Annotated in this window: 48 protein-coding genes and 7 tRNA genes (1 of these 55 running past the window's edge); 29 read left to right on the forward strand and 26 right to left on the reverse strand. The window is 21.0% G+C overall.

Annotated elements, in window-relative coordinates:
- Positions 1–279: 279 nt before the first annotated feature.
- Positions 280–1692 (reverse strand): glutamate--tRNA ligase, encoded by a 1413-nt coding sequence (gltX, locus tag LDP12_RS00005; RefSeq protein ID WP_265226249.1) that lies wholly within the window; start codon positions 1690–1692, stop codon positions 280–282.
- Between the two features lie 138 nt (positions 1693–1830).
- Between gltX and LDP12_RS00010 the strand changes: the two genes are divergently transcribed.
- Both LDP12_RS00010 and LDP12_RS00015 read left to right on the forward strand, forming a co-directional pair.
- Positions 1831–1903, forward strand: a tRNA-Val gene (locus LDP12_RS00010).
- Between the two features lie 10 nt (positions 1904–1913).
- Positions 1914–1986: transfer RNA gene (locus tag LDP12_RS00015), tRNA-Lys, on the forward strand.
- Between the two features lie 9 nt (positions 1987–1995).
- Here LDP12_RS00015 and ligA read toward each other — a convergent pair.
- Positions 1996–4017 (reverse strand): NAD-dependent DNA ligase LigA, encoded by a 2022-nt coding sequence (gene ligA, locus LDP12_RS00020; protein ID WP_265226250.1) that lies wholly within the window; start codon positions 4015–4017, stop codon positions 1996–1998.
- Between the two features lie 341 nt (positions 4018–4358).
- Here ligA and LDP12_RS00025 point away from each other — a divergent pair, with 341 nt between their 5' ends.
- The 3 genes from LDP12_RS00025 (at position 4359) to crr (ending at position 6977) form a co-directional block, all read left to right on the forward strand.
- A complete protein-coding gene (locus tag LDP12_RS00025; protein WP_265226251.1) occupies positions 4359–4616 on the forward strand; it encodes an HPr family phosphocarrier protein in 258 nt (85 codons plus the stop codon).
- 110 nt (positions 4617–4726) lie between these two features.
- A complete protein-coding gene (ptsI, locus tag LDP12_RS00030) occupies positions 4727–6454 on the forward strand; it encodes a phosphoenolpyruvate-protein phosphotransferase PtsI (protein WP_265226252.1) in 1728 nt (575 codons plus the stop codon).
- A 16-nt stretch (positions 6455–6470) separates the two neighbouring features.
- On the forward strand, positions 6471–6977 hold the full coding sequence (crr, locus tag LDP12_RS00035; protein ID WP_265226253.1) for a PTS glucose transporter subunit IIA: 507 nt from the start codon (positions 6471–6473) through the stop codon (positions 6975–6977).
- A gap of 110 nt (positions 6978–7087) precedes the next feature.
- Here the strand turns inward: crr and LDP12_RS00040 are convergent, their stop codons facing one another.
- Entirely contained in the window at positions 7088–8323 is a 1236-nt protein-coding gene (locus LDP12_RS00040; RefSeq protein ID WP_265226257.1) for a tRNA CCA-pyrophosphorylase, read from the reverse strand.
- Positions 8324–8516: 193 nt separating this feature from the next.
- On the opposite strand from LDP12_RS00040, the gene ribB reads away from it, so the two are divergent.
- Entirely contained in the window at positions 8517–9158 is a 642-nt protein-coding gene (ribB, locus tag LDP12_RS00045) for a 3,4-dihydroxy-2-butanone-4-phosphate synthase (protein ID WP_265226258.1), read from the forward strand.
- A gap of 3 nt (positions 9159–9161) precedes the next feature.
- Here ribB and tsaD read toward each other — a convergent pair whose 3' ends face one another.
- The gene (gene tsaD, locus LDP12_RS00050) at positions 9162–10166 is read right to left on the reverse strand and encodes a tRNA (adenosine(37)-N6)-threonylcarbamoyltransferase complex transferase subunit TsaD (RefSeq protein WP_265226259.1); all 1005 of its coding nucleotides are present in this window, start codon (positions 10164–10166) and stop codon (positions 9162–9164) included.
- Between the two features lie 111 nt (positions 10167–10277).
- On the opposite strand from tsaD, the gene rpsU reads away from it, so the two are divergent.
- From rpsU to rpoD, 3 genes are all read left to right on the forward strand, one after another.
- Positions 10278–10493 carry a 30S ribosomal protein S21 gene (gene rpsU / locus LDP12_RS00055; protein ID WP_265226262.1) on the forward strand — a complete coding sequence of 72 codons (216 nt, stop codon included), beginning with the start codon at positions 10278–10280 and terminating at the stop codon, positions 10491–10493.
- 91 nt (positions 10494–10584) lie between these two features.
- A complete protein-coding gene (gene dnaG / locus LDP12_RS00060) occupies positions 10585–12357 on the forward strand; it encodes a DNA primase (protein ID WP_265226266.1) in 1773 nt (590 codons plus the stop codon).
- A gap of 71 nt (positions 12358–12428) precedes the next feature.
- The gene (gene rpoD / locus LDP12_RS00065) at positions 12429–14255 is read left to right on the forward strand and encodes an RNA polymerase sigma factor RpoD (protein WP_265226268.1); all 1827 of its coding nucleotides are present in this window, start codon (positions 12429–12431) and stop codon (positions 14253–14255) included.
- A 124-nt stretch (positions 14256–14379) separates the two neighbouring features.
- Here rpoD and secB read toward each other — a convergent pair whose 3' ends face one another.
- The 5 genes from secB to metF form a co-directional block, all read right to left on the reverse strand.
- Positions 14380–14838 (reverse strand): protein-export chaperone SecB, encoded by a 459-nt coding sequence (secB, locus tag LDP12_RS00070; protein WP_265226269.1) that lies wholly within the window; start codon positions 14836–14838, stop codon positions 14380–14382.
- A 77-nt stretch (positions 14839–14915) separates the two neighbouring features.
- Positions 14916–15347 (reverse strand): rhodanese-like domain-containing protein, encoded by a 432-nt coding sequence (locus LDP12_RS00075; RefSeq protein WP_265226270.1) that lies wholly within the window; start codon positions 15345–15347, stop codon positions 14916–14918.
- 147 nt (positions 15348–15494) lie between these two features.
- On the reverse strand, positions 15495–16883 hold the full coding sequence (argH, locus tag LDP12_RS00080; RefSeq protein ID WP_265226276.1) for an argininosuccinate lyase: 1389 nt from the start codon (positions 16881–16883) through the stop codon (positions 15495–15497).
- 44 nt (positions 16884–16927) lie between these two features.
- Positions 16928–18124 carry an argininosuccinate synthase gene (locus LDP12_RS00085; RefSeq protein ID WP_265226277.1) on the reverse strand — a complete coding sequence of 399 codons (1197 nt, stop codon included), beginning with the start codon at positions 18122–18124 and terminating at the stop codon, positions 16928–16930.
- Between the two features lie 178 nt (positions 18125–18302).
- Positions 18303–19175 (reverse strand): methylenetetrahydrofolate reductase [NAD(P)H], encoded by an 873-nt coding sequence (gene metF / locus LDP12_RS00090; protein ID WP_265226279.1) that lies wholly within the window; start codon positions 19173–19175, stop codon positions 18303–18305.
- A 420-nt stretch (positions 19176–19595) separates the two neighbouring features.
- Between metF and LDP12_RS00095 the strand changes: the two genes are divergently transcribed.
- The 14 genes from LDP12_RS00095 (at position 19596) to purH (ending at position 33913) form a co-directional block, all read left to right on the forward strand.
- Positions 19596–19668 (forward strand) — tRNA-Thr (locus tag LDP12_RS00095).
- A gap of 40 nt (positions 19669–19708) precedes the next feature.
- Positions 19709–19790, forward strand: a tRNA-Tyr gene (locus tag LDP12_RS00100).
- 13 nt (positions 19791–19803) lie between these two features.
- A tRNA-Gly gene (locus LDP12_RS00105) sits at positions 19804–19875 on the forward strand.
- Positions 19876–19922: 47 nt separating this feature from the next.
- Positions 19923–19996, forward strand: a tRNA-Thr gene (locus LDP12_RS00110).
- Between the two features lie 53 nt (positions 19997–20049).
- A complete protein-coding gene (secE, locus tag LDP12_RS00115; RefSeq protein ID WP_265226281.1) occupies positions 20050–20430 on the forward strand; it encodes a preprotein translocase subunit SecE in 381 nt (126 codons plus the stop codon).
- A gap of 26 nt (positions 20431–20456) precedes the next feature.
- A complete protein-coding gene (gene nusG / locus LDP12_RS00120) occupies positions 20457–20999 on the forward strand; it encodes a transcription termination/antitermination protein NusG (protein WP_265226550.1) in 543 nt (180 codons plus the stop codon).
- A gap of 25 nt (positions 21000–21024) precedes the next feature.
- Positions 21025–21459 carry a 50S ribosomal protein L11 gene (gene rplK, locus LDP12_RS00125; protein WP_265226282.1) on the forward strand — a complete coding sequence of 145 codons (435 nt, stop codon included), beginning with the start codon at positions 21025–21027 and terminating at the stop codon, positions 21457–21459.
- A 5-nt stretch (positions 21460–21464) separates the two neighbouring features.
- The gene (rplA, locus tag LDP12_RS00130; protein ID WP_265226288.1) at positions 21465–22142 is read left to right on the forward strand and encodes a 50S ribosomal protein L1; all 678 of its coding nucleotides are present in this window, start codon (positions 21465–21467) and stop codon (positions 22140–22142) included.
- A gap of 220 nt (positions 22143–22362) precedes the next feature.
- A complete protein-coding gene (rplJ, locus tag LDP12_RS00135; protein WP_265226289.1) occupies positions 22363–22860 on the forward strand; it encodes a 50S ribosomal protein L10 in 498 nt (165 codons plus the stop codon).
- Between the two features lie 29 nt (positions 22861–22889).
- Positions 22890–23252, forward strand: a complete 363-nt coding sequence (gene rplL / locus LDP12_RS00140; protein WP_265226290.1) for a 50S ribosomal protein L7/L12 — start codon at positions 22890–22892, stop codon at positions 23250–23252.
- 163 nt (positions 23253–23415) lie between these two features.
- On the forward strand, positions 23416–27438 hold the full coding sequence (gene rpoB, locus LDP12_RS00145; protein ID WP_265226291.1) for a DNA-directed RNA polymerase subunit beta: 4023 nt from the start codon (positions 23416–23418) through the stop codon (positions 27436–27438).
- Positions 27439–27508: 70 nt separating this feature from the next.
- Positions 27509–31741, forward strand: a complete 4233-nt coding sequence (gene rpoC / locus LDP12_RS00150; RefSeq protein ID WP_265226292.1) for a DNA-directed RNA polymerase subunit beta' — start codon at positions 27509–27511, stop codon at positions 31739–31741.
- Positions 31742–31895: 154 nt separating this feature from the next.
- Entirely contained in the window at positions 31896–32168 is a 273-nt protein-coding gene (locus tag LDP12_RS00155) for an HU family DNA-binding protein (protein WP_265226296.1), read from the forward strand.
- A 179-nt stretch (positions 32169–32347) separates the two neighbouring features.
- Positions 32348–33913, forward strand: a complete 1566-nt coding sequence (gene purH / locus LDP12_RS00160; RefSeq protein WP_265226298.1) for a bifunctional phosphoribosylaminoimidazolecarboxamide formyltransferase/IMP cyclohydrolase — start codon at positions 32348–32350, stop codon at positions 33911–33913.
- A 206-nt stretch (positions 33914–34119) separates the two neighbouring features.
- On the opposite strand, the gene metE is transcribed toward purH, so the two are convergent.
- The 3 genes from metE to ftsY form a co-directional block, all read right to left on the reverse strand.
- Positions 34120–36393: a 5-methyltetrahydropteroyltriglutamate--homocysteine S-methyltransferase gene (metE, locus tag LDP12_RS00165; protein WP_265226299.1), complete on the reverse strand. Its 2274-nt coding sequence runs from the start codon at positions 36391–36393 to the stop codon at positions 34120–34122.
- 84 nt (positions 36394–36477) lie between these two features.
- Positions 36478–37350: an RNA polymerase sigma factor RpoH gene (gene rpoH / locus LDP12_RS00170; protein ID WP_265226301.1), complete on the reverse strand. Its 873-nt coding sequence runs from the start codon at positions 37348–37350 to the stop codon at positions 36478–36480.
- Positions 37351–37478: 128 nt separating this feature from the next.
- Entirely contained in the window at positions 37479–38615 is a 1137-nt protein-coding gene (ftsY, locus tag LDP12_RS00175) for a signal recognition particle-docking protein FtsY (RefSeq protein WP_265226307.1), read from the reverse strand.
- A 59-nt stretch (positions 38616–38674) separates the two neighbouring features.
- On the opposite strand from ftsY, the gene rsmD reads away from it, so the two are divergent.
- Together rsmD and LDP12_RS00185 are read left to right on the forward strand one after the other, a co-directional pair.
- Positions 38675–39274 (forward strand): 16S rRNA (guanine(966)-N(2))-methyltransferase RsmD, encoded by a 600-nt coding sequence (gene rsmD / locus LDP12_RS00180; protein WP_414734425.1) that lies wholly within the window; start codon positions 38675–38677, stop codon positions 39272–39274.
- Between the two features lie 57 nt (positions 39275–39331).
- Positions 39332–40072, forward strand: a complete 741-nt coding sequence (locus LDP12_RS00185) for an ATP-binding protein (RefSeq protein ID WP_265226313.1) — start codon at positions 39332–39334, stop codon at positions 40070–40072.
- Between the two features lie 32 nt (positions 40073–40104).
- Here LDP12_RS00185 and efp read toward each other — a convergent pair whose 3' ends face one another.
- The 3 genes from efp to LDP12_RS00200 form a co-directional block, all read right to left on the reverse strand.
- Positions 40105–40674 (reverse strand): elongation factor P, encoded by a 570-nt coding sequence (gene efp / locus LDP12_RS00190; protein WP_265226314.1) that lies wholly within the window; start codon positions 40672–40674, stop codon positions 40105–40107.
- Positions 40675–40814: 140 nt separating this feature from the next.
- Positions 40815–42470 (reverse strand): chaperonin GroEL, encoded by a 1656-nt coding sequence (gene groL, locus LDP12_RS00195; RefSeq protein WP_265226315.1) that lies wholly within the window; start codon positions 42468–42470, stop codon positions 40815–40817.
- A 39-nt stretch (positions 42471–42509) separates the two neighbouring features.
- Positions 42510–42803, reverse strand: coding sequence for a co-chaperone GroES (locus LDP12_RS00200; protein WP_265226317.1), 294 nt, complete (start codon positions 42801–42803; stop codon positions 42510–42512).
- Between the two features lie 192 nt (positions 42804–42995).
- Here LDP12_RS00200 and LDP12_RS00205 point away from each other — a divergent pair.
- A tRNA-Phe gene (locus LDP12_RS00205) sits at positions 42996–43068 on the forward strand.
- Positions 43069–43141: 73 nt separating this feature from the next.
- Here the strand turns inward: LDP12_RS00205 and mnmE are convergent.
- The 4 genes from mnmE to rpmH form a co-directional block, all read right to left on the reverse strand.
- Complete coding sequence (gene mnmE / locus LDP12_RS00210; RefSeq protein WP_265226319.1) at positions 43142–44500, reverse strand: tRNA uridine-5-carboxymethylaminomethyl(34) synthesis GTPase MnmE; 1359 nt, start codon at positions 44498–44500, stop codon at positions 43142–43144.
- Positions 44501–44569: 69 nt separating this feature from the next.
- On the reverse strand, positions 44570–46186 hold the full coding sequence (yidC, locus tag LDP12_RS00215) for a membrane protein insertase YidC (RefSeq protein ID WP_265226323.1): 1617 nt from the start codon (positions 46184–46186) through the stop codon (positions 44570–44572).
- A 162-nt stretch (positions 46187–46348) separates the two neighbouring features.
- Positions 46349–46693, reverse strand: coding sequence for a ribonuclease P protein component (gene rnpA, locus LDP12_RS00220; RefSeq protein ID WP_265226324.1), 345 nt, complete (start codon positions 46691–46693; stop codon positions 46349–46351).
- Positions 46694–46712: 19 nt separating this feature from the next.
- Positions 46713–46856: a 50S ribosomal protein L34 gene (rpmH, locus tag LDP12_RS00225; protein ID WP_265226325.1), complete on the reverse strand. Its 144-nt coding sequence runs from the start codon at positions 46854–46856 to the stop codon at positions 46713–46715.
- 199 nt (positions 46857–47055) lie between these two features.
- On the opposite strand from rpmH, the gene dnaA reads away from it, so the two are divergent.
- The 3 genes from dnaA (at position 47056) to gyrB (ending at position 51982) form a co-directional block, all read left to right on the forward strand.
- On the forward strand, positions 47056–48378 hold the full coding sequence (gene dnaA, locus LDP12_RS00230; RefSeq protein ID WP_265226327.1) for a chromosomal replication initiator protein DnaA: 1323 nt from the start codon (positions 47056–47058) through the stop codon (positions 48376–48378).
- A 7-nt stretch (positions 48379–48385) separates the two neighbouring features.
- Positions 48386–49492 carry a DNA polymerase III subunit beta gene (dnaN, locus tag LDP12_RS00235; RefSeq protein ID WP_265226332.1) on the forward strand — a complete coding sequence of 369 codons (1107 nt, stop codon included), beginning with the start codon at positions 48386–48388 and terminating at the stop codon, positions 49490–49492.
- A gap of 78 nt (positions 49493–49570) precedes the next feature.
- Complete coding sequence (gyrB, locus tag LDP12_RS00240; protein WP_265226335.1) at positions 49571–51982, forward strand: DNA topoisomerase (ATP-hydrolyzing) subunit B; 2412 nt, start codon at positions 49571–49573, stop codon at positions 51980–51982.
- 91 nt (positions 51983–52073) lie between these two features.
- Here gyrB and atpC read toward each other — a convergent pair whose 3' ends face one another.
- The 7 genes from atpC to atpE all read right to left on the reverse strand — a co-directional run.
- A complete protein-coding gene (gene atpC / locus LDP12_RS00245; RefSeq protein WP_265226337.1) occupies positions 52074–52493 on the reverse strand; it encodes an ATP synthase F1 subunit epsilon in 420 nt (139 codons plus the stop codon).
- Positions 52494–52520: 27 nt separating this feature from the next.
- A complete protein-coding gene (gene atpD, locus LDP12_RS00250; protein WP_265226340.1) occupies positions 52521–53927 on the reverse strand; it encodes a F0F1 ATP synthase subunit beta in 1407 nt (468 codons plus the stop codon).
- Between the two features lie 28 nt (positions 53928–53955).
- Positions 53956–54840 carry an ATP synthase F1 subunit gamma gene (atpG, locus tag LDP12_RS00255; RefSeq protein WP_265226342.1) on the reverse strand — a complete coding sequence of 295 codons (885 nt, stop codon included), beginning with the start codon at positions 54838–54840 and terminating at the stop codon, positions 53956–53958.
- A gap of 26 nt (positions 54841–54866) precedes the next feature.
- Complete coding sequence (atpA, locus tag LDP12_RS00260) at positions 54867–56429, reverse strand: F0F1 ATP synthase subunit alpha (protein WP_265226343.1); 1563 nt, start codon at positions 56427–56429, stop codon at positions 54867–54869.
- Positions 56430–56440: 11 nt separating this feature from the next.
- Positions 56441–56977 carry an ATP synthase F1 subunit delta gene (gene atpH / locus LDP12_RS00265; RefSeq protein ID WP_265226344.1) on the reverse strand — a complete coding sequence of 179 codons (537 nt, stop codon included), beginning with the start codon at positions 56975–56977 and terminating at the stop codon, positions 56441–56443.
- A complete protein-coding gene (atpF, locus tag LDP12_RS00270; RefSeq protein WP_265226350.1) occupies positions 56974–57459 on the reverse strand; it encodes a F0F1 ATP synthase subunit B in 486 nt (161 codons plus the stop codon). The genes atpH and atpF overlap by 4 nt, the downstream gene beginning before the upstream one ends.
- Before the next feature lie 125 nt (positions 57460–57584).
- Positions 57585–57671 carry the 3' end of a F0F1 ATP synthase subunit C gene (atpE, locus tag LDP12_RS00275; protein WP_265226357.1) on the reverse strand. 153 nt of this gene lie beyond the right edge of the window, so only the last 87 of its 240 coding nucleotides appear in the window; its start codon lies off the right edge, out of view — the gene reads right to left on this strand; it ends in the stop codon at positions 57585–57587.

Here is a 57671-nt window from a genome sequence, read left to right on the forward strand (position 1 = left end):
AAAAATTTTTAAAAACATATTTTATTATATAAAATAAAAATTATTATAAAAATATAAATATATAATAAATCTTAATTCATTAATTTTTAAAAAAATATTTATTTAAATTTCATAAAATTAAATAATTTATTTAAAAATTATTTTTAATAAATCCATTTTACATTAAAATATAATTACAAAAACAGAAAAATTTATATTTTAAATTCTTAATATCTTTATAATACATAATTTCAAAAATAAATAATATAAAAATATTTTTATAAAATTATTATATCTTTATTAAGATAGTGATACTTTTATATATTTTATAAAATTTTTTATTCTAAATAAAGATTTTTCTTTACCTAAAAAATAAATAATTTGATTAATTCCTATAGAATGAATTTTTCCAATCAAAGCTAAACGTATAGGAATTATAATATCCTTTAATGAAATACTTAAACTTAAAGATATATTTTTTATTATATTTAAAATTATATTTAAATTCCAATCTTTTAATACTAAAATTTTATTATATACTATTTCTAAAATATTTAATGTATTAAAATTTAAATAATTATTAATATCATCAGGATAAATAATTTTATTATCTTTAATATAAAAATGTGAAATTAAATCAAATAAATTTTGAATAGTATAACTATGTGGTAAAAAATTTTTTATCAATTTATCTAAATCTAGTCCTAAAGTATCATTTAAATTATTTTTTTTAAAATAATATAAAATCATTTTTTTAATATATTTTTTATGAGAAAGATTCATATAATATTTGTTAATCCAAAGTAATTTATTTAAATCAAAAATACTAGAAGATTTTGTAATTGATTTTAAATTAAATAATTGAATCATCTCTGGAATACTAAAAATTTCTTTATTACCATGAGACCAACCTAATCTTAAAATATAATTTAAAATAGCTTCTGGTAAATATCCTAATTTTTTATAAGTTAAAATTTTAGTTGAATTATCTCTTTTTGAAAAATTTTTTTTATCACTATTCATAACCATAGATAAATGAGCATATGAAGGTATTTTAGCTTGAAGAACTTTTAAAATATTTATTTGACGTGGAGTATTATTAATATGATCTTCACCTCTAATAATATGAGTAATTTTTGAATCAATATCATCAATTACAACACAAAAATTATATGTTGGAATTCCATTTTCTCTTTGAATAATTAAATCATCTAATTCAGAATTATTAAATTGAATTTTTCCTCGAATTATATCATTAAAAGATACTGTTCCATTAATAGGATTTTTAAATCTAATTACATATTTATTTAAACTATTAAAATTATTACCTAAATTTCTACATCTACCATCGTACCTTGGTTTTTCTTTCTCAAAAATTTTTTTTTTTTTCATAGTAAGTAATGTATCATTATCACAATAACATTTATATGCAAATCCTTTTTTTAACATATATAATATAATTTCTTGATAATATTTTATTTTTTTACTTTGAAAAAAAGGACCTTCATTCCAATTTAATTTTAACCATTTTAATGTATGAAAAATATTTTTAGTAAAAATAGATTTAGATCTTTTTTTATCAGTATCTTCTATTCTTAAAACAAAAATTCCGTTATTTTTTTTAGCATATAACCAAGAATATAAAGCTGTTCGAATATTTCCAAAATGTAAATTCCCAGTTGGACTAGGTGCAAAACGTGTTTTTATAATCATATTATCTCTTCTTATAAATAAATATTATTGTATTTTTTAATAAAAATATTATATAATAAAATAAAAATTTTTAAAATTTTAAAAATAATTATAATATCAAATTTCTTAATATAAGTTATTAAAATCTAGTTATAACAAGGGTGATTAGCTCAGTTGGTAGAGCGCCTCTCTTACACGGAGGAAGTCGGCGGTTCAAGTCCGTCATTACCCAAATTTTTTATGGGTCGTTAGCTCAGTTGGTAGAGCAGTTGACTTTTAATCAATTGGTCGCAGGTTCAAATCCTGCACGACCCAATTTAAAAATTATATTTTAGAAAATATTTTTAAAACTTTATCTTCAGTAAGAATCTTTTTTTTAAAATTAATTGCATATATAAATTTTTTTCCAGGATTTTTACCTAAGATAACTAAATCAATATTTTTTGAAATATAATTTTTTACTATTCCACCTAAATTCTCTAATTTTTCTTTCATTTCTATTCTAGAAAAATTTTTTAATTGACCTGTAATTAAAATATTTTTTTGATAAAAAATAGATTTTTTAATTGTTAAAGATTGATTTTTTTTAGATACAACTTTAATATTAAAATTATTAATTAATTGATCAATAATATTTAAATTATTAGAATTAGATAAAAAATTTATTAAATTTTGATATATTAATTCTCCAATCCCAGGAATATTTAAAATATTTTTTTTTTGTATTTTTAATAAATTTTTTAAAGATCTATAAGAACTAGCTAAATTATATGAAACACTTTTTCCAATTCCTTTAATTCCAAAAGAAAAAATAAATTTTTCTAAAGTAATATATTTAAATTTTTTAAAAGAATTTAAAATATTATTTGCAGTTTTTTGACCAACATTATTTAAAGATTTTAATGTTGTAAAATTTAATTTAAAAAAATCTATTGGACTACGAAAATTATTTTTTTTAATTAATTGATTAATTATATGAGGACTTAAACCTTTAATTTTAAAAGCATTTTTAGAAAAAAAATGAATTATTTTTTTTTGTATTTGTGGAAGACAAAAAAAACTATTAGTACAATAAAAATTATTTTCTTTTGAACATGATTTTAAAACAGATAAACAAGAAGGACATTTTTTTGGAAATAAAACTTTTTTATTTAAAATTGTATTAGTATCATATTTTTTTTTTTTTAAAATTTTTGGTATAACATCTCCTGCTCTGCATATAAAAATTCTATCTCCAATACATAAATCTAATTTTTTTAATTCTTTATTATTATAAATAGATGCTTTTTTTATTTTTATTCCAGAAATATTTACTGATTTAAAATACCCTACAGGTGTAATAACACCAGTTCTTCCAACCTGAAATTTTACTTTTAAAAGTTTAGTTTCTTGAACTTCATTTGGAAATTTATACGCAATCGCCCAACGTGGAGAACGAGAAATTAAACCAATTTTTTTTCTTAATTTTAATGAATCTACTTTTATTACAATACCATCTATTTCAAATTTTAATGTAGATCTTAAATTCTTAATTTTTTTAAAAAAATTAAGAATTTTATTTTTAGAAGAACATAATAATATTTGAGTACTTATATTAAAACCCCAATTTTTTATTTTTAATAAATTTAAATAATAACTATCAATATTTTTAAAATAATTAAATAATTCAAATCCATGACAAATAAATAATAATTTTTTTTTTAATTCAAATTCTAAATTTTTTCTACGTAACAATCCAGATGCTAAATTACGTGCATTAGAAAACTTACTATGATTAATAATATTATTTTGTTTATTTAAAGATAAAAAATCTTTTTTTAAAATAAAAAGTTCACCTCTAATTTCCATTATTTTAGGAAAATTTTTGCCATGTAAAACTAATGGAATCGATTTAATAAAAAATACATTTTTTGTTACATCTTCTCCTTTTTTTCCATCTCCTCGTGTTGAAGCTTGTTTTAATACTCCATTTATATAAATCAAATTTACTGCTACACCATCAAATTTAAATTCACAACAAAAACGTATTTTTTTTTTATTTGAAAAAGATAACATTTTTTTATAAAAATTTAAAAATTTTTTTTTATTAAATATGTTTTCTAAAGATAACATTGGAGTTAAATGATTTATAAATTTAGATTTTTTAAAAATAGATGAACCAATTAAATAAGTAGGGGAATTAATAAATTTTTTATAATTTATTTTTTTTTCAAGATTTTTTAATTTATTTAATAAATAATCATATTTTATATCAGAAATAATTGGTTTATCTAAACAAAAATATAAATAATTATGATAAGTGATTTGATTTTGCAAATTTTTTATTTTTTTAATTATTTTATTCATAGAAAATTTAAAAATTACTAAATGTTATATTTATTATATATTATTTTTAATAAAAAAATTTAATATTATTTAAACTTATTTTTTGATCTTTTTTATTATCAGTCTTTTATTTAAAAAATATTTTATTTAGAAAATATTTTTTTTAAACAATATTGAAAACGTTTAATTTAAAAATTAATAAAAAATTTTTAAAATACATTCTTTATTTTTTTTTTCAGAATTTAAATATTAATGTTAATATAGATGATTTAATTTTTAAAAAAATTCAAATATATTATAAAATTAAATAAAAAATTTATTATATAAATTATATAAACTTTATAATTAAGGATAAGCTCATTATGTTTCAAAAAAAAATACATATTAATTCTCCTAATGGATTACATACAAGACCTGCAGCACAACTAGTACAAAAAGCAAAAAAATATGTTTCAAACATTACAATAATTTCAAACGGAAAAAAAGCTAGCGCTAAAAGTTTATTTAAACTACAAACATTAGGAATTACTAAAGGAAGCACTATAATTTTGTCTGCTGAAGGAAAAGACGAAAAAGAAGCTATTAATAAATTATCTGATTTTATAAAAACACTTATATAAAATAAAAATTTTTCTATAAACTAAATTTTAATTCATAATTCTAAATTAAATTTTATTCAAAAAAATTTTATTTATCACTTTTATTATTTATTATATTCAATGGTAATGTCATGATTTCAGGAATTTCAGCATCACCAGGCATTGTTTTTGGAACAGCACTTCTATTTAAAGAAAAAAAAATTAAAATTAATAAAAACAAAATATCTGATAAAAATATTCAAATAGAAATTAATAAATTCTTTCAAGCTAGAAAAAAATCATCTCAACAACTTTGTGAAATAAAAAATCAAGCAAAAAAAAAATTCGGAAAAAAAAAATCTTCAATATTCAAAGGTCATATATTATTACTTGAAGATGAAGAATTAGAAACAGAAATTATTTCTTTAATTAAAAAAAAAAAAATTACAGCAGATTTTGCTATAGAAAAAATTATTCAAGAACAAATTCAAACTTTAGAAGATTTAAAAGATGAATATTTAAAAAATCGATCTATAGATATAAGAGATATAGGTAATAGATTATTAAAAAATATTCTTCATATTCCAATAATTGATTTAAATAATATAAAAAAAAAAGTTATTTTAATTACTAAAGATTTAACTCCATCTCAAACCACACAAATGAATTTAAAAAAAATTATAGGATTCATTACAGATTTAGGAGGAGTTACTTCACATACTTCAATTATGGCAAGATCTTTAGAAATACCTGCAATTGTTGGCACTAAAAATATTACAAAAAAAGTTCAAAACGGAGATTTTCTAATTTTAGATAGCGTTCACAATAAAATTATAATTAATCCTTCAGAAACACAAATAAAATACTTTAAAATAGAAAAAAAAAAATATTTTAATATACAAAAGAAATTAAAATTATTAAAAAATCTTCCTGCAATTACAATAGATGGAAAAAAAATAGAAATTGGATCAAATATTGGAAATTATAAAGATTCTATTCATGCTAAAAAATATGGTGCTGAATCCATTGGTTTATATCGTACAGAATTTTTATTTATGGGAAGAAATAATTTACCTTCAGAAGAAGAACAATTTCAAGCTTATAAATCTATAGCTGAAAAAATGCATGGAAAAAGTATTATTATTAGAACAATGGATATAGGAGGAGATAAAAACTTATCTTATATAAAATTTCCTAAAGAAGATAATCCTTTTCTAGGATGGAGAGCCATTAGAGTTTCTATTGATAATATAAATATTTTACATGATCAGATTCGAGCAATATTAAGAGCTTCAGCTTTTGGAAAACTAAAAATAATGTTTCCAATGATTATCTCAATGGAAGAAATTTCTTATTTAAAAAAAGAAGTTCAAAAAATTAAAAATCAATTAAATAAAGAAAATATTATTTTTGATAAAAATATTAAAATAGGTATTATGATAGAAACTCCTGCATCCGCTATTATTTCAAAACATTTAATTCAAAAAGTAGATTTCTTTAGTATTGGAACAAATGATCTTACACAATATACATTAGCCGTAGATCGTGGAAATGAAACAATTTCAAAATTATATCAACCTATAAGTCCTTCTATATTATACCTTATTAATAAAGTTATTACTGCATCACATAAAGCTAAAAAATGGACAGGTATATGTGGAGAATTAGCAAGTAATATAGAAATTACTGCATTATTAGTAGGTATGGGAATTGATGAACTCAGTATGAGTTCAATTTCTATTCCAATAATAAAAAACATTATCAGAAAAATAAATTTCAAAAAAGCAAAAAAATTAGCAAAATCAGTGTTAAAAGAAAATAAAATAGAAAAAATTCAAAATCTTATTAAAAATTTCAATAAAAAAGAAAATTTATTATGATAAAAAGGAGAATCTAATGAACTTTATTTCAAATTTTTTTAAAAAAAAAGATTCTCATTTAAATAAAAAAATTAAAATTATTGCTCCTATTTCAGGAAAAATAATACCTATTGAAAAAGTACCAGATATAGTTTTCGCTCAAAAAGTAGTAGGAGATGGAGTAGCAATTAAACCTACAAGTAAATATATTGTTTCTCCTATAGATGGAAAATTAGGTACAATTTTTAAAACATTACATGCGTTTTCTATTGAATCTATAGAGGGGGTGCAAATTTTTGTACATTTTGGAATTGATACAGTGAAACTAAAAGGTAAGGGTTTTAAAGCTTATGCAAAAGAAGGACAAATAGTTAAAAAAGGAGATATAATTTTAAAAGTGAATTTAAAACTACTAAAAAAAACTGCAAAATCTTTAATTACTCCTATAATTATATCTAATGTAGAAAAAATAAAAATTATAGAAAAAAAAGAAGGTATGATTATTGCTGGAAAAAGTGTAATTATGTATGTTCATAAAAAATAAAAAAAAAATCATTTAAACGGCGTTTAAACGCCGTTTTAAAAAAAAAATTTAATAAATTCAAAAAAATTTTGTTTATAAATTTTGTTATTATAATGTATTTTAAAAATATTTCACTTTAATAAAAATACTTTTGATCTATAAATATCTAAAATAAATATTCTTAACCGTGTTAATTCTTGTTTAATTAAATATCCTTTAAATCCTTCTTTTATAATAAATTTTATAGGAATAGAATTAATAATTAAAAAAATAATTTTAAAAAAACAACTAATATAATTTTTTTTATAAATATGTATACATTTAGAAAAAAATATACAATATTCACTTAAAATAGAAATTTTAAGAAGTTTAGATGGATCTCTCCAAATATCCATACGATTAAATAAATTTACTATTTCTTTAGAAGTAATAAAAAAAATGTTATGCAAAAAAAAATAATTTTTTGCAACAATATATGATAATTTTCGAATTGAAAGTGGAATATCTAATCTAAGAAACATATTTTTTATTAAATCAGATTGATAAATGCTGTCCTGATTTAAAAAATCTTTTTGATAAAATTTTTTATAATAAATAAAAAACTGACAAAAAAAAGCAAATCTCATATCAATAGATTTATTTTTTTTTGCAAAATTAGATAACGAAAATAAAAAATGATCTCCTAAGTTTTTAATACTATAAAAATAGTAATTTTTTTTAATTTTATATAAATTATTAATTTCTGGAAATAAAATAGATAGTGCATGACATTTTTTTAAAGTTAAAAAATATACATGAGGAGAATATGTTAATAATGCTTTTTTTGTTTCGTTCCAAACTCTATGAGAAGTTAAAAAAGATAATTCTCCATTTTTTACAATAATATTCATTAATCTCATAGTGTCTTTATCTATTTGAAATCCTAAATGCGCTAATTGAGCAGCAAATCTTGCTACTCTTAAAACTCTCAAAGGATCTTCTTGAAAAGATTCAGAAATATGTTTTAATAATCTTAATTTAATATGTTGGATTCCATTTGTAGGATCAATAAAATTTCCATACTTATCTTGTGCTATAGCATTAATTGTAAGATCTCTTCTCAATAAATCTTCATGTAAAGTAACTGTTTTTGAATAATTAGTTTTAAAACCAGTATAACCTACATTATACTTTTTTTCAGTTCTAGCTAATGCATATTCTTCAAAAGTTTCTGGATGTAAAAAAACAGGAAAATCTTTTCCTACTTGTTTAAAATTTTTTTTTAATAATTCTTTAGGAGTAGATCCTACTACTACCCAATCTCTATCTTTAATAGGTAATTTTAAAAAATAATCTCGAACAGCTCCTCCTACTAAATAAATTTTCATTAATTATCCTATATTTTATATATAAACAAATGATTTTTATATAATAATGAAAAATTTTATTAATTTAAAATAAAATATAAAATTATAAATTTAAAAATATCATAGTGTAACAATAAAAAATATGCTAAAATTTTTGTCTGAAAAAATAAACTATACATAATTTTATAAATTAAATTTTTTTATAAGGTATATTATGTCTTTATTCTCTAAATTCGGTAATTTTAAAAAACGAGTTAAAAATGCAATTTCTGATTTAAAAAACAACAAAGGAATTATTATTATAGACGATAAAAACAGAGAAAATGAAAGTGATTTAGTATTTTCAGCTGAAACTATGACTACAAAACAAATGGCTTTTATGATTAGATATGGAAGTGGAATAGTATGTTTATGTATTACAGATAAAAAAAGAAAAAAATTAGATCTACCTATGATGGTCAAAAATAATACTAATAATTATAAAACAGGATTTACAATAAGTATAGAATCTGCAAAAGATATTACAACTGGTGTATCTGCTCAAGATAGATTAAAAACTATTAAAACAGCAATTGCATCAAATGCTCAACCTCATCATTTGAATAAACCAGGACATATATTTCCATTAAGGGCTCATGTTAAAGGAATAAAATATAGACCAGGACATACAGAATCATCTATAGAAATAATGAAACTTGCTGGATTTAGAAAATATAGTGTTATCTGCGAATTAACTAAAAAAAATGGTTCAATGTTTCGTATTGAAGACAGTTTAAAATTTTCAAAAATACATAATATACAAATAGTTTTTATTAAAGATATTATAAAATATTTATCTTTAAAAAAAAATATTTAATTATTACTCATAAATTTTCCATTTTGGAAAAACTTTGATATCATAATCATTTTCTATTTGATTTAATTTAAATTTTAACATTCCAGTATATGCTATCATAGCTCCATTATCAGTACAAAATTCTGGTCTAGAAAAAAACACTTCTCCTTGATATTTTTTTATCATATTTTGTAGTTTTCTTCTTAATTCTTTATTAGCACTTACTCCTCCAGAAACTACTAAACGATTAATATTTTTTATCTTAATAGCAGTTTCACATTTACTTACTAAAACATCTGTAATAGATTGTTCAAATGCTTTTGCCACATCTGCTTTAAATTGAAAATTTAAATTTTTTTTTTTATTTATAAAATTAATCACAGAAGTTTTTAAACCTGAAAAACTAAAATTTAAATTTTTTTGTTGTATCATAGGTTTTGGAAAAACATATTTATTTAAAACCCCAAATTTAGATATTTTAGAAATTTCAGGACCACCTGGATAATTTAAATTTAAATTTTTTGATATTTTATCAAAAGCTTCACCAGCTGCATCATCTATAGATTTACCTAATAAACTATATTTTCCAAAAGAATGAGCATAAATTATTTCTGTATGTTTACCAGAAACTAATAAAGTTAAAAAAGGAAAAATAGGACATCTGTTTTCCATCATTACAGATAATAAATGCGCTTCCATATGATTAATGATAATAGTAGGTATATTTAAAGAATATGCTAAAGAACTACTAAAAGTTGCACCTACCAATAAAGAACCTACTAATCCTGGACCAGCAGTATAAGCTATTGCATTAATATTTTTTATATCATTTTTTTTTTTAAATATATTTTTAACTAAAGAAAAAATATTTGATAAATGTTCTCTAGAAGCTATTTCTGGAATAATTCCACCAAATTTATTATGAATATCTACTTGACTAAATACTTTATTAATCATTAATCCATAATAATCATCATAAACAGCAATGCCTGTTTCATCACAAGAAGTTTCAATTCCTAAAATTCTCATCTTTTATTATCCTAATATAATATTTTTTGAATATAACTGATTTAAAACTATAAATTTGATAAACTATTCTATACGAAACATATCTAAAAATATTAAAAATAAAATCAAAATATGCCAATAATAAAAATTCGTGAAAATGAACCATTTGATGTTGCTTTAAGACGTTTTAAAAGATCTTGTGAAAAAGCAGGAATTTTAGCAGAAATTCGAAGAAGAGAATGTTATGAAAAACCTACTACAAGACGTAAACGTGCAAAAGCTTCTGCTATAAAAAGATTAACAAAAAAATTATCTAGAGAAAATCTAAAAAGAAAAAAAATGTATTAAATAAATTTTAATAAAATATTATTTTAACCGTTCATATTAACATACGAACGGTTAACAAATTTTTCATAAAAATTTCCTTTTAATGAGGCATATGATTCGAAAAATTCCAAAATCATTTATTAATGAATTATTATTAAAAACTAATATTGTAGATTTAATACAATCTAAAATTAATTTACAAAAAAAAGGTAAAAATTACCAAACAAAATGCCCTTTTCATGAAGAAAAAACACCTTCATTTGTTGTAAGCTACGAAAAACAATTTTATCATTGTTTTGGGTGTCATGTACATGGAAATGCAATTGATTTTTTAATAAATTATGATGGTTTAAATTTTATAGAATGTATAGAAGAACTATCAATTTTAAACAATATTAATATTCCATTTAAAAAAAATAATTCTACTATTGAAAAAATATATTATCATAGAAAAAATTTATATGAATTAATGAATAATATATCCTACATATATCACAAAAATATTTTCAATAAAAATTCAATAAAAGCTTTAAAATATATAAAATCTAGAAAAATAAAAAATAAAATTATAAAATTATTTCTAATAGGATATTCTAATAAAAATACACTTAATAAAATTCTTAATACTCAATTAAAAATTTATACTAAAGAAAATATAATTCAAACTGGAATAGCTAATATAAATTATTTAGGTCAAATATATGATAAATTTAATCAAAGAATAATATTACCTATACGCGACAAATATGGAAGAATTCATGGTTTTGGAGGAAGATCTTTAAAAAAAGATAAATTTCCTAAATATATAAATTCTCAAGAAACAGAAATTTTTCATAAAAAAAAAATTATTTATGGTTTATATGAAATTAAAAGTATAAAAAAAAATATCGAATATTTAATTGTTGTAGAAGGATATTTTGATGTTATTTTACTTACTCAATTTAAAATTACAAATGTTATTTCTATTTTAGGAACAGCATGCACCAAAGAACATTTTAAAATTTTATTTAATATAACTAAAACAATTATATTTTGTTATGATGGAGATACTGCAGGAAAAAAAGCATCTTGGAATACCTTAATAAATTCTTTACCATATTTATATGAAGATCGTAATATTAAATTTATTTTTCTTTCAAAAAATGAAGATCCAGATTCTTTTATAAAAAAAAAAGGTACTCAAGCGTTTCAAAAAAAAATAAAAAAATCTATATATATGTCAGAATATTTATTTCAATATCTTATAAAAAAATATAATCTGAATACAATAGAAGGTAAAAAAGATTTTATTTATAATGCTATATCTTTAATTAAAAAAATTCGTAGCCATACTTACAAATTATTTTTATATAAATTGTTAGGAAAAAAAGTTGGAATATTAGATGAAAATTATTTTAATATTTTTTTAAAAAAAAAATATAAAAATAATTATTCAAAAAAAAAAAAATATAGTTTAATGAAAATTCTTATTAGTCTTATTATTCAAAATCCAAAATTACATATATTAATTAAAAAAGAAAAAATTTCTAAAATAAAATATAAAGGAATAAAAATTTTTACTAATATTCTTAAAAAATGTTATAAAAATCCTCAAATTAATACTGGATTTTTATTAGAACAATATAGAGAAAAAAAAATATATTTAATTTTAAAATATTTATCTATATGGAATCATATGATTTCAAAAAAAAAAATAAAAAAAACATTTTTAGAATTAATTAATTCTTTGTATATAAAATCATTAAAAAATAAATTAAATAAATTATTATTAAAAGAACAAAATCAAGGTTTAAATTATAAAGAAAAAAATAAGTTTTGGTTAATTAATAAAAAAATAATTAAAAAATATAGCAAAAATTCTATTAAAAATTTTTTATTATTATAATTAATCATTATTACTTATTTTATACAATCAAAACTTCCTCAATTTAAAATTTATAAAATGGACATTATCTTATGGATAAAAACCAAAAATCGAAGCTGAAAGCGCTTATTACTTATGGTAAAGAGCAAGGATTTTTAACTTTTGCTGAGATTAACGATCATTTACCAGAAGATATGATTGATTCAGAACAAATTGAAGATATCATTCAAATTATTAATGATATGGGAATTCAAGTAGTAGAAAAAATGCCTGATTCAGATGATTTAATTTTAAATCATTCTAATAATACAGATGAAGAAGTAGTAGAAGCTGCTACACAAGTATTATCTAATGTTGAAACAGAATTAGTACGTACAACAGATCCAATACGTATGTATATGAGAGAAATGGGTACAGTAGAATTATTAACACGAGAAGGAGAAATAAAAATAGCAAAAAAAATAGAAGAAGGTATTAAACAAATTCAATCTTCAGTATCAGAATATCCAAAATCTATACAATATCTTTTAAAAAAATATAATCAAATAAAATCTGGAAAAATAAAAGTTTCTGATGTAATTACAGGATTTTTAGATCAAAATATTGAATATAAATATACTAATATTAAAAATAATAATTTTAATTTAGAGATAAACGACATAAATGAAAATTTTCAAAAAGAAAATAAAAAAAATGCAGAAGAAGAATTTATTGATAAAAAATTAATGAAAAAAAAATTTTCTGAATTGAAAAATCAATATATTTTAACAAAAAAAATTATTAAAGAAAAAAACACAAATTATAAAGATTATATTCAAGAAAAAAAAAAATTATCTAAAATTTTTAAACAATTTAAATTAGCTCCAAAACAATTTAATTATTTAAAAAAAAGTATGCGTTATATCATTAAAAAAATTCGTGTACATGAAAATATTCTTATGAAATTATGTGTAGATAAATGTCACGTTCCAAAAAAAATTTTTATAAAATTATTTTTAGGAAACGAAACAAATCAAAAATGGTTACTTATAATTAAAAAAATGAATTTAATATGGTCTAAAAAAATTCATAAATTAGAAAAAAATATTCAATATAGAATAAATAAATTAATTAAAATAGAAAAAAAATGTCAATTAAAAATTCATCAAATTAAAAAAATTAATAAAAAAATTATTCTTGGAGAAAGAAAAGCTAAATACGCAAAAAAAGAAATGGTTGAAGCTAATTTAAGATTAGTCATTTCTATTGCAAAAAAATATACAAATAGAGGTTTACAATTTTTAGATTTAATACAAGAAGGAAATATTGGTTTAATGAAAGCAGTAGATAAATTTGAATACCGAAGAGGATATAAATTTTCTACTTATGCAACGTGGTGGATTAGACAAGCAATAACTAGATCAATAGCAGATCAAGCTAGAACAATTAGAATACCAGTACATATGATAGAAACTATTAACAAACTTAATAGAATTTCTAGACAAATTTTACAAGAAATTGGTCGCGAACCAACACCAGAAGAATTATCTGAAAAAATGTTAATTTCAGAAGATAAAATTAGAAAAGTATTAAAAATTGCTAAAGAACCCATTTCTATGGAAACTCCAATAGGAGATGACGAAGATTCTCATTTAGGAGATTTTATTGAAGATACTACATTAGAATTACCTTTAGAATCTGCTACCTCTAAAAGTTTAAAAAATGCAACTCATAATATTTTATCTAGTTTAACTCCTAGAGAAGCGAAAGTATTACGTATGAGATTCGGAATTGATATGAATACAGATCATACATTAGAAGAAGTAGGTAAACAATTTGATGTTACAAGAGAAAGAATTCGACAAATTGAAGCAAAAGCATTAAGAAAATTAAGACATCCAAGTCGATCTGAAATATTAAAAAGCTTTTTAGATAATTAATAAATTAAAATATTTTTATAAAAAAATTCTAAAAATATCGTTAACAATAATTAAATGTGATTATTGTTAACAGAATAATTTCAAATTTTAAAAAAAAAATTTAATATAAATATAATATTGAACATTAATCTTTAAGATCATTTTTAGATTGAATTTTACTAAAAGCTAAATCAAAATTAACAGGTTCTAAATTTAATTGAGGAAAACCTCCTTTAGATGTTAAACTAGAAATATTTTCTCTTACATAAGGAAACAAAATACTAGGACAATATGCATTTAAACAATGAGGTAATTCTATTTTTTTAATTCCTTGAATATAAAAAATTCCAGCTTGATTTACTTCACATAAAAATACTAATTTACGTTCAATATTTACTTTTACAGTAACTCTTAATACTACTTCAAATAAATTTTCTTCTAATTTATCAGAAATAGTATTTAAATCACAAGAAATTTTTGGATTCCATGTTTTTTTAAAAATTTTTGGTGCATATGGAGATTCAAAAGAAACATCCTTAATATAGATTTTTTGAATATGAAACTTTCTTATTTTTGATTCTTTTTTAATTTTTTCTTCTAACATAAATAACCTCTAATAAGTTATTAATATTTTTATTGATATAATTAATAATTAATATTAAAAAATATTTTAAAATTAAATTATTTCCTACATATTAAAGGTAATGTTTTTATATTCCATTTTTTTAATCCATCTTTTAAAATAAATAAATTTTTAAAATTATTTTTATAAAAAATATCTATACAATCTTGTAAAAAAATATTATTGTCAGACACAAAAACAATATTTTTAGTTTTAAAAGAATTTAATTTATTTAAATTATAGCTATAAATTTTCTTTAAAGGAATATTTATAGAATTTGGAATAAAACCTTTCAAAAATTTTTTTTTTGAACGCACATCAATAATAATTGAAGACTTATTATTTATAAATAATTTAACATGATTGATATCAATTAATTTTGCTTTTGAAAATAATTTTTGAGTAATAGAAGAAATTATCGAAAAAAGCAATACTAACCATATAGAAAAAAGAAATAAATGACTATGTATAAAATATAAAAAATTTTTCATTTGACATCCTATTAAAATTATTTTAAACAATATATATTTTATTTAAATTTTTATAAAATATTAAATAATTTATATAAATTACTTAAAAAAAATTAATTTTTTATTAAATAAAATATTTTATACATTTTATTAAAAAATTACTAAAAATTATATAGAAATATTTTTTAGAATTTGTTTTTTAGATCTAGATATTGCTTTTAATATCTGTTTTTTTGATGTACCACCACGAGACATTTTTTTTTCTAAACAATTATTTAAATTAATATATTTATAAACATCTTTACTAAATAATTTTGAAAACTTTCTAAATTCAGATAAATCTAATTCAGATAAAAGTTTTTTATTTGAAATGGCATATAACACTATTTTTCCAGATAAATGATGTGAATCTCTAAAACTCATTCCTTTACACACTAAATAGTCTGCTAAATCAGTAGAATTTGTATATCCTTTCTCAGCAGATTTATAACATTTAGAAATATTTACTTTTAAACCTAATAAAACTATTTTAGACATATTTAAACAAGATTCCCAAACCTTTAAAGAATCAAATAAATTTTTTTTATCTTCTTGCATATCTTTATTATATGCTAATGGTAATCCCTTTAACAAAACAAGAATATTTACTAAAGAACCATATACATTTCCAGTTTTTCCTCTAATTAATTCTAATGCATCTGGATTTTTTTTTTGAGGCATTAAAGAAGATCCTGAAGTTACTTCATCTGATAATTCAATAAAATTACATTCTCCGGAATTAAAAAAAATTAAATCTTCTGAAAATCTAGATAAATGCATCATTCCTATAGAAGCAATAGATAATAATTCTACTACATAATCTCTGTCAGAAACACTATCTAAACTATTATTAGTAACTTTAGAAAAACCCATCAAAGAAGCTAATTTTTTTCTATTAATTTTCCAACCTGTTCCAGATAAAGCGCCTGAACCTAAAGGACTAATATTTACACGTTTAAAACAATCATTTAATCTAGAAAAATCTCTTTGTATCATTTCAAAATAAGCTAAACACCAATGTGAAAAAATAATTGGTTGAGCTTGTTGTAAATGTGTATATCCGGGAAAAATAGATGAAATATTATTTTCAGATAAATTTACTAAAGATTCTTGTAATCTAATAATATTCTTTTTTAAAGAATTAATTTTTTCTTTTACCCATAATCTTAAATCAGTTGTAACTTGATCATTTCGACTTCTACCAGTATGTAATTTTTTTCCAATATCTCCTAAAAGATAAATTAATTTTTCTTCTACCCAAGAATGTATATCTTCGGCTTCACTTAATAAAATTTTTTTAGGATCTTGTTTAATTTCTTGAAAAATCAAATTCAAAGTTGTTTCTAATTGTTTTTGTTCATAATCTTTAATAATATTACTTTCTAAAAGAATTTTAGACCAAGCGATAGAAGCTTGTATATCTTGCTTAACTAAAATATAATCAATTCTTAAAGAATTATTAAAATTTTTAAAAAAACTATTAGATTTTTTTAAAAATCTTCCACCCCAAAGCGCCATATTAATATTTCCATTACAATTTTAAAAAGATTAGTTGTATAAAATTATTTTTTTAGAGCACGAATCTTAGAAGATAAAGAAAAAAGATTAATAAATCCAGAAGCATCAGATTGTTTATATACAGAATCTTGTCCAAAAGTTGAATAAGATTTAGAATATAATGAATATAATGATTTTTTTTGTACTGCAGATACAACACCTTTATATAATTTTAAAACTACTTCACCAGTTACTACTTTAGATAAAGAATTAGAAGAAGATTGAATAGATTTTCTTAAAGGTGTAAACCAACGACCATCATAAATAATATGAGACATCTCTAATGCTAACTTTTCTCTCCATTTCATAGAATCTTTATCTAAAACTAATTGTTCAATTGCTCTAATTGCATGATACATAATTGTTCCACCAGGAGTTTCATAACAACCTCGAGATTTTAATCCAACTAATCTATTTTCTACTATATCTACTCTCCCAATTCCATGTATTGAACCAATTTTATTTAATTGTTCTAAACATTCTATAGGATTTTTTATTGTATTGTTTATAGAGATTACACAACCGTTCTTTATATATAAAGAAATATATTCAGGTTGATTTGGAGCATCTTCTGGATCATTTGTCCATACCCAACAATCTTTTCCTGCTTGATTCCATAAATCTTCTAATATACCTCCTTCTGTAGAAATATGAAAAATATTTTCATCTCTACTATAAATTTTTTTTAAAGTAGCAGTAGTAGAAATATTTTTTTTACATAAATATTGCAATAAATCCTCACGAGATTTAAAATTCCATTTTCTCCATGGAGCAATTATTTTTAATTCAGGAGCTAAAGTAGAATAAGTCATTTCAAATCTTACTTGATCATTACCTTTTCCTGTAGCACCATGAGCCACAGCAATAGCTCCAATTTCTTTAGCTAAATTTACTTGAGCTTGAGCAATAATTGGTCTTGCAATTGCAGTACCTAATAAATACATTCCTTCATATAAAGAACCTATTTTTAATAACGGATAAACATAGTTTTTAACAAATTTTTCTCTTAAATCAACAATTTTACATCCAATTGCTCCTGATTTTATAGCTTTTTCTTTAATACCATATAAATCATCTTTAGATTGTCCTATATTAACTACTAAAGCAAATATATCTAAATTATAATTTTCTTGAATCCAAGGAATAATTGCTGATGTATCTAAACCACCAGAATATGCTAAAACAACTGTTTTCTTTTTCAAAACTTTGTCTCCAAAAATTTTATATAAAAAGATTTTTAAAAATTTTCTTTAAATATTATTAAATAAATATTTTTATAATAATTTGAAAAAAAATCAATATTAAAGTAGAAATTTTTTAATATATTAAAATTTGATATATGAAATATAATTTATTTAATAAAATTATTATATTTAAAAACTATAAATTATTACAAATAGAATATATAAAATCTGATTTATTTAAAGTATATAAATGAAAATCATAAACTCCTTCTTTGTATAAAGATTGTATCATATTAATTGCTAGCTGATATCCTATTTTATATTTCTCATTTACACTTTGATTTGATTTTAAATATAAATCTTTTATCCAATTTGGAACATATATATTTGAAAGTAAACAAAACTTATATACTTGATTAAAATCCTTAATAGGTAATATTCCAGGTATAATTTTTGCTGTAATACCAACACCTAAACATCTATCTCTAAATCTTAAAAAATTATCTATATCAAAAAAAAATTGAGTAATAGCTTGATGAGCTCCAGATTCAATTTTATCTTTCAAATACATTAAATCACTTTGTAAACTTTTAGATTCTGGGTGAATTTCAGGATAAGCTGCAACAGATATTTTAAAATCAGCAATTTTTTTCAATAATATAACTAAATCTTTAGCATACATTTTTATTTTAGTATTTTTATCAGGATAATCCCCACGAAGTGCTAAAATATGTTTAATTCCATTTTTCCAATATTTTACAGCAATTTTTTTTAATTGTGATTTATTTTCATGAACACAAGTCATATGAGGCATAGAAGTTATTTTTGTATAACTTTTTAATTTTTTTACGAAATTATATGTATTATCTTTATTTCCATTATTAGCTCCATAAGTCACTGACATAAAAATAGGATTCAAAGAACTTAATTTTTTAATAGAAAACCAAAATAATTGATTTAAATCTAGTTTTGAAGGTGGAAAAAATTCAAAAGAAAGATTAATTTTATTTAAAATTGATGAATAATTTTTATATTTATTTTTCATAAAATGTTTATTTAACAAGTTCATTAATTTATTCTCACAATAATTAATAATTTCAAATAATACATCATAAAGAATTTAAAATTATATTAATTTTTTATAGAAATTTATAAATATACAAAACTTAAAATATATAAAAATATTTAATATAAATATTTTATCATAATATAAAAATATTAATAATATTATTAAAATTTAAAAAAATTATTATAAAAAAATTTTTTTTATATAACATTGTAATTAAATTTAATATATTTAAAATATTAAAAATTAACTATATAAAAACACTTTAAAAATTATTTAAATTTCTGAAAACATACTTAAATTATTTAAAGAAAAATATTTAAGTATTTGATTTTTTTAAAAAAAAAAAGTAAAATATAGAATTAATTTAAAATATTTAATTAAAATTTTATTTTTTTTAAATATTTATATTAATTTTTAGTTGCCGGCTTAGCTCAATAGGTAGAGCAACTGACTTGTAATCAGTAGGTCACCAGTTCGATTCCGGTAGCCGGCATAAAATTAAAAATTTTAATTTATACAAAAATTATTAAAAAGGTGGGATTCCCGAGCGGCCAAAGGGAGCAGACTGTAAATCTGACGTCTTAGACTTCGAAGGTTCGAATCCTTCTCCCACCATAAAAAAATATATGCGAGCATGGTATAAAGGATATTACCTCAACCTTCCAAGTTGATAATGTGGGTTCAATTCCCACTGTTCGCTCAATTCTATTATAATTTTTTTAAAAAAAAACAAAATAAAATAAAATAGCTGGTATGGCTTAGTGGATTAAAGCACACCCTTGGTAAGGGTGAGATCCCCAGTTCAAATCTGGGTATCAGCATAAAATTATTTTATAAATTTAAATTTATAAAATTTTATTTTTTAGGATTTCTAATGAAATCTAATATTTTCAATAAAATCAACTTCATTCTTAAAAAAAAAATCAATATTCTCATTATCACGACTATTATTTTTATCACTTTCTTTTTAAAAAGATATTATTGTTTATCTAACAACAATCAATACATTAATTTCTTTATTTTCTTAATGTGTATAATATTAATTATTTCAATTTTTAATAAATATTTTTTTAATATAAAAAATATTTTTCAAGAAATTAATTATGAAAGAAAAAACATTACTTGGGCTACAAAAAAAGAAACTTTATATACAACACTAATTATAATTTTAATTAGTTCATTAATATCAATAATATTATGGTGTTTAGATAACATAATATTTTATATTATCTCTTTAATCACATCTGTTAAATAAAATATAGGTCATTCAATGAAAATTGAATCTCAAAAAAAAAAAAATGGTATGCAATACAAATTTATTCAGGATTCGAAAACAAAGTAGTTCAATCTATAAAAGATCATATAAAACAAAAAAATATTAAAAATATATTTGGAAAAATTATGATTCCTTCAGAAGAAGTTATAGAAATTAAAAAAGGAAAAAGAAAAAAAAGTGAATATAAATTTTTTCCAGGATATGTTTTAATACAAATGATTATAAACGATTTTAGTTGGTATTTAATAAAAAGTATACCTAAAGTAATTGGATTTATTGGAGGATCTCCAGATAAGCCATTTCCAATTAACAATCAAGAAATTCAAAAAATAAAAAATAAACTTCGTCAAATTGGAAATAAACCTAGACCTAAAACATTATTTGAACCAGGAGAAAATATTCGAGTCAATAGTGGTCCATTCTCAGATTTTAATGGAATTGTAGAAACAATTGATTATGATAAAAATAGATTAAAAGTTTCAATATCTATATTTGGAAGATCTACACCAGTAGAGTTAGATTTCAACCAAGTAGAAAAAAATACATAAAACTATTAATAAAAAGAGAATCTTTATGTCAAAAAAAATAACAGCATATATAAAATTACAAATTCCAGCAGGTCAAGCTAATCCTAGTCCACCAGTAGGACCAGCATTAGGTCAAAAAGGATTAAATATAATGGATTTTTGTAAAAAATTTAATTCTGAAACTAATAAATTAGAAAAAGGATTACCTATACCTGTATTAATTAGTGTATTTTCTGATAAAACATTTACATTTATTACAAAAACACCTCCAGCATCTATACTATTAAAAAAATACGCAGGGATTAAAACTGGATCTCAAAAACCTAAAAATGATTTTGTTGGCACAATTAAAAGATCTCAAATAGAAGAAATAGCTAAAATAAAAGAACCAGATACAACTGGTGCAAACTTAGATAAAATTAGTAAATCTATTATAGGAACAGCTAAATCTATGGGTTTAAAAATTGAAGAAAATTCTTAAAAAATATGAAAAATCAAAATTCTAAAATATATAAAAATCAAATTAATATACAAAAAATAGAAAATGCTATTTTAAATTTAAAAAAAAACTCTAAAAGAAAATTTATTGAAAGTTTTGACGTAGCAATCATGTTAGGAATTAATGCTAAAAAAACTGATCAAAACGTTAGAGGTTCTACAACACTACCACATGGAACAGGAAAAAAAATTCAAGTAGCAGTATTCGCTCATGGAAAACAAGCAGAAAATGCAAAAAAAGCTGGAGCTGAATATATTGGTATGGAAGATTTATCACAAAAAATAAAAAAAAATAAAATTAAATTCGATGTGACTGTAGCAACACCTGAATCTATGAAAATAGTAAGTTTATTAGGATCAATTCTAGGTCCAAAAGGACTTATGCCAAGTTATAAATTAGGAACTATTACATCAAACATTTTTGAAATAGTTCAAAAAATCAAAAATGGACAAATAAGATATAAAAATGATAAAAATGGAATTATACATACTTCTATAGGAAAAACAAGTTTTTCTGAAATTCAAATTAAAGAAAATTTAATACATCTTATTAATTCTTTAAAAAAAAACAAACCTTCTAAATCTAAAGGAATATATATAAAAAAAATATTTTTAACGACTACGATGGGACGATCTATTGAACTAGAAAAAAATTTTTTAGAATAAAATTATTAAATCTTTTTTTTAAATCTTATATACCCTAGTTTCTTAATTAATTTTATATATTTTAGTAAGAAATTAGGTTTTTTATTTTTTTTTTTGAGATGTCATTTTAATAAAACATAAATAAAACTTCTAAATTTTATAAAAAATTTTTAAAATATTTATAAAAATTTCTTATTATAATAATTATAAAGGATTTCTAAAAAAAAATCTAGGAGTAAAAATGTCAGTCAATCTTCAAAAAAAAAAAACAATTATTCAAAAAATTAAAAAAATATCAAAAAAATCATTATCTGCAGTAGTAGCAAATTCAACTCAAATTAATGTAAATCAAATCAATATATTACGTAAACAAGCTAGACAAAATGGAGTAAAAATAAATGTTGTAAAAAATACTTTATTAAAACGAGCAATTGAAAATACACCTTTTCAATGTTTACAAAAAACATTAAAAAATTTTACTTTAATTGCTCATTCAATAGAACATCCTGGAAGTGCAGCAAAATTATTATATTTATTTTCTAAAGAAAATAAAACTTTTAAAATCAAAGGAGCTTCATTCGAAGGAAAATTTATTGATCCAAAAAATATAGAAAAATTAGCTTCAATACCTACATATAAAGAATCTATACAAAAACTGATTTTCATTTTAAAAGAAGCAGCAATTGGAAAATTTATACGTATTTTAACATCAATTAAAATACAAAAAGAAAAAAATTAGAATAAATTTTATTTATACTAGGAAAAAAAATGTCAATTAGTCAAAAAGAAATATTAAAAACAGTATCAAAAATGTCCGTAATGGAAATTATGGATTTAATTAAATCTATGGAGAAAAAATTTGATGTATCTTCTATTATACCAGTAAATAATACTCCAGAAATTAAAAAAGTAGAAGAAAAATCAGAATTTAACGTTCATATTAAATCTATAGGAAAGAATAAAGTTTCTGTAATACGTGCTGTTAGAAGTTTAACTAGTTTAGGTTTAAAAGAAGCAAAAGATTTAGTAGAATCAGCTCCAGTATTATTAAAAGAAAAAGTTAATAAAGAAGAAGCGGAATCTTTAAAAAAAACTTTAGAAACTGCTGGAGCTGAAATTGAAATTAAATAATAAAGAAATTTTCTAGTTTAGTAAAAAATTAAATTCAGCTGGTGAAATTATTCACCAGCATAAAAATTTATAATATAAAAATTTTAAATTTATTTAAAATTTTTCAAAAATATTTTTTTTACAAATTTATTTTCAACAAAACTTTATTAAGTAGAGAAATTAAATGGTTTATTCTTATACAGAAAAAAAAAGAATTAGAAAAGATTTTGGACAACAACCTCAAGTCTTAAATATTCCTTATTTATTATCAATTCAAATTAATTCATTTAAAAAATTTATTAATTATAAAAAAAATCAAGCACATGGAATAGAATCAGCTTTAAAATCAGTATTTCCTATAAAAAGTTATAATGAAAATGCTGAAATTCAATACGTTAAATATAGATTAGGAAAAAAAAGCTTTAATATGATGGAATGTCATATTAGAGGAACAACATATGCAGTTCCGTTAAAAGTTACTTTACGTTTAATAATATATGAAAAAGATACATTAAATAAAAAAATAAAAGATATTAAAGAACAAGAAGTATACATGGGAGAAATCCCTATTATGACTAAAAATGGAACTTTTATTATTAATGGAACTGAACGTGTAGTAGTATCTCAATTACATAGAAGTCCAGGTGTATTTTTTGACAGCGATAAAGGAAAAACACATTCATCAGGAAAAATACTTTATAATGCAAGAATTATTCCTTATAGAGGATCATGGTTAGATTTCGAATTTGATTCAAAAGATCATTTATTTGTTAGAATTGATCGAAGAAGAAAATTTCCAGTGACAATTTTATTAAAAGCTTTAGGATATAGTGTTCAAGAAATCTTAAAAATGTTTTTCAAAAAAAATATTTTTAAATTTAAAAATAAACTATTAAAAATGAAATTAATTCCAGAAAGATTAAGAGGTGAAACAATTTCATTTGATATAAAAAAAAATAATGTAATATATTTAAAAAAAAATCAAAGAGTAACTGCAAAACATATACGAAAATTAAAAAAAAATAATATAAATTCTATTAACGTTCCAATTGAATACCTAATCGGAAAAATATCTTCTCAAGATTACTTTGATCAAGATAAAAATTTAATTATTTCTGCTAATTCAAAATTTACTTTAGAAATTATAAAAAATATACAAAAATCTAATATTAATTCAATAAAAACAATATTTACAAATGATTTAGATCATGGTCCATATATTTCTGAAACATTAAAAATTGATCTTACTACAGATAAATTTAGTGCTTTATTTGAAATTTATAAAATGCTTAGACCAGGAGAACCACCAACAAAAGAAACTTCTGAAAACTTATTTGAATCCTTATTTTTTTCAAAAGAAAAATATGATTTATCTTCTGTAGGAAGAATGAAATTCAATAGATCAGTTTTTAGAAAAAAAATTCATGGAAAAAAAATTCTTAATAAAAAAGATATTATTGATGTAATTCAAAAATTAATTAATATTAGAAATGGAAAAGGAGAAATTGATGATATCGATCATTTAGGTAATAGAAGAGTTCGTTCTGTAGGAGAAATGGTAGAAAATCAATTTAGAATTGGATTAATCAGAGTAGAAAGAGCTGTTAAAGAAAGATTATCTATTGGAGATGTAGATATTTTAATGCCTCAAGATATGATTAACGCTAAACCTATTTCAGCAGCTGTAAAAGAATTTTTTGGATCTAGTCAATTATCACAATTTATGGATCAAAACAATCCTCTTTCAGAAATTACTCATAAAAGAAGAATTTCTGCTCTTGGAATTGGTGGTTTAACACGTGAAAGAGCTGGATTTGAAGTCAGAGATGTACATCCTACACATTATGGAAGAGTATGTCCAATTGAAACTCCAGAAGGACCAAATATTGGATTAATTAATTCTTTATCAGTATATGCGCGTACTAATAAATATGGATTTTTAGAAACTCCTTATAGAAAAGTATCTAATGGATATGTTACAGATAAAATAGAATATTTATCTGCAATTGAAGAAGGAAACTTTGTTATTGCACAATCAAATACTAATCTAAATTTAAAAAAAAAAATTATAGATAAACTAATAACATGTAGATATAAAAATGAATCTAGATTATTTAAAAAAAAACAAATAGATTATATGGATGTGTCAAATCAACAAATGGTATCTGTAGGTGCATCTTTAATTCCGTTTTTAGAACATGATGATGCAAATCGTGCACTAATGGGAGCAAACATGCAAAGACAAGCTGTTCCAGTACTGAAATCAGAAAAACCTTTAGTAGGTACAGGAATGGAAAGATCAGTAGCAATAGATTCTGGAGTAACAATAATTGCTAAAAGAGGAGGTATAATAAATTATATTGATGCATCTAGAATAGTAATTAAAGTAAATAAAAATGAAATCAAAAAAAACCAAGCTGGAATTGATATCTATAACTTAATTAAATATAAACGTTCTAATCAAAATACATGTATTAATCAAACTCCTTGTGTTTCTTTAAATGATAAAGTTGAAAAAGGAGATGTTTTAAGCGATGGTCCAGCTACTGATTTAGGTGAATTAGCTTTAGGACAAAACATGAGAGTCGCTTTTATGCCATGGAATGGTTATAATTTTGAAGATTCCATATTAATTTCTGAAAAAGTTGTCATAGAAGATAGATTTACAAGTATTCATATTCAAGAACTATCATGTATTTCTAGAGATACAAAATTAGGTGTAGAGGAAATTACTTCAGATATACCAAATATAGGAGAATCTGCATTATCAAAATTAGATGAATCAGGAATCGTTTATATTGGTGCAGAAGTACGTGGAGGAGATATATTAGTAGGAAAAGTAACACCTAAAGGAGAAACTCAACTCACTCCAGAAGAAAAATTACTTAGAGCCATTTTTGGAGAAAAAGCTTCTGATGTTAAAGATACTTCTTTAAGAGCTCCTAATGGAGTTTTTGGAACAGTAATTGATGTTCAAATTTTTACACGAGATGGAATCAAAAAAGATAAAAGAACTCTTGAAATTGAAGAAATGCAAATTAAACAAATTGAAAAAGATTTACTAGAAGAACAAAAAATGTTCGAAATAGATTTATTTAGACAAGTAAAATCTATTTTAATTAAAGAAAATATATTATATGAAAATTTTAAAAATAAATCATTAGAAAAACTATTTTTAATTAAAATAAAAAATAAAAAATCTCAAATTAAATTAAAAAAATTACAAAAACAACATAAATTTCTTATAAAAAAATTTCATAAAAAAATAAAAGATAAAAAGAAAAAAATTAAAAAAGGAGATGATCTTTCACCTGGAATTTTAAAAATAGTAAAAGTTTATTTAGCTGTTAAAAGATATTTACAAACAGGTGATAAAATGGCTGGAAGACATGGAAATAAAGGAGTTATATCTAAAATTAATCCAGTAGAAGATATGCCATATGATTCAAATGGAGTGCCAATAGATATTGTTTTAAATCCATTAGGAGTTCCTTCTAGAATGAATATTGGACAAATATTAGAAACACATTTAGGTATGGCCGCTAGAGGAATTGGAGAAAAAATCAAAAAACTTATAAATGAATATAAAAAAGTTTCAAAAATTAAAAATTTTATGCAAAAAATATTTAATATAGGTAACAATAAACGTCAAAAAGTTAATTTAGAAAATTTTTCTAATGAAGACATTTTATGTTTAGCACAAAACTATAAAAAAGGAATTCCTGTGTCAACTCCAGTATTTGATGGAGCTAAAGAAAAAGATATAAAAGAATTTTTATTACTTGCAGATCTTCCTGATTCAGGTCAAATTTCTTTATTTGATGGTCGTACAGGAGAAAAATTTGAAAAATCAGTTACAGTAGGATATATGTATATTTTAAAATTAAATCATTTAGTAGATGATAAAATGCATGCAAGATCTACAGGATCATATAGTCTAGTCACACAACAACCATTAGGAGGAAAAGCACAATTTGGAGGTCAAAGATTTGGAGAAATGGAAGTATGGGCTTTAGAAGCTTATGGAGCATCTTACACATTACAAGAAATGCTTACTGTAAAATCTGATGATGTTAGTGGAAGAACTAAAATGTATAAAAATATTGTAGATGGTAAACATACTATGGAACCTGGAATGCCTGAATCTTTTAACGTACTTTTAAAAGAAATTCGTTCATTAGGTATTAACATTTCTTTAAAAAATTAAATAAAATATTTTTGATATTTAAAATTATAAAATTATTAAAATAATACTTATAAATATAGGGAAAAAATTTTTGAAAGAACTATTTAAATTTATCAAATCTAAAAGCTATATTAAAAACTTCAATGCAATACAAATTTCATTATCTTCTCCTGAAGTTATTAGATCTTGGTCACATGGAGAAATTAAAAAACCAGAAACAATTAATTATAGAACATTTAAACCTGAAAGAGATGGATTATTTTGTGCTAGAATTTTTGGTCCAGTAAAAGATTACGAATGTTTATGTGGAAAATATAAAAGATTAAAACATAGAGGAGTTGTATGTGAAAAATGTGGAGTAGAAGTAACTCAAAGTAAAGTTAGAAGAGATCGAATGGGACATATAGAGTTAGCATCTCCTATTGCACATATTTGGTTTTTAAAATCTTTACCATCAAGAATTGGATTACTTTTAGATATGCCGTTAAGAGATATTGAACGTGTATTATATTTTGAATCTTATGTAGTAACAAATAGTGGTATGACTAATTTAAAAATTGGAACTATTTTTTCAGAAGAACAAAATGCTGAAGCAATAGAAGAATTTGGAGATGATTTTAAAGCAGAAATGGGTGCTGAAGCTATACAAACTCTCTTAAAAAATATTAATTTAAAAAAAGAATATAAAAAACTCAAAAAAGAATTACATAAAACAAATTCAGAAACCAAAAAAAAAAAAACAACAAAAAGAGTTAAATTAATTGAATCATTTATAAATTCACGAAACAAACCAGAATGGATGATTTTAACTGTTTTACCTATTCTTCCACCAGATTTAAGACCTTTAGTACCATTAGATGGAGGAAGATTTGCTACATCTGATTTAAATGATTTATATAGAAGAGTGATTAATCGTAATAATCGTCTAAAACGATTACTAGAATTATCTGCTCCAGATATTATAGTAAGAAATGAAAAAAGAATGCTACAAGAATCTGTAGATGCTCTTTTAGATAACGGAAGAAGAGGAAGAGCAATTATTGGTTCTAATAAAAGACCATTAAAATCATTAGCTGATATGATTAAAGGTAAACAAGGAAGATTTCGTCAAAATCTTCTTGGAAAAAGAGTAGATTATTCAGGAAGATCAGTAATTACAGTAGGTCCATATCTAAAATTAAATCAATGTGGACTACCTAAAAAAATGGCTTTAGAATTATTTAAACCATTTATATATGGTAAATTAGAACGTAAAAATTTAGCAAATACAATTAAATCTGCTAAAAAAATGGTTGAACGAGAAGATCCTATAGTATGGGATATTTTAGATGAAGTTATTCAAAAACATCCTGTATTATTGAATAGAGCTCCTACTTTACATAGATTAGGTATACAAGCATTTAAACCAATACTTGTTGAAGGAAAAGCAATTCAATTACACCCATTAGTATGTGCAGCATATAATGCAGATTTTGATGGAGATCAAATGGCTGTACATATACCACTTACTATAGAAGCACAAAATGAAGCTAAAAATTTGATGATGTCTACAAATAATATTCTTTCACCAGCTAATGGTGAACCAATTATTGTACCCTCTCAAGATGTAGTACTTGGGTTGTATTACATGACAAGAAAAAAAATTAATGGAAAAGGGGAAAATATGCTTCTTTCTGGACCGAAAGAAGCTGAAAAAATCTATCAATTAGGATTAGTAGATCTTCATTCTATTATTAAAGTTCGAATAACAGAATATAAAAAAAAAGATAAAAAAATTAAAAAAAAATATTCAAAAATAATTAAGACTACTATCGGGAGATCTATATTATGGAATATTGTTCCTAAAGGTTTATCATTTTCTTTAGTAAATAGAACTCTAAAAAAAAACACAATTTCTCAAATGATTAATACATGTTATAGAATTTTAGGAATTGAAAAAACAGTAATTTTTGCAGATCAAATAATGTATACTGGATTTGAATATGCTGCAAAATCTGGATCATCAGTAGGTATGGATGATATAGAAATACCTAAACAAAAAACAAACATCATTAAAGAAGCTAAATTAGAAGTTTTAGAAATACAAGAACAATTTCAATCAGGATTAGTTACTGCTGGAGAGAGATATAATAAAGTAATAGATATTTGGTCTACAGCTAATGAAAAAGTATCTCAAGCTATGATGAAAAATTTATCCACAACATATGTTAAAACAAAAAAAGGAAAATTGACTAAACAAAGTTCATTTAATAATATTTTTATTATGGCAGATTCTGGAGCTAGAGGATCAGCAGCTCAAATAAGACAATTAGCTGGAATGAGAGGATTAATGGCTAAACCAGATGGTTCCATTATAGAAACTCCTATTACAGCAAATTTTAGAGAAGGATTAAATGTTTTACAATATTTTATTTCTACACATGGAGCAAGAAAAGGTTTAGCTGATACAGCTTTAAAAACTGCAAATTCTGGTTATTTAACACGAAGATTGGTCGATGTAGCTCAAGATCTTGTAGTTACAGAAAATGATTGTCAAACTAAAAATGGAATTCTAATGACCTCTAGAATTGAAGGAGGAAATATAAAAGAACCATTAAGAGATAGAGTTTTAGGAAGAGTAACATTAAATAATATTTTTGAAAATAACTCTAACAAAATATTAATTAAAAAAAATACTTTATTAAATGAAAAATATTGTGATATTTTAGAAATTAATTCTATTGATAATATCGAAGTACGTTCAGTAGTACATTGTGAAACAAATTTTGGAGTATGCGCATATTGTTATGGACGTGATTTAGCAAGAGGAAAATTAGTTAATAAAGGAGAAGCAATAGGAGTAATTGCTGCACAATCTATTGGTGAACCAGGAACTCAATTAACTATGAGAACTTTTCATATTGGAGGAGCTGCTTCAAGAATTGCTACAGAATCTAATATACAAATTAAAAATGATGGAATTATTAAATTAAGTAATTCAAAGTCAGTTATTAATTCATTAGGAAAAACAATTATTACTGCACGAAATGTAGAACTAAACATAATTGATTCCATAGGTCGAACTAAAGAAAGTTATAAAATTCCTTATGGTGCTATTTTAGAAAAACGTAATGGAGAAAAAGTACATTCTAGAGAAATTGTAGCAGTGTGGGATCCACATACTATTCCAGTAATAACCGAAGTAAATGGATATTTAAAATTTATAGATATGTTAGATGGACAAAGTATAATTAGACAAACAGATGAATTAACTGGATTATCATCTATAATTATTTTAGATGTAGCAGAAAGAAATACTTTAGGAAAAGAATTACGACCTTCTTTAAAAATTATTCATGCTGATGGAACGGATGTTTTTATTCCTGGAACTACTATGCCTGCACAATATTTTTTACCTGGAAAAACTATAGTTCAATTAAATGATGGAATACAAATTAAATCTGGAGATACATTAGCACGAGTTCCACAAGAATCTGTAAGTACAAAAGATATTACAGGAGGATTACCTCGAGTAGCAGATTTATTTGAAGCAAGAAAACCAAAAGAATTAGCAATATTAGCTGAAAAAGATGGAATTATATCTTTTGGAAAAGAAACAAAAGGAAAAAGAAGATTAATTATTAATTCTATAAATAAAAAAAATACCTATGAAGAAATGATACCCAAATGGAGACAATTAAATGTTTTTGAGGGTGAACGTGTAGAAAAAGGTGATATCATTTCTGATGGTCCAGAGTCTTCTCATGATATTTTAAGACTTCGTGGAGTACAATCTGTAACACGATATATAGTTAATGAAGTTCAAGAAGTATATAGATTACAAGGAGTTAAAATTAATGATAAACATATTGAAGTAATTATTAGACAAATGTTAAGAAAAGCAACGATTATTGATCATGGTGATTCAGAATTTTTAGATGGAGAACAAATAGAATATTTTAAAATTAGAATGACTAATAAAAGCTTAAAAAAGAAACAAAAAAAAATTATTACATATAATCGAGATTTATTAGGTATTACTAAAGCATCTTTAGCTACCGAATCTTTTATTTCAGCTGCATCATTTCAAGAAACTACAAGAGTACTTACAGAATCAGCTGTAGCAGGTAAAATAGACGAATTAAGAGGATTAAAAGAAAATGTTATTGTAGGTAGATTAATTCCTGCTGGTACTGGTTATGAATATCATCAAAATAGATTATTTCATGATTATATATATCGTACTAGAAATAATATAAAAAATACAAATAGAATAAACAAAAAAATTAGTGTAGAAGAAGCGTCTGCAAATTTATCAGAATTATTAAATTCTCATAATCTTTAAAAAATTTAAAAAAGTAAAATTATAAAAATTATTAAAATATATCAATCTAAATTATTTTTTTTTAATATATTTCTTAAAATTTTTTATTATAAATAATACAACAAAGTATAATAAATTTTTTTTATAAATATTATTTATTACTAAGGATTAAAAAATGAATAAATCACAATTAATAGATATTGTTGCAAAAAAATCTTTAATTTCTAAAATTAAAACGAAAACTATATTAGATAATATATTATCTGAAATCACTAATTCTCTTAAAAAAGAAGAAAATGTACAATTAGTTGGATTTGGAACATTTAAAATTAATAAAAGATCAGCAAGAACAGGAAGAAATCCAAAAACTGGAAAAGAAATTCAGATATTAGCAACAAAAATTCCTTCATTTATTTCTGGAAAGACATTAAAAAAAGCAGTTAAATAAATTTTGTATACTAAAATATATATTAATAAAATTAGTAGGGAATTAATAAATCCCCTACTAATTAACTAATTATAATAGAATTATTATATACTAAATTTTTAAAATTTAATATAAATAATATCTTTAAAAAAATTTTTCTATTATTCTATAATTTTTTTTTTAAAATTTTAAAAATAAATATGATAAATAAAAAAAATCAAAAAAAAGCATTGATTAGTGTATTTAATAAATCTAAAATTATTAAATTATCTAAAGTATTTAATAAAAATAAAATAAAAATTTTATCTACTTCAGGAACTAGAAAAACTTTAATTCAAAGTAATATCCCTTGTAAAAAAATTTCTCATTATACAAAATTTGAGGAAATCTTAAATGGTCAAGTTAAAACATTACATCCAATCATATATTCAGGAATTTTAAATAATTTAAATAATAATTTCTCTATAGATTTTGTTATATGTAATTTTTATCCGTTTGAAAAAATGATTTCTACTTGTAAAAAAAAAAATTTTAAAAATTTTAAAAAATATATAGATATTGGTGGACCATCATTAATTAGAGCAGCTGCAAAAAATTATAAAAAAGTTATAGTTATAATTGATATTAAAGATTATGATTTAATAATAGAAAAATTTAAAAATAAAAAAAAAAAGTTTTCTTCTAAAGAAAGACTAAAATTAGCTATGAAAGCTTTTAAATATTCTTATAATTATGAATATAACATATATAAATTTTTTAAAAAAAAATACACTATTAAATATAACAAAGAACAAAAAAATATATCACTTCCTAAAACAATTAATTTAATTTTAAAAAAAGAAAAAAAATTAATTTATGGAGAAAATAAACATCAAAAAGCAGCAATATATTACAAACAAAATATATTTAATCAAAATAAAAATATTTTAGAAAAAATTCAAGGAAAAAAATTATCTTATAATAATATTTTAGATGCTAACATTGCTTTAGAATGCGTGTCTCAATTTACAAAACCATCATGTGTAATCATAAAACATGGTACACCATGTGGAGCTTCTACAAAAAAAAATATTTTAAAAGCATATTCTTATGCATATTCATGTGATCCAATTTCTGCATTTGGAGGAATAATCGCGTTTAATAAAAAAGTTCATTCTAAAACTATAAAATTAATTTTGAAAAATCAATTTGTAGAAATTATAATTGCTCCAAATTTTTCTAAAAATACATTAAATATTTTAAATTCTAAAAAAAATTTAAGAATATTAACAACAAATAATCAAGAAATTAATTTTTTTAAAAATTTTGAAATACGATCTATTAATAATAAATTTTTAATTCAAGAAAAAGATTATGACGAATTTAATATTAAAAAATGGAAAATCAAAACTCAAAAAATTCCTAATAAATCAGAAATAAAAAATGCAATTTTTGGATGGAAAATAGCTAAATTTTCTAAATCAAACTCTATTATATATGTTTATAAAAATTCTACTATTGCAATCGGAAGTGGTCAAACTAGTAGAATTTTTGCAATTAAAAATGCAAATTCTAAAATAAACAAAAATTATAAAAAATTACAAAATATTACTTTAGCTTCAGACGCATTTTTAACTTTCTCAGATAACATTTTAGAAGCTAAAACAAAAAATATATCATGTATTATTCAGCCTGGTGGATCAATTAAAGATCAAGAAATTATAAAATTAGCTGATAAAAATAATATATCTATGATATTTACAAATATTAGACATTTTAAACATTAAATATAAACTAATATATTTTATATATAATAACTTTAAATTAAATAAATATATTCAAAAAAAAAAATAAATATAAGAAATTATATTCAGATAAAATTTGTATTGAATATATTAAAAATATAAAACAAACAAAGTTCAGTATAAAATTTATTCATTAAAAAAATAGAAATTTTAGCAAATAAGATTTTTGCTAAAATTTCTTTTTAAATTTATGATATATTAGAACGTATTTTTTTAGTTGCTGATACTAAATTTTTTAAAGCATTATTTACTTCTGTCCAAGTTCTTGTTTTTAATCCACAATCAGGATTAATCCATAATTTATTAATAGAAATTATTTTCATAGATTTTTTTATTAATTTTATAATATTATTTTTTTGAGGTATATTAGGAGAATGAATATCATAAAATCCAGGACCAACGCTATTTGGATATTTAAAATTTTTAAAACAATCTAAAATTTCCATATTAGAACGAGCAGTTTCAATAGTAATAACATCAGCATCTAAATCAGATATAGATTGTATAATATCATTAAACTCACAATAACACATATGAGTGTGAATTTGAGTACTATCTTTTACACTAGAAACACTTAATTTAAAAGAATTTATCGCCCAAGAAAGATATTTCTGTTTATCAATATTTTTTAATGGTAAACCTTCTCTTAAAGCAGGTTCATCAATTTGAATGATATTAATTCCATTTTTTTCTAAATCATATATTTCATCTTTTAAAGCTAAAGCAATTTGTGTAGCAATTATTTTATAAGAAATATCTTCTCTTGGAAAAGACCATAATAAAATTGTTACAGGACCAGTTAACATACCTTTGACAGGTTTTTTTGTTAAAGATTGTGCATATTTAATCCAATCTAAAGTAATTGGTTTTGAACGTGATATATCAGAATATATTATAGGAGGTTTTACACATCTTGAACCATAACTTTGAACCCATCCATATTCTGTAAATAAAAATCCTTCTAAATTTTCTCCAAAATATTCAACCATATCATTACGTTCTGGTTCTCCATGAACTAAAACATCTATATTTAATTTTTCTTGTTGAAGAATATTATATTTTATAATTTTAAAAATTTTCTTTTTATATTCTTTTTTATTAATTAATTTATTTCTAAAATTTGATCTTAATTTTCTTAAATCTTGTGTTTGTGGAAATGAACCAATTGTGGTAATAGGTAAAATAGGTAAGTTTAATTTTTTTTTTTGTTTTTTATAACGAATTTTGTAGGAATTTTTTCTTTGATAATCTTTTTTTTTTAAAGATAAAATTTTATCTTTTAAGTTATTATTTGTATTATTTTTAATAATTTGATTATATGATAATAACGGTAAAACCCATGATTCAAGCAAGTCTATTTTATTTTTATTTAAAGCGCTACTTAATAAGTATAATTCATAACATTTTTGTACAGCAAAAGAAAACAATGTTTTTAGTTCTGTTTTAATTTTTTTTTCTTGTTGAATATCTACAGGAACATGAATTAAAGAACAAGAGGATCCAATCCAAATATTATCCCTGTATTTTAAAATTTTTTTTATTAAAAAATAATATTTTATTAAATCTGTTTTCCATATATTTTTACCATTTATTACTCCTAAAGATATTATTAAATCTTTAGAAAAATTTTTCTTTAAATCTGCAAAATTATACTTTCCAGAAATTAAATCTAAATGAATTCCTTGTATAGGAATTTTTTGTATAATATCTAAATTATGAGAAATATTTCCAAAATATGTTGTTAATAATATATTTATATTACATTTTAAATAATTATAACTATATATAAAATTTTTTTTGTATTCAGAAGAAAGATCTAAAGATAAAATTGGTTCATCTATTTGAATCCATTTAATACCTTTTTTTTCTAAACAAGAAAAAATATTTTTATATACATCTAAAATTTTATCTAATAAATCAAATCGATTAAAATTTAATTCGTAAGTTTTTCCTAACCAAAGATAAGACATTGGACCTAAAATAATCGGCTTAACATTTTTACCTATTAATAAAGCCTCATCTATTTCTTTTAATAATTGTTTCCAAGAAAAATTAAATACACTATCTTTACTAAATTCAGGAACAATATAATGATAATTAGTATTAAACCATTTAGTCATTTCAGAAGGATTAGTAGATTTTTTATCAGTAGAAACTCCACGAGCTATATAAAATAATGTATCAATATCAATTTTATTATTAGAATTTATAAATCTTTTTGGAATATTTCCTAACATCATACTTGTAGATAAAACATGATCATACCATGCAAAATCTCCAACAGATAAAAAATCTAAACCCATTTCTTTTTGTTTTTTTAAATTTTTAATTCTTATTTTTTTTCCAATTTCTTTTAATTTACTTTTAGATATTTTTTTAGACCAATACATTTCTTGAGCTATTTTTAATTCTCTTTTAAATCCAATTCTTGGAAATCCTAATATATGATTTAATATAGTCATAAATGTTATCTCTTATAAATATTTTATTATATTTCGTAAATTTTTTTAAAAATTGAAATTACAAAATTTTAATTTATTTAAAAATTATTTTTCATTAATAGATAAACGTAATTTTTTTATGGCATTTTTTTCTAATTGTCTTACTCTTTCTGCAGATATACCATAATTTTTAGCAATATTTTTTAAAGTATTTTTTTTATTTTTATGATCTAACCAACGTGAATATATAATATTACGACTACGTTCATCTAAATATGATAATGCAATATTTAATTTATTAATAGTGTATTTTTTCCAATTATCTTTTTCAATAACTTGTGTAAAATCTGATAATTGATCTTTTAAATATGGTATTGAATATATATTATTTTTATGTTCTAAAGTAGTATTATTTTCTTCTGAAAAATTATTTAAAAGAACATCTTTAGCTGACATTCTAGATTCCATCTCTATTACATCTTTATTTTTTACTCCAAATTCTTTTGCAACATTTAATATTTCTTTTTTGTTAAACCAACCTATTTTTTTTTTCTTTTTTCTTAAATTAAAAAATAACTTTCTTTGAGATTTAGTTGTAGCAATTTTTACAATTCTCCAATTTTTTAAAACATATTCATGAATTTCAGATTTAATCCAATATATAGCAAAAGAAACTAATCTTACTCCTAAATTTGGATTAAATTTCTTAACAGATTTCATTAACCCAATATTTCCTTCTTGAATTAAATCAGATTGAGGTAATCCATATCCAGAATAGTTTCTTGCAATTCTAATTACAAAACGTAAATGTGACAAAATTAATATTTTTGCAGCTTTTAAATCATTTTTATAAAATAATCTATTAGCTAATTTTTTTTCATCATTTGCAGATAATATTGAACAATTATGAATATTTTTCATATAAATATTTAAAAAATTCAAAGATTTTTTTGATGAAAATTTTATTTTATTAAACATTTTAACGCCTATATTGAATAAATTTACTTTAAAATTATTTTATAAAAAATACATTTAAATACTTATTTATAAAAAAGTTATTATAAATAAATTTTAAACAGATTTTTTTAATATAACATATTTAATATTTATTTAGATTTAAATAAAGAATTAATAAAATCAAAATTATTAAAAATACAGATGTCTTTCATTGATTCTCCTGTAGTAATATATCTGACAGGAATATAAAATTGATCTGCTATAGAAAAAATAATTCCTCCTTTAGAAGTACTATCAAATTTTGTTAAAATTATTCCAGTAATTTTAAGAAATTTATGAAAAAATTCAGTTTGTACTAAAGAATTTTGACCTGTACAAGAATCAATAGTTAGAAAAATATCTATTGATGTATTTTGATTTAATTTATGAATCACATTTACAATTTTTTTTAATTCATTCATTAAATTAATTTTAGTATGAAATCTACCAGCTGTATCAATCATTAGTATATCAAATTTTTTTAAAACAGCTTTTTGAAATGCTTCATATACAACAGAAGCAGGATCAGAACCATATCTTTTAGAAACCATATCTATTTTATTTTGTTTACATAAAATATCTAATTGATCTATTGCAGCATCTCTAAAAGTATCTGCAGCAGCCACTAAAACTGTTTTGTTTTGATCTTTATATAATTTTGATAATTTTGCAATTGTAGTTGTTTTACCTGATCCATTAACACCTACAAATAATATAACATTAGGATATTTTAAATTTGATGATATTCTGTTAGAGAAAGAAGATAATTCACTTTTTTTTAAAATTTCATTCATATTAAAAAAAATTTTTTTATAAATAATAGAAATATTTTTCAAATCTTTTTTTTCTAAATCTTTAATAGATTGATCTATAATTTTTTTCGTGGTATGAATATTAATATCAAAAGAAATTAATTGATCTTCTAATTTTTTTAAAAACTTTTTATTTAATTTATTGTCTGAAAAAAAATTTTTAATTACTGAAAAAACACTTTTTCTTATATTAGTAAATTTTTTTTTTAAAAAAAATAATAAATTACTTTGAACTTTTTTTGGTTTTTGAGAAGTAATAGATTTAACATTTGTTTTTTTTAAATTCTTTTTATTTAAAGATAATTTATTTTGATTTAAATGTTTTTTTTTATTTATTTTTTTTACATTTTCTAAATCTTCTGAATTTTCTTTTTTTTTAAAAAAATTTAATTTATTTATTAAAGATGTAAATATATTTTTTTTATTTTTAGACATAAATATACCTTTTATAAATTTTTTTTATATAATATAATTTATTTTATCAAAGTATATTAATACATAATATAAAGTTTTATGAAAATTATAAAAAAAAAAAATTTAGAAAAAATACTTTACATGTAATTAGTGGAATTTTTAAAAAACAAAAAATATCCCTCAAACATTCAAAGAATTTAAGACCTACAAAAAATTTTATTAGAGAAACTTTATTTAATTGGTTAAATAATTATATTCAAAATGCAAAATGCTTAGATTGTTTTTCTGGAAGTGGAATATTAGGAATAGAAGCAGTTTCTAGAAATGCGAAATTTGTAACTTCTTTAGATATTGATATACAAAATATTTATACAATAAAAAAAAATTTAAAAAAACTTAAAATTAAAAATATAAAATCTATTTGTGTAAACACTATTCATTGGTTGAAAAAAAAAAGTACACCATATGACATAATATTTCTTGATCCGCCATATTATAAAAATAATTTACTTAATAAAACTATATTTTTATTAGAAAACAAAAAATGGACTAAAAAAAATACTATTATTTATATAGAAAAAAATATATCTCAAGAAAATATTAAAATTCCTAATAATTGGATATTAAAAAAAAAAAAACAAACAAAGAAAATAGAATATAAAATTTATTATAAAAAATAATAAATAAATTTTTTTAATTTAAATTATATATTTTATACAAAATAAGGATTTTAATATATGCAAAAATATATCAAATTACTTAAAAAAATTCAATCAATTGTTCCATTTCATATTAAACCTAAATTTAAAAATGAACAAGATTTATTAAATTGGAATAAAAAAGAAGGATTATTATCTTCTAAATCTATTTTAAGAAAAAATAAAGCTAGAAAAATGAAAAAAATTTTTAAAAATTCTGGAATTAAAAAATTATATATAAATTGTTCATTTGAAAATTATAAAACATTTCATATCGGACAAGAAAAAGTATTAAATGCTTCTAAAAAATATGTAAAAAATTTTAATACTCAATTTTCTAATTTTATTTTTTCTGGAAAACCAGGAACCGGGAAAAATCATTTAGCAGCTGCAATTGGAAATTATTTAATTTTAAATGGAAAAAGTATATTAATTATTACAATAGCAGATTTAATGTCTAAAATTAAAAAAACATTTAATTTAAACAATAAATACACAGAAGAGTTTTTTCTTAAAAAATCTAGTGAAGTAGATTTATTAATAATAGATGAAATCGGTATTCAAAAAGAATCAAATTATGAAAAAATAATTCTTCATCAAATTATTGATCGTCGTTCAGCATCAAAAAAATCTACTGGAATGTTATCAAATTTAAACTTTAATAATTTAAATATATTATTAGGAGAAAGAATTATTGATCGAATGAAATTAGGAAAACTTTTATGTTTAAATTTTAATTGGGATAGTTATCGTCCTTTTGTGAATATTAACGATATATAAATAATTTAAAATGTTAAATTTAAAAAATACACTTACAACCGAGAAATATATAAACAAGTACGCGTATCTATTTTAATTACATCATTAATTTTAATAAATTCAGGTACTTTAATAGAAATACCAGTATTTAACGTAGCTAATTTTATACCACTACTATTTAAAGATTTTTTTTGCACGGAAGGGGTTGTTTTAATAACTTTTAAATATACAAAATTATCTAAAATAATAGAAATTATACTATTTTTCCATATAGTTAATAAACATTTACATTGAGGAGTTAAAAAAAAACGTTTTGTATTTAAAATTTTTTTTTTAACAGAAATTTCTTCAAATGTTTTACTATTTATAAAATACCAAAATTTATTATCATTATATAAATAAATAGATTTGATATCATAAACATTAGCTTTTTTTAAACGATCTGTAGATTTAAAAGTAGATTCAACGATTTTACCAGATATTAGACTTTTAAATTTAACACGCGAAAATGCTTGACCTTTTCCAGGTTTCACAAACTTACTATTTTGTATAATACATGGTTGATTAAAAATAATTACTTTTAAACCAGGTTTAAATTTATTAATTGAATAATCTTGTGTCATTTTTTATACTTTCTTAAAAAATAAATAATTTTATATAGATAACATTATTTTCCCTTAAGAATAAAAATTTAAGGGAAAATAAATTAAAATATTTTGAAATAAAATAATATAGAGTTTAAATTTTATTTAAAATAAATAAATTACATCATTCCACCCATTCCACCCATTCCACCCATTCCTCCAGCAGATGGAGATGGCATATCAGAAGATTTATCTTCTTTAGGAGAATCAGTTACCATACATTCTGTAGTAATCATTAATCCAGCTACGGATGCAGCATATTGTAATGCAGATCTAGTTACTTTAGTTGGATCTAAGATTCCAAATTTAATCATATCTCCATATTGATCAGTAGCTGCATTGTATCCATAATTCCCTTTTCCATCTTTAACATTATTTGTAACTACAGATGGTTCTTCTCCTGAATTAGCAACAATTTGACGTAAAGGAGCTTCCATAGATCTTACAGCTACTCTAATTCCAACATTTTGATCTTCATTTTGACCTTTTAAATGAGAAATTTTTTCTGCTACTCGAACTAAAGCTACTCCACCACCAGCAACTACACCTTCTTCTACTGCAGCACGAGTTGCATGTAAAGCATCTTCTACACGAGCTTTTTTTTCTTTCATTTCTACTTCAGTTGCAGCACCTACTTTTAATACAGCAACTCCACCAGATAATTTTGCTAATCTTTCATTTAATTTTTCTTTATCATAATCTGATGTAGATTCATTAATTTGTTGACGAATATTAGAAATTCTATTTTGAATATCTAATTTTTTTCCTAATCCACCAATAATTGTTGTAGAATCTTTTGTTATAACAACTCTTTTAGCTTGACCTAAATCTTCTAATGTTGTTTTATCTAAATCCATTGCTAATTCTTCAGAAATTACAGTTCCAGCAGTTAATATAGAAATATCTTGTAACATCGATTTTCTACGATCTCCAAATCCAGGAGCTTTGACAGCTGCAATTTTTACAATACCTCTCATAGAATTAACTACTAATGTTGCTAATGCTTCACCTTCTAAATCTTCTGCAATAATTAATAGCGGTTTACCAGATTTTGCTACTGATTCTAATAAAGATAATATATCTCGAATATTAGAAATTTTTTTATCAACCATTAAAATATAAGGATTTTCTAATTCTATATTACCGATTTCTGGTTTATTAATAAAATAAGGAGATAAATATCCTCTATCAAATTGCATACCTTTTACTACATCTAATTCATCTTCTAAACCTGTACCTTCTTCTACAGTAATAACTCCATCATTACCAACTTTATCCATTGCTTCTGAAATTAAAGCACCTACAGTTTCATCAGCATTAGCGGAAATTGTTCCAACTTGTGTAATAGCTTTAGAATTTGAACATGGAACAGATAATTTTTTTAATTCTTTTACTGCTTTAATTACTGCTTGATCAATTCCTCTTTTTAAATCCATTGGATTCATTCCTGCCGCAACTGCTTTTAATCCTTCATTGACAATAGATTGAGCTAATAAAGTAGCAGTAGTAGTTCCATCTCCTGCAACATCATTTGCTTTAGAAGCTACTTCTTTCACCATTTGAGCACCCATATTTTCAAACTTATCTTCTAGCTCAATTTCTCTAGCTACGGATACACCATCTTTAGTAATACTAGGAGCTCCAAAAGATTTATCTAAAACAACATTTCTTCCTTTTGGTCCTAAAGTAACTTTTACTGCATCTGCTAATATATTAACACCACGAAGCATTTTAGCTCGAGCTTCGCTTCCAAATTTTACATCTTTAGCTGCCATTTTGCAATCTCCTTAAATAATTTTTATAAAAATAAAATATTACTCTTCCACAATTGCCAAAATATCATTTTCAGTTAAAATTAATACTTCTTCATTATCAATTTTTTCTGTTTTAGCGCCATATCCTTCATTAAATATAACAATATCATTAACTTTTACATCTAATTTTTTAATATTTCCATTATCTAAAATTCGTCCTTTTCCTACAGCTAACACTTTCCCTCTAGTAGATTTACTTGCAGCTGATCCTGTTAAAACAATACCACCTGCTGATTTAGATTCTATTTCTTGACGTTTTATAATAATACGATCATGCAAAGGACGTATTTTCATTTTTTAGAATTCTCCTTGTACAGATATTTTATAATTAATTTCAAATATTTTTTTAAAAAATTATATTCTATTAAATAGTATATGGACGATTATTCAAACTTTCAAGGTTTTCAAAAAAATAGATAAAAGATAATAATTTTAAAAAAAATATTGACAAACTATTATCATTAATGTTTTACTATAATTTTAAAAGCCCGAATAGCTCAGTTGGTAGAGCAGGGGACTGAAAATCCCCGTGTCGGTGGTTCAATTCCGCCTTCGGGCAAAATTTAAAACTAAAAAATTATTTTTAAAAAATATTTTTTAAAAATAAATAAAATACCTGTATATTTAAAATTTTATTTACCAATACAAAAATTTGAAAATATTTTATTTAAAATATCTTCAGAATTAATTTTTCCAGTAATTTTGTTTAAAAAATTTTGAGCATGTTGTAAATGATAAGCTAAAATTTCATAATTTTGATTTATCTTAAAATTTTTTTTTCCAAGTAATAATTCTTTTTTTGCTAATTTAATTTCTTGTATATGTCTTTGTCTAGCTATATATACACTCTCTCCTGAAAAATTTTTATAATTTTTTAAAACATTTTTTAAAGATTTATAAAAATTTTTTAATCCTATTTTTTTTTTTATAGATATACATATAAAACTTATTTTGCAATTTATAAAAACACTAGGATTAATATTATTTAAATCAATTTTATTAAAGATTAAAATAATATGAATTTTAGAAGAAATTTTTGCTTTTAATTTAAAAAATTTTTTAATTTGAATATTTATATTTTTACTAGAATCTATCATAAATAATAATATATCTGTATTATTTATTTCTTTTTTTGCTAAAGAAATTCCTATTTTTTCTACTTCGTCCTTTGTTTTTCTAATTCCAGCAGTATCTACTAATTCTATTATATGTTTATTAAAATTAATTTGATTATAAATTAAATCTCTAGTTGTACCTTCAATATTAGTTACTATAGAAGATTTTTTACAAGATAACATATTAAATAAACTAGATTTTCCAGAATTGGGAAAACCAGAAATTACTATTTTAACAGATTCATTTAAACGTACTCCATTTTTTGAAAGAAATAAAATTTTTGTTAAATCTTTTATAATTTTTTTTATTTCATTAAAAAAATTTATTTGAAAAAAATTTATATTTTCTTCTGAAAATTCTAATTCATATTCTATATTTGCTCTTAAATTAGCAATTTTATTAATAACTTTATTAATATAATTAGAAAAATCTCCTTGTAAAGATTTTACAGAAGCTTTAATTGCTGCTTCAGAAGATGCATTAATTAAATCTGATATTGCTTCTGCTTGTATTAAATCTATTTTTTTATTTAAAAAAGCTCTTTCTGAAAACTCTCCTGGTTTAGCAAGTCTAATTTTTGGAATTTTTAAAATTCTTTTAATTAATAAATTTGCTAAAATATTACTACCATGTCCTTGTAATTCTAAAACATCTTCTCCAGTATAAGATTTGGGAGACGGAAACCAAATACTAATACCTTTATCTAAAATCTCATTATTAATATCATAAAATGACACATAAGTAGCGTATCTAGGTTTTAATGAACAACGTAAAACAGATTTTAAAACAATTATAGACCTTTTTCCAGAAATTCTTAATATATATACTCCACCATTTCCTACTGGTGTAATCTGAGCTATTATTGTATCTGACATAATTTTTTTATTTGAAAATTTTTAAAAAAGTATTTTGTATTTTTATTTAATTTAAATTTTTTATTTATTTTATTTTTTTAAATTAATATTAACTAATCTTTGTTGTATTAAATTAAATATATTACTGACTAAATAATATAATACTAATCCAGAAGGAAACCATAAAAAAAATATTGTAAATAAAAATGGAGTTAAAATCATAATTTTTTCTTGAATATTTTCAGAAATATCATTATTAAATGTCTGTGAAGAATTTATTTTTTGTCCAATAAACATACTTAAACCCATCAATATAGGAAGTACATAAAATGGATCATAACTAGATAAATCTTTAATCCAAAAAATAAAAGGAGAATATTTCAATTCAATAGAATTGGTTAATGTATAATAAAAAGATAAAAAAATAGGCATTTGTATAATAACAGGTAATAATCCAGATAAAGGATTAATTTTCTTTTTTTTATAAAGAAGAATAATCTCAGTACTCATTCTTTTAGGATCATTTTTATATTTATTTTTTAAATAATCTATATCTGGCTTTAATGATTTTAATTTAGCCATAGATAAAAATTGAGATTTAGTTAAAGGAAACATTAATAAACGCATCATAATTGTAAGAAAAATTATAGAAAAACCCCAATTACCTAATATAGAATGAAATACATTTAAACAATGGAATAATGGTTGTGATAAAAACCATAAAAAACCATATTCTATAGTAAAATTTAAATTAGGCGCTAAAGCAGCCATTTCATTTTGATTTTTTGGACCAATCCATAATTTTGAAAAAAACTTTTCAAAAGAATGAGGAGCAAGACTTATAGAAGAATTATGATATCCTGCAACAATAGTATTATTATTAATTTTTTTTGTATAAATAATATTTGATTTTAGATCAAAATTTGGTATCCAAACAGATGCAAAATACTTTTGTACCATAGCTATCCATCCAATATGAGTTCTTTGGTATAAAGTTTCTTTATTATTTGATATTTCATTTAATTGAAATCGAACATATTTATCATGATCAGATGAATACGAAACTCCTTTATATTGATTCAAATTTAAATTATTATTATCTTGAATGAATTGATTTATAGTTTGAATACATTCTCCAAATATTCTAAATTTAAAATCTTTATTGGTGTTATTATACACATAATATTTAATTTGAACATCATATCGACCTCTATTAAAAATAAATTTTTTAACAAATTTTATTCCATTTTTTGTAATAAATGTCATTGGAATAACTAACTTATTATGTAAAGGCAATAATTGATAAAATTTTTTTTTGGTATAATAATTACCATCAATATTATGATATGATTTACATAAATCATTTACTTCTGTAAATCCAGTTTTCATTTGAAAAATATAATTTGTATTAGTTTTTAATAAATCTAAAAACTGAGAAGAATTTTCTTCATTTCTATATTTTAATAATTTAGCAGATTTTATACATCCATGATACTTATCTATAACAATATTCAAAACATCTGTTTTAACAGTAACATCATTATCTTTTAAATTATTTAATTGAACTTTTTTAGATATATTAATTAGAGAATTTTCTTTCATCAAATTATATTGCGAAAACATATTTTTATCTTTTTCCCATGCTTTCCATAAAAAAAAAGAACACAGTAAAAAAGATAAAACAAAAAAAATACGTTGAAAATACATTTTTTTACATTCTCTTTATTTTATTTATTATTCATAACAAATTAAAATATAAATAATTTTTCTAAAAAAAATTTTTAAAAATAAAATTAGATTAAAAAATTTAATCTAACTTTAATTTTTATTTAAATATATTTATTTTTTGTAAATTAAATATAATTTTTATTAAAAAAAATATCTTGACCATAAAAATTTTAATTTCTTTAAAAATAATTTTCCATTATTTTTAGATATATTTTTTTTTACTACAACTATAAAATCCATCAAAAGAAAATTATATTGATATAAACGAAAAAACTCTCGTATTAATCTTTTTAAATAATTTCTCTGATAAGCTTTTCTTACATATTTTTTTGAAATAGAAATACCTAATCTAGGACGTTTTTGATTATTTAATTTTCCAAAAATTATTAATTCTTGAAAAGTTATTTTATAAGCATATCTAAAAACCATTTTATATTGTAATAAACTTAATAATCTTGAATGCTTATTATAAGAATATTTAATCACGATAATATAAAAAATTATTTTATTTAGAACGTACAGTTAAATGAAATCTATTTTTAGATCTTCTTCGAGATAAAATATAACGACCACTTTTAGTAGACATTCTAGATCTAAAACCATGCATTCGATTTCTTTTTAAAATTGAAGGTTGAAAAGTTCTTTTCATATTTTTTTTTAAACCTAAACAAAAATGAATTTAAATATTTATATATTTTAATTTTAATAAAAAATAAAATTAAAAACAATAAACTAAAAAAAAATTATATTTGATAAATTATAACATAAAGAAAATAAATTTATTTTTATATAAAACAAAAAATTAATAATATTTTTATTTATTTTTTTTATTATTTTGGAGTTTAAAAATGTTCGATTTAAAATGGCAAAAATGCTTAAATTATTTTAAAAAAAAACTTTCTAAATATGAATTTAGTATGTGGATTAGATCATTAAAACCTAAATTCAAAAAAAATAAATTAATTATATATACTCCTAACAAATTTATTTTAGATTGGGTGAAAGAAAATTATTTTAAAAAAATTCATTATTTAATAAATAATTTTAATAATTACCAAAAAATTCCAATTAAATTAATAATTAATAAAAAATTAAAAATTACTAAAAAATATACAAACTTTTATATAAATCAACATAATTTTCAAAAAAAAAATGTTTTAGAAATACACAAAAAAAAATTTAAAAATTTCATCTTATGTAAAAAAAACAAAATAGCATATAAATCTGCTTATAAAATAGCAAAATATCCAGGAAAAAAGTATAATCCATTATTTATATATGGAAAAACAGGATTAGGAAAAACTCATTTATTATATTCTATTAAAAATTTTATTTTAAAAAAAAATAAAAATTTAAAAGTAATTTATATAAATTCAGAAAATTTTGTACAAAAAATGGTTCAATCATTAAAAAATAATTCTATAGAAAAATTTAAAAAATATTATCGTTCTGCAAATATTTTATTAATTGATGACATTCAATTTTTTTCTAATAAAAAAAGATCACAAGAAGAACTATTTCATACATTTAATAATTTAATAGAACAAAACAAACAAATTGTTTTAACTTCAGATCGTTATCCTACAAAAATTCAAGGTATACAAAATAAATTAAAATCAAGATTAGATTGGGGATTGAGTATTTCTATAAAACCTCCAAAAAAAAATACTAGAATTAAAATTCTAATAAAAAAATCTTTTGAAAAAAATATTTATCTATCATATGAAGTAGCTAAATATATTGCTAAAAAATTAAAATCAAATATTCGAGAATTAGAAGGAGCAATAAATAAAATTCATGCAAATTTAATTCATAATTCTAATAAAAACATTAATATTGAATTTATTAATAAAATTTTCAAAGATTTATTTAATACTAAAAAAAAAAAAATTAATATAAAAAAAGTTCAAGAAATAGTTGCAAATTATTATAATGTAAAATTATCTGATATGTTATCTAAAAAAAGATCAAAATCAATTATTTTAGCGAGACAAATATCTATAAGTCTAATCAAAAAACTAACTAAACATAGTTTAAAAGAAATAGGAGAGTCATTTAATAAAAAAACACATACTACAGTATTATATTCATGTAAAAAAATCCACAAACTATTATATAATAATCTTGAAATTAAAAAAGATTATTTCTATTTACTAAAAAAATTGTCTTAATAAAATTATGAAATGTATTGTTGAAAAAAAAGATTTAACTAATCCTTTACAAAAAATTAATACTTTATTAATCAAAAATAATCCTAATGAAATTTTAGGAAACATTTTAATTGAAGTAAAAAAATCTTATATTCTATTAATTAGTACAAATACAGAAATTCAATTAATTTATAAAATTCCTAATAAATATCACTGTATTACTGGAAAAATTACAGTTTCTGGTAAAAAAATTTTAGATATATTTCGTGTCATATCTGAAAAATTTTTAATTTATATAAAAATTATCGATAAAAAACTTTATATATATTCTAAAAATAGTAAATTTTGTTTACTTACATTACCTGCAAAACAATTCCCTTATTTTAAAAAACAAAAATATAGTAAAAAATTTTATATAAAACAAAAAATTTTTAAAAATATGTTAGAATATACTTATTTTTCAATGTCTGTAAAAGATGTTCGATCATATTTAAACGGAATTTTTATAGAATTTACACAAAAATATATTCGCACAATTGCTACAAATGGACATAGAATTGCTATTTTTAAAAAAAAAATTAAAAAGAATCAATCTTTTCCAATTTTTAATATTATATTACCTAGAAAATCTGCTATAGAATTAAATAAATTATTAACTAAACAAGATATGTTAATAAAAGTTTTATTTAATCAAAATAGTATAAAAATTTACATTAATAATATTGTCTTTATTTCTAAATTAATAAATAATAATTTTCCAAATCTAAATCATATCTTATCAATAAAAAAAAAATATAAAATTCAAATAAAAAAAAAATTATTAAAAAAATCTTTATCTCATGTATTAATTTTAGTACATTCACAATTAAAAGGAATATGTTTAACATTTAAAAAAAATATTTGTAAAATTACTTCTGACAATCAAGAAGAACAAGCAAGATATAAATTCAAAATAAAATATAAATATACTAAAAAAATAAAAATATCTATTAATATAAATTATTTATTAGACGTTTTAAACGTTCTAAAATCTGATCTTATTGATTTAATTTTTGATAAAAAAATTCAATTTTTTGAAATTCAAACATCTAAAAAAAAAGAATTAAGATATATTATTTTACCCTTATACCTTTAATATCAATAAAATAAATTTTGTGAAATAAAATATTTATTTTATAAAAAAATTTTAAAAAAAAATTATAAAAGAGACAAAATGCCAAAAAATTATAACTCATCTAATATAAAAATATTAAAAGGTTTAGAAGCAGTTAAAAGACGTCCAGGAATGTATATAGGAGATACAGATGATGGAACAGGTTTACATCATATGGTTTTTGAAGTCGTAGATAATTCTATTGATGAAGCGCTTGCAGGATATTGTAACAAAATAATAGTTTCAATACATAAAGATCATTCAATATCAGTCAAAGACAATGGTAGAGGAATTCCAATTGATATTCATCCTGAAGAAAAAATTCCTGCTTCTGAAGTAATTATGACTATGTTACATGCTGGAGGAAAATTTGATGATTATTCATATAAAATTTCTGGAGGTTTACATGGAGTAGGTATATCTGTTGTAAATGCGTTATCTTCAAAATTAAAATTAACAATTTTTAGAAATAAAAAAATTTATCAACAATATTATTCTCATGGAAAAAAAATAAGTAAATTAAAAATTATTGGAATAAGTACATATACTGGAACAAAAATTAGATTTTGGCCTAACTATAAAATATTTAATAATATTCAAAAATTTGAACATTCTATTATCGCAAATAGATTAAAAGAATTATCATTTTTAAATCCAAAAATTTCTATTCATTTAAATAATAATATTAAAAAAATTAAAAAAATATATTATCATAATGGTGGAATAAAAGAATTTATAAAATATTTAAATAAAGATAAAAAATTTATACATTCAAATACTTTTTATTTTATATCAAAAAAAAAATCTGTCTTAATTGAAATTGCTATGAAATGGAACAATTCTTTTAAAGAAAAAATTTATTGTTATACTAATAATATTCCTCAAAAAGAAGGCGGAAGTCATTTATCAGGATTTAAATCTGCTTTAACAAGAACCATTAATAATTATATAGATAAAGAAAATTTTAATAAAAAAAAAAAAAATAATATTATTGGAGATGATGTTAGAGAAGGATTAATTGCTATTGTATCCGTAAAAATTAATGATCCTAAATTTTCTTCTCAAACAAAAGAAAAACTTGTATCTTCCGAAGTAAAACCTATTATTGAATCTCTAATACATGAATATTTAATAGATTTTTTATTAGAAAATCCAAACGATACTAAAATTATTATTAATAAAATTATCGAATCAGCAAAAACTAGAGAAGCTGCAAAAAAAGCTCGAGAAATTACAAAAAAAAAAAGCGCATTAGAGTTATCAGGATTACCTGGAAAACTTGCAGATTGTCAAGAAAAAAATCCAATTTTTTCAGAATTATATTTAGTAGAAGGAGATTCTGCAGGAGGATCAGCAAAACAAGGAAGAAACAGAAAAAATCAAGCTATATTACCATTAAAAGGAAAAATATTAAACGTAGAAAAATCTACTTTTGAAAAAATGCTTTCTTCACAAGAAGTTACTTCAATTATTACAGCATTAGGATGTGGAATTGGAAAAGATAATTATGATTTAAAAAAATTAAGATACCATAGTATAATTATTATGACTGATGCAGATATAGATGGTTCTCATATTAAAACATTATTATTAACTTTTTTTTATCGATATATGCCTGAAATAATTGAACAAGGATATGTTTATATTGCGCAACCTCCATTATATAAAATTAAAATAGGAAAAAAAGAAAAATATATTAAAAATTATGCTTCAATGAAAAAATACAAAATTAAAAAAGCACTTAAAGAAATCAAAATTACCAGTCAAATAAAAAAATTTAATCAATCTGATTTAAAAAAATTTAAAAAAATTATTAAAAAATATATTAAAATTAAAAATATTATTAAAAAAGAATATTCTAAAAAATTTCAAAAAATCTTAAAAACATTTATTAATCAAAAAATTATAAAAAATTTTACAAATCAAAAAAATATTCATCTTTGGGCAGAAAGAATTATTTTTGAATTAAATAAAAAAACACAAGATAATAAAACATATTCATACAAAATAAAAAAAAATATTAACAAAAAATATTATGATTTATATATATATATAAAAATATATGGAAATATAAAAAAATATAAATTTACATATGAATTTCTACAAAATCAAATTTATAAAAAAATACTTATTATACAAAATATATTAAAATATTTTATTAAAAATAAAACATATATTTTAAAAAAAAATAAACAAATAATCTTAAAAAATTTAGAAGATTGTCTTAAATGGATTATGAATCAATTTAATAAAAAATTTCTCATTCAACGTTATAAAGGACTGGGAGAAATGAATCCATCACAATTATGGTATACAACTATGAATCCAAAAACACGTAGAATGATTCAAGTTAAAATTAAAGACGCGTTTTATGCTAATCAATTATTTAAAATTCTTATGGGAGATTTAGTAGAACCTAGAAAAAAATTTATTCAAAAAAATGCATTAAAAGCAGAAAACATAGATTTTTAAATAATTGTTTTAGATAAATAATTATATATCTTAAAATATTAGCGGCAGGATAAAAAATTATATATACCGCCGCTAAATAAAAAAAATAACATTATTTATTTTGTATTTTTTGAACTTTAGTAATACAATTTAATTTATCTAAAATTATAAAATATTTTTTCTTAATTATATTTAAAGATCGAATATTCTTAAAATTTTTATACTTATTTTCTATTTTATTTTTTTGATCAATTAATATAGATTTATCTAAATATTTTACATTAATAGCGTGATTCGTTAATATATTAATTACATTTTTTTGAATTTCTAAAATACCTTTTAAAATAAAAAAATACTCTGTTTTTTTATTTTTTTTTTTTATAATAATTAAACCAGATTTTAAAAAAGTTAATAATGAAATATGATTTCTGAAAATACTAAAATAACCTTTTTCACCTGGAACAGAAACAGATTTAATTTTTTTAGAAAAAAGTTTTTTTTTTAAACTCAAAATATTTAAATTTAAAGACATAATTTAAATCCTAAATTATTACTTTAATTAAACTTTATTATGTTGAAATTTTTTAATAGCCTCTTCAATTGATCCAATCATATAAAAAAATTTTTCAGGGATATGATCGTACAGACCATCTAAAATACCTTTAAAACCTATAATAGTATTCTTTAAAGTAACATATTTTCCAGAAAATCCAGTAAAAACTTCTGCAACAAAAAAAGGTTGTGATAAAAATTTTTGTATTTTACGTGCTCTTGAAACAAGTAACTTATCAGTTTCAGATAATTCATCCATTCCAAGAATTGATATAATATCTTTTAATTCTTCATATTTTTGTAATATCTGTTGAACTCTTCTAGAAGTATTATAATGTTCATTTCCTACTGTATCAGGATTTAAATGATTGCTAGTAGAATTTAAAGGATCAATAGCAGGATATATTCCTAAAGAAGAAATTTTACGACTTAAAGTAATAGTTGAATCTAAATGTGCAAAAGTAGCTACAGGAGCAGGATCAGTTAAATCATCTGCAGGAACATATACTGCTTGTATAGAAGTAATAGATCCAGTTTTAGTAGATGTAATACGTTCTTGTAAAATTCCCATTTCTTCTGATAAAGTTGGTTGATATCCTACAGCTGAAGGAATTCTTCCTAATAAAGATGATACTTCTGTTCCAGCTAATATGTATCTGTATATATTATCAATAAATAAAAGAACATTTTTTCCTTCATCACGAAATTTTTCAGCTAAAGTTAATCCTGTAAAAGCAACTCTAAATCTATTACCAGGTGATTCATTCATTTGTCCATATACTAAAGATACCTTATTAATAACATTCGAATCTTTCATTTCATTATAAAAATCATTTCCTTCTCTAACTCTTTCACCTACTCCTGTAAAAACAGAATAACCATTATGTTCAATCGCTATATTTCTTATTAATTCCATCATATTTACTGTTTTACCAACTCCTGCACCACCAAATAAACCTATTTTTCCACCTTTAGAAAAAGGACAAAGTAAATCAATAACTTTAATCCCTGTTTCTAAAATTTCATGAGTATTTAGTTGTTCTTCAAATAATGGAGGCTTTCGATAAATTTCAGAATACTCAGCTTTAGAAAGATTGTTTTGATCAAAAATAGGTCCTTTATTGTCTATAGGATCACCCAAAACATTAATAATTCTTCCTAAAGTAAATTTTCCTACTGGAACTTTAATAGAATGCTTTAAATCACGTACTAATAAACCTCTTTTTATTCCATCTGAAGATCCCATAGAAAGAGTTCTAACAACTTTAGAACCTATATGTTGTTGAACTTCTAAAACTAATTTTTTTTTTTTATCTTGTACCTCTAAAATATGATTAATTTTAGGTAAATTCCCTAAAGAAAATTTTACATCTATAACTGGTCCTATAATTTGTATAATTTTTCCCAAAGACATGTATTTTCTTCAACCTCAATATAATTTTTTAATCCATTAAAACTTCTGACGCTCCTGAAATAATTTCAGTTAATTCCTGAGTAATACTATCTTGACGTAATTTATTATAAAATAAATTTAATTCTTGAATTAAATTAGAACTATTTTCTGTAGCATTTTTCATAGAAATGACACGAGAAGAATATTCAGAAAATAAATTTTCTAAAACACTATAATAAATTTTAATATTAAAAAATTGATTAAATAAATTTTTTAATAATAAATTAATATTAGATTCATACACATAATCCCAAGAATTTTGATTAATTTTATTATTATTATTATTTTTCAAAGAAACTGGAAATAATGTTTTTATAACAGATGTATAATTACTTTTATTTCGAATTTGATTAAAAGCAATTAAAATTTTATCAAATTTATTAAGTTTATAATCAGAAAATAAAGTTTTAAACGTTTTAGTTGAATTTAAATAATTTAATTTTTTAAAAAAATTATTATCATATATTTTAATATTATTTTGAAATTGATTAAAAAAATTTATTTCTTTTTTACCTAGTATAATTAATTTATAAATAATTTTTTTTGAAGATAAATTTTTTAAATATGGAATAACTTTTTTAAACAAATTATTATTTAATCCACCACATAATCCTTTGCTTGTTAAAACTATAATAAAAGCTATTCTTGTAACTTTTTTTGAAGATATAAATATATTTGTTTCTTTTTTAGATTTCATTAAATAAATTAATTTTTTAATAATTTCTGTAAGCGTATGAAAATAATCAAACATATTATTTATTTTATTTTTTATTTTTTTCATTTTAATAATTGAAATCATTTCCATAACTTTAGTAATTTTTTTTGTATTTGTAATACTATAAATTTTTTTTTGTATTTCTTTTTTATTAAGCATAATATATATAACCTATGTAAAAAATCTTATAAATCACATTTTTTATCACCTTGAAATATTTTATTTTTAAATTCTTGAATAATCTTATAAAACTTTTTCTTAATTTTTAAAGTATATATTTTTTTTTTATGGATATTTTTTAATAATGAACTAAAATTCTTACGAATATAAAATAACAAACTATCTTTAAATAAAGATATATTTTTTAATTTAATATCATTTAATAAATTCTTTTCAATAGAAAATAATAATAATGCTTGTTCTCCTATAGATAAAGGTTGATATTGATTTTGTTTTAATAATTCAACAATTTTTTTTCCTATAATTAATTGATTTTTTGTAAATACGTCTAAATCTGAAGAAAATTGAGAAAAAGATTCTAATTCTTCATACTGTGCTAAAGTTGTTCGAATACCACGAGATAATTTTTTAATAATTTGAGTTTGAGCTGAACTTCCTACACGAGAAACAGAAATACCGGAATTTACAGCAGGACGAATACCTGAATAAAATAAATTAGATTCTAAAAATATTTGACCATCTGTAATAGAAATAATATTTGTAGGAACAAAAGAAGATACATCTCCTGATTGAGTTTCTACAATAGGTAAAGCAGTTAAAGAACCAGTTTGATTACCCATAATATTATTAGTAAAATTTTGAATATATTTTGTATTAACTTTTGAAGAACGTTCTAATAATCTTGAATGTAAATAAAATATATCTCCAGGAAAAGCTTCTCTACCAGGAGGTCTCTTTAATAATAAAGAAATTTGTCTATATGATATCGCATGTTTGGATAAATCATCATAAATAATTAAAGCATCTTCTCCTTTATTACGAAAATATTCACCCATAGAACAACCAGAATATGGAGATAAATATTGCAAAGCAGCACAATCAGAAGCAGAAGCAACTACAATAATTGTATTTTTCAAAACGTCATACTCATTTAAAATTTTCACTATATTTAAAATAGTAGACATTTTTTGTCCAATAGCAACATATATTGATTTTATTCCAGAATTTTTTTGATTAATAATAGTATCAATAGCAAGAGATGTTTTTCCTGTTTTTCGATCACCAATAATTAATTCTCTTTGTCCTCTACCAATTGGTATCATAGAATCAATAGATAAATAACCAGTTTGAATAGATTCATTAATGATTTCTCTATCAATAACTTTAGGAGCTTCATTTTCTATAGGTAAATACCCATCATTTTTAATTAATTCTTTTCCATCAATAGGTACTCCAAGAGAATTCACTACACGACCTAAAAAATTATCTCCTACTGGAACTTCTAAAATACGACCAGTACATCTAACTTTCATACCTTCATAAATATTTCGAAAAGATCCAAGTACAACCGCTCCAACAATGTCTTTTTCTAAGTTTAAAGCAATAGCATATTTATTTTTAGATAAAGATAACATTTCTCCTTGCATAGCATTACATAACCCATAAATTCTAATTATCCCATCTATAACAGAAATTATTTCTCCTTCATTATAAAATTTTTTTTGAATTTTAAATTCTGTAATTCTTTTTTCAATTATTTTAGTAATTTCTAAAGAATTGATTTGCATAATTCATTCTCTTATGTTTGTAAAAAATTTTCTAAATATGTTAAAGTATTTTTAATAGATAAATCAATTAAAAAATTATCAATAAGTATTACAAATCCACCAATTAAATTTTGATCTATAACAAAATTAAATTTAATTTTTGAAAGTAAAATTTTTTTTAAAACTAATTTAATTTGATTTTTTTGTATATCATTTATTCTCTTTGATAATTTAATAATAACGTATATAATTTTATTATGTTTTCTTAATATTAAATTATATTCTATATAAATTTTTTTTAATAAAAATAATCTTTTATTTTTAATTAATATTTTTAAAAAATTTTTTTCATAAATTGTCATATTAAAATCATATAATAAAAACATAAAAATTTTATATAAACTTTTAGAATCAGAATATTTAGAAAAAATTTTTTTTATTTTTTTATGTTGAACAAGATAAGACATTAATAATAATATTTTTTTTATACGATTAATTTGATTGTATTTTAACGCTATATTAAAAATAGATTTAGCATAAATATACGCTAATTTTTTATACAAAATCATATTTTAAAACCTTTAAAATCAGAAGATAAATCTTTAATTAATTTATTTGTATATTTTTCTGTAATTTTTTCTTGTATGATTTTTTTTGCAATTTGAATAGCTAATAAAACAGAATATTTTCGTAAATGTTTCTTAGCTTTATTTTTCTCTAAAAAAATTTCAGTTTGAGCTTGTTGTAAAATTTTATTTTTTTCAAGTAAAGCTTGTTGCACAGATTTTTTTATAATAATATCTTTTTCAGTTTCTGCTTGACGAATAATATCAATAGAGCGTCTTTTAAAATCAAGAATTTTTTTTGAAATTTTAGATTTGATTTTAATATATTTTTTCTGTTCTTGATTTGCTAAAAAAATTGCTTTGCGTATATTTTTTTGTCTTTTTTTTATAACATGAATGATATTAGGCCAAATAAATTTCATACAAAAAAATACAAAAAAAATAAAAGAGATTGATTGTCCAAAAATAGTTGCATTTATATTCATAAAATTTATTTTCCATTAAATAAAATTTAATTTTTTTTTAATAATATTTTATTTAAAATTAAAATCTTTATATAAATTTCTATCAAAAAAAAAAGTAAATAAATAAATTATTCAAATGAATTTCATTAAGAAATTCCAAAAATCATATATAAACCTAAACCTACAGTGATCATTGGAATAGCATCTACTAAACCCATTACAATAAAAAATTG

The organism is Buchnera aphidicola (Chaitophorus viminalis) (genome assembly GCF_026122795.1).
Lineage (GTDB): Bacteria > Pseudomonadota > Gammaproteobacteria > Enterobacterales > Enterobacteriaceae > Buchnera_J > Buchnera_J aphidicola_BK.

Excerpts from the sequence above, each read along its gene's own strand:
- LDP12_RS00025 (WP_265226251.1), top strand. The coding sequence starts at position 4,359 with ATGTTTCAAAAAAAAATACATATTAATTCTCCTAATGGATTACATACA.
- argH (WP_265226276.1), bottom strand. The coding sequence starts at position 16,883 with ATGGCGCTTTGGGGTGGAAGATTTTTAAAAAAATCTAATAGTTTTTTT.
- rplK (WP_265226282.1), top strand. The coding sequence starts at position 21,025 with ATGTCAAAAAAAATAACAGCATATATAAAATTACAAATTCCAGCAGGT.
- rpoB (WP_265226291.1), top strand. The coding sequence starts at position 23,416 with ATGGTTTATTCTTATACAGAAAAAAAAAGAATTAGAAAAGATTTTGGA.
- LDP12_RS00075 (WP_265226270.1), bottom strand. The coding sequence starts at position 15,347 with ATGAAAAATTTTTTATATTTTATACATAGTCATTTATTTCTTTTTTCT.
- purH (WP_265226298.1), top strand. The coding sequence starts at position 32,348 with ATGATAAATAAAAAAAATCAAAAAAAAGCATTGATTAGTGTATTTAAT.
- ftsY (WP_265226307.1), bottom strand. The coding sequence starts at position 38,615 with ATGTCTAAAAATAAAAAAAATATATTTACATCTTTAATAAATAAATTA.
- rpmH (WP_265226325.1), bottom strand. The coding sequence starts at position 46,856 with ATGAAAAGAACTTTTCAACCTTCAATTTTAAAAAGAAATCGAATGCAT.
- metE (WP_265226299.1), bottom strand. The coding sequence starts at position 36,393 with ATGACTATATTAAATCATATATTAGGATTTCCAAGAATTGGATTTAAA.
- yidC (WP_265226323.1), bottom strand. The coding sequence starts at position 46,186 with ATGTATTTTCAACGTATTTTTTTTGTTTTATCTTTTTTACTGTGTTCT.
- LDP12_RS00185 (WP_265226313.1), top strand. The coding sequence starts at position 39,332 with ATGCAAAAATATATCAAATTACTTAAAAAAATTCAATCAATTGTTCCA.
- atpF (WP_265226350.1), bottom strand. The coding sequence starts at position 57,459 with ATGAATATAAATGCAACTATTTTTGGACAATCAATCTCTTTTATTTTT.
- tsaD (WP_265226259.1), bottom strand. The coding sequence starts at position 10,166 with ATGAGAATTTTAGGAATTGAAACTTCTTGTGATGAAACAGGCATTGCT.
- atpG (WP_265226342.1), bottom strand. The coding sequence starts at position 54,840 with ATGCTTAATAAAAAAGAAATACAAAAAAAAATTTATAGTATTACAAAT.
- atpC (WP_265226337.1), bottom strand. The coding sequence starts at position 52,493 with ATGTCTTTAAATTTAAATATTTTGAGTTTAAAAAAAAAACTTTTTTCT.
- efp (WP_265226314.1), bottom strand. The coding sequence starts at position 40,674 with ATGACACAAGATTATTCAATTAATAAATTTAAACCTGGTTTAAAAGTA.
- ptsI (WP_265226252.1), top strand. The coding sequence starts at position 4,727 with ATGATTTCAGGAATTTCAGCATCACCAGGCATTGTTTTTGGAACAGCA.
- atpD (WP_265226340.1), bottom strand. The coding sequence starts at position 53,927 with ATGTCTTTGGGAAAAATTATACAAATTATAGGACCAGTTATAGATGTA.
- crr (WP_265226253.1), top strand. The coding sequence starts at position 6,471 with ATGAACTTTATTTCAAATTTTTTTAAAAAAAAAGATTCTCATTTAAAT.
- rplL (WP_265226290.1), top strand. The coding sequence starts at position 22,890 with ATGTCAATTAGTCAAAAAGAAATATTAAAAACAGTATCAAAAATGTCC.
- gltX (WP_265226249.1), bottom strand. The coding sequence starts at position 1,692 with ATGATTATAAAAACACGTTTTGCACCTAGTCCAACTGGGAATTTACAT.
- LDP12_RS00040 (WP_265226257.1), bottom strand. The coding sequence starts at position 8,323 with ATGAAAATTTATTTAGTAGGAGGAGCTGTTCGAGATTATTTTTTAAAA.
- ribB (WP_265226258.1), top strand. The coding sequence starts at position 8,517 with ATGTCTTTATTCTCTAAATTCGGTAATTTTAAAAAACGAGTTAAAAAT.
- rpoD (WP_265226268.1), top strand. The coding sequence starts at position 12,429 with ATGGATAAAAACCAAAAATCGAAGCTGAAAGCGCTTATTACTTATGGT.
- gyrB (WP_265226335.1), top strand. The coding sequence starts at position 49,571 with ATGCCAAAAAATTATAACTCATCTAATATAAAAATATTAAAAGGTTTA.
- metF (WP_265226279.1), bottom strand. The coding sequence starts at position 19,175 with ATGAACTTGTTAAATAAACATTTTATGAAAAATAAATATAAAAATTAT.
- secB (WP_265226269.1), bottom strand. The coding sequence starts at position 14,838 with ATGTTAGAAGAAAAAATTAAAAAAGAATCAAAAATAAGAAAGTTTCAT.
- LDP12_RS00200 (WP_265226317.1), bottom strand. The coding sequence starts at position 42,803 with ATGAAAATACGTCCTTTGCATGATCGTATTATTATAAAACGTCAAGAA.
- mnmE (WP_265226319.1), bottom strand. The coding sequence starts at position 44,500 with ATGTCAGATACAATAATAGCTCAGATTACACCAGTAGGAAATGGTGGA.
- rplA (WP_265226288.1), top strand. The coding sequence starts at position 21,465 with ATGAAAAATCAAAATTCTAAAATATATAAAAATCAAATTAATATACAA.
- rpoH (WP_265226301.1), bottom strand. The coding sequence starts at position 37,350 with ATGTTTAATAAAATAAAATTTTCATCAAAAAAATCTTTGAATTTTTTA.
- dnaG (WP_265226266.1), top strand. The coding sequence starts at position 10,585 with ATGATTCGAAAAATTCCAAAATCATTTATTAATGAATTATTATTAAAA.
- LDP12_RS00155 (WP_265226296.1), top strand. The coding sequence starts at position 31,896 with ATGAATAAATCACAATTAATAGATATTGTTGCAAAAAAATCTTTAATT.
- rplJ (WP_265226289.1), top strand. The coding sequence starts at position 22,363 with ATGTCAGTCAATCTTCAAAAAAAAAAAACAATTATTCAAAAAATTAAA.
- groL (WP_265226315.1), bottom strand. The coding sequence starts at position 42,470 with ATGGCAGCTAAAGATGTAAAATTTGGAAGCGAAGCTCGAGCTAAAATG.
- secE (WP_265226281.1), top strand. The coding sequence starts at position 20,050 with ATGAAATCTAATATTTTCAATAAAATCAACTTCATTCTTAAAAAAAAA.
- dnaN (WP_265226332.1), top strand. The coding sequence starts at position 48,386 with ATGAAATGTATTGTTGAAAAAAAAGATTTAACTAATCCTTTACAAAAA.
- rpsU (WP_265226262.1), top strand. The coding sequence starts at position 10,278 with ATGCCAATAATAAAAATTCGTGAAAATGAACCATTTGATGTTGCTTTA.
- dnaA (WP_265226327.1), top strand. The coding sequence starts at position 47,056 with ATGTTCGATTTAAAATGGCAAAAATGCTTAAATTATTTTAAAAAAAAA.
- atpH (WP_265226344.1), bottom strand. The coding sequence starts at position 56,977 with ATGATTTTGTATAAAAAATTAGCGTATATTTATGCTAAATCTATTTTT.
- ligA (WP_265226250.1), bottom strand. The coding sequence starts at position 4,017 with ATGAATAAAATAATTAAAAAAATAAAAAATTTGCAAAATCAAATCACT.
- atpA (WP_265226343.1), bottom strand. The coding sequence starts at position 56,429 with ATGCAAATCAATTCTTTAGAAATTACTAAAATAATTGAAAAAAGAATT.